Below are 57671 nucleotides of genomic sequence, written 5' to 3'. Positions count from 1 at the left end.
CCATATTGTGTTTGTTGTAAGGCTATTCAAACAGAGCATAGGATGCGAGGCAATGCGAATGAGTCACTGTATTGTATCAGTTTATTAACAAACACCAGCGATCTCAAAGTTTTGGGTGATTGTCATCTTCAATGTCATAAGCCAACGTGGCTTTGGGGACAGGTTCAGGATCAAAAGTTTCGTGTAACCATTCACGCCAAATAGCCAGCAGAATGGCTAATATCACGGGTCCAATAAATAAACCGACTAATCCAAAACTGGCTAAACCACCTAAGACACCAAACATAATCAGCAGGAATGGAATTTTAGTCGCACCTGAAATGACCAGAGGACGAATCACATTATCTGAGGTACTGACAATACAAACACCCCAAGCCATGATGCCAATAGCTTCAACCATGTGACCTTTTGAAACTAACCATAAAGCCACGCTGGTATAGGCGATTGGTGTTCCAAAGGGAATCAGTGCGAGTAAGAAGGTGACAATGGTTAAGACCATTGGATTCGGTACATCTGCAACAAAATAACTGAGACCTGCCAAAATTGCTTGCGCAACAGCAGTTAAACCGACGCCATAGACCACAGCACGCGTGGTTTCTGAAATGGTATCAATATAATGATGGATCCGTGGGCCAATAATTTTTTCGAGCGCTTTGCTGACTTGATGGACAAGCGTTTGTCCATCTCGATAGAAGAAAAATAAGGTCATGAGTGCAAAACAAAGTTTGACAATATTCTTGGTGATTTCATTCAGAACAAATTTACCATAGTTCATATGGCCTTGAATCCAAACCCCAATGGTGTGTGAAAAACTGGTGGGATCGGCATTCAGTTCACGTACTGTCCGAGTAATTTCTTTACCAATAAATGGTAATTCTCGGATAAATTCGGGAACGGTTAAGTCACCAGATGAAAATTGGCGTTGCAAATCTAGATATAGATTACGACCTTCATGCTGCAAAATAAAAATAGCAAAAGTGAGTGGTAATCCCACCACTAAAATGACCAAGGTGATCATGATGGATGCACTTGAAGTAGGTCGATGTTCACCACACATGCGTTGAATACGTTTGTACATCGGCCATGTCATATACGCGATGATACATGCCCAAAGCACAGGCACAATAAAATATTTGAGTATGTCAAAACCCAAATAAATTAAAATAAAGAACAGCCCAAATAATAAAGCACGCTGTAAAGTCGGATTAAATTCTTGCATTAATCACTCTAATCTCATTTAAATTTTCATGGAAAAATGTCCCCATTCTTTGGTAGACATCATTCAGTACATGTTTTTCATCATATATTAAAAATTATCAAAAGTACGACTTGCTTATATTTTCTAAAATTTAGAACCAATCACTTGGGTCATCAATCAGCGCATCAAGCAACGGTTGCCATTGGTCTTGAATCGCTAAATAGTTTTTTTGTGGTTTATCAAAAATACTCAAACCATGCATGGCTAATTGTCCATAGGCACTACGTTCTGAAATCCAAGCGACAGGTTTTTGCTCAATTTTGTCGAAAAATTGTTGAATGTCTTTCGAGCTTGAACTATTGGGTTTTATTCGATTTGCGACTAAATGTACTGCCACTTTACCTTTGCGAATACGCTTAATCTCTTGAATATGCTTTAAAAAACGTTTGGTACTATCAATGTCAAAAAAAGAAGGTTGGAGTGGTGTCACAATGGCATGACATTCACTAATCAATTGCTCCGCATGTTCGCCTGTGAGTGCACCTGGTGCATCAATAATTAAATATTCTAAATTTTTCGGTGCTTCGCCAATCGATTTTTCGTGTCGCCAATCTAAACTTTGAATTGTTGCTGCATCTTCAAGGCGTTGCTTGAGCCATAGTAAAGCTGATTTTTGATTGTCGGCATCTGCAAGTGCGACTTTATACCCTTTTTGAGCCAAAGCTGAAGCTAATGTAATTGCAGTAATTGTTTTACCACAGCCGCCTTTTAGATTTGCAATGAGTATTGTTTTCATGAGTTACAATTAAAGTCGGCAATAAATGTTTGATCTTAGCTTAGCATTATTTTTAGTCAGAAGATGATACATGACAAAAGTTTAGTTGTTGTTTACATTGTGCTGAGTTTTAGATTTAGGATGAAAGCATGTCCATTTGGATGGCAATGTTAATTGGTGCGTGTATCGGGATTGTGTTGACCACAATAGTATTGTCCAGCACTCGCAATGGAAAAATTAAAGCAGAATATGAGCAATATATTGCCGAGTTGGAATTGGAACATCAGCAGGCTTTGGTCAGTGCACGAAAGCGCAGTGTCAATACCAGTCGTGCAGTCTTGAAAGGTAAGATGGCGGAGCAACTGGCACCGATTATGCCCGAGTTTCAATATTTACCCAGTGACGCCAAGTTTTTGGGTGATCCGATTGATTATGTAGTTTTTGATGGGTATAGCAATTTTAGAGATGGTGATGGTGCCGCTGAAGATATTGAAGTGGTGTTAATTGATATTAAAAGTGGTGGTGCGCGTTTAACCAAAGGACAGCAAGCCGTTGCTCAGGCCGTTCGAGAGGGACGGGTGCGTTTTGAAACTATAAGAATTGATTTTGCAGATTAAACTTATTTTTTAATATTACCCATCGATTCTATATTTTCATATGGCCATCAGCTTAAAAATATCAAAACATGCAGTGTTCATATTTTGATATTTTTAAATCATTGTTGCGTGAAATATTGAATCAAATGAATGTAATGATCAAAATTATTTCTACATTTTTTGTGCTTTTGCAAAAAACATACGACGTCCAATTTTAGGCAGTCCATTTGCATCATAAGAGGCTTTGAGTACAAATTTAAAATGGGCATTGGAGAGTGCCAATTCAATATTTCGATTTAAATGACAGCCATCTGCAATCTTTTTCTGTAATGGTGTAAAAATATCTTGTAATTTTTTTAAGGTATTATTGTCATGATATTGAACGTGTTCAACTAAGTGTAATGTACCTTGTGGTTTTAACACCCGATAAATTTCTGCGATCGCCGTTTCTAAATTGGCAATACTACACATGGTCCACGTGCTGACAATGTTGTCGAGTGATGCATCAGCGAAAGGTAATTTTTCTGCACTGGCTTGAATATGTTGAACTTGAAAAGGGGCCTTTTGAATACGTTGATGAGCCAATTGATAAACATCAGAATTAGGTTCAAGCGCATATAATTTATCAATGTTTTGATAAAAAGAAATATTTAACCCTGTGCCAAAACCAATTTCTAGTACTTCACCTTGAATACTGGAAAGGAGTTCATGCCGACTTTGCATTAAGCTTGGTGTTTGCATGACTTGATTGAGCATATGTGGAAAAATATGTTGCTGATAAAATTTATAAATCATGACTTAAACTTTTTAATTGTAGTGCTTTGATTCTAACCAATATGCTGGACAAAAGATAAGACAAAAAAGTGACGAAATTTCTATATTTTGTTACTCAATCTTGATTTTCTGATAAAGGTTTAAGTCCATACTTGAGTCAGATGACAATATTGATTCGACGATTTTGGAGGGATCTATGACAAAAAAATTATTTTTTGCTGCGTTATGTGCATTTAGTGCATTACATGCCAATGCTGATTCATCGGCTCAATATAATATTGCGAAAGGCTTAGCGCCGATTGTTAAAGATCAGAAAATTTCAGTCTTAGAACCATTTCAAGGTGAATTTCGAATTTTAGGCTCAAAAGAGTATTTTTCAGATGAGCAAGCGAAGTTTTCACCGATTGATTATGCTGTGACCCGTGGTTTGTTTACTGAGCCCGAAATTGCCCGTCAAATTTCGATTAACCAATATGATCGTTATTTAAATTGGAAAATGGCACGCACGCCTATTCCACCGCAATTGGCAACTCAATTGGTGAGTAATATGAATATTATTCCTGCCAATCCTGAAATTGCCAAACAAATTAAAAAAGTACGGCGGGGCGATTTAGTGCGTTTAAATGGTGATTTAGTCCAAGTGAATGATAAAGACTTGGTCTGGAAATCTGCTTTAGATTGGAACGGTGTTGGAGATGGCGCGTGCAAGTTGATTCGCGTGAATTCCATTCAATGGATTGAAAAACAAAATATTTAACTGATATTGAGTAAAACTAGAGACTCTTGATTGATTTGCTGTAATTATAAGCAGAAGAGGATAGGATCTGGGGTATAGATTGATGAAAACTTTCGGCAGTATTGTAGTGATATTATTGGGAATGGGCTTATCTGCTTGTCACAGTCCGAGTTCAACAGGGATTGCTAAAACTCACATCTATACGTTAAAGCAAAAATGTCCGACGTTAATGGAAATGAAAGTCGGCGAAATTTTGCTATTTAATGCGCCAGAAAATCCAAGTACGGGTTATCAATGGCAACTGGCTCAACCTGTACAGAATTTTAAAACTGAAGAAACTTTTCTACAGAAAGATGCTGAAGATGGTGCTGTAGGTGTTGGAAGAATAAAAACCTTTAAATTTACAGCACAAAAGCCTGGGCAAGATTTAATTGAGTTGGTCTATGTCCGCTCTTGGGAATCGGCTAAACAGCCTGAGCAATTGTGGCAATGTCGAATTCGGATTTCTTAATCTTATTTGTATCTCGTATTTAGAGTAGCTAGAAGCTCGCTAAGGGATTGTAAAAGTCGTCGCTTGTGGTCGAAATCTGGAACGTACAAAGACAGTTTTCGTAAGTTTGAAGGGCATATCTTAGATGTCAGCCGAATAGGTGGATTTGATGCCACCTATTGTTATTGCTAAAAAATGTCAGGAATGTTTCTCGGTCTTGGCTTTCCAATGATCTAGTTGTTCTTGTGCTGTAAACAGCTCTCCCATACCTTTTACTGCATCAGATGGCTGTTTTAGCTCACCATCAGGTGACTGTTTTTTCTCATCATAGACTTTGGCTTGATTTTCCCAATATTGATAAAGTAAGCCTTGGATATAGCGCCCTTGTTGAGTTTTTAAATCTAAATCTTTGAGCATATTGAGTGAAGACTGAATGCTATCTCGTTTTAATTGCTGAGATATTTCAGCTGAGAGTTTGCCTTCAACCGCTCTTTTTTCTAGATCGGCCTCTAATTCATTGTTCATTTCACTAAATTTTTGATCATATTCAGTCAGTAGCGCAATATCATGCGCATCATCTGGTGTCGCTGGAAATTCTTTAATGGGTTTGGTTTTGAGCTGATCCAGTACTTTGGGAGAGGTATCCGTCGCTTGATTCTGATCATTAGGTATTTGTTCGGGCTTAGGCGTACATGCGGTGATCAGCAGGGTGATGGATAGTAAGCTAGTGAGCAGTACAGGATTTGATAATTTATTCATGATAAATACGCTCCAATCAATAATTTAATCTGCAAATTTTCTAAAGTGATAGGCATAGGTGACATAAGGAAACTCAATTTCATCTTGAGGGGATTTACCAGTATGTTCCAAAATAATCTGTTCAAATTGCTGCTGTAATTTGAATTGTTCCGCTGGTGGCATTGCGGCAATAAAGCTGGTGGACAATAAGCGCTTACTCACCACATCATTTACAGTGCCTTTTTGCAGTTGAGAAAAGAGTTTGACACTTTCTAGTCGAAATAAAAATTGATGTTCAAAGACCTTTTTCCATGCACCGCTATGATAGCGTGGTGTATTACCTTCCAGTGGTGTGAGCAGATCTGCTAATGCTTTGACCCAGCTGACCTCTTCATCGCGTTGGTTCCAGACCAGACCTAAGTGTCCCTCTGGTTTTAGGATATGATAAATTTCGTTTAAGCTTTCAATGTTGGCAAACCAGTGAAAAGATTGAGCACACAAAACAGCATCAATACTTTCAGACGGTAGTGGAATATGATCACTGGATGCTTGTAGCACCTGTGCTTCAGGATGTACTATTTTCAATTGTTCAAGCATTTCTGCAATCGGTTCGATGGCAATGGTCTGCGGGGTGACTTGTTGGAGATAATTGAGGAACTTGCCTGTACCTGCACCTAAGTCCACGACTGTAGACTGGCGATTGAGTTGCAGTTCATCCTTTAACCATGTCATGATCTCTGGTGGGTAGCTTGGACGAACTTGTTGATAGAGTTCAGCCGCAGAACTGAAGCCTTTTTGTGCAGCAGGATGTAAGGAATGTGTCATATTTTGCGCTTTTTTATCTGTGTAGTATCTATAAAATATGACATCTGATGTGATGAATAGGCAAGTTATCTATTTGTTTAATTTTTATGCTAAAGATAAGAGAGCCTATGTCTCGGTGTTGTAATGGATAAGCAGATCATTTTTGAAGACGAACAAATCAGAGCCATTTACCTAAAAGGCAATTCTGATACTTTGGTGCTCTCTTTTGGTGATTTAATCTCACGTGCCAAAGGGCTTTCGATTAATGCTGAAAAATCATTAAGTAAATATGATTACAGTGTGGTCGGAATTATGCCGAAAGAAAAATCATGGTTTCCTGCATCAAGTATGGCGGAGCTATTACTGCAGTTACAACCGATTTTAGCGCAATACCAGCGCATTGTTGGCTATGGTGGCTCAATGGGTGGGTATGCTGCTATAAAATATTCAATGCTTCTCAATATGCAACGTGTGGTGGCTATGGTGCCGCAATATTCGATTGACCCAAATGAAGTAGAAGATCGCCGTTATACAGATTTCTATGATGCAAAGCTGAATGCTGATATGCGTATTCAGGCGCAGGATATTGCACCAGAATGTGAATATATTGTGGTTTATGATCCTTATTTTGAAAATGATAAAGAGCATTACTTAAAAATCAAACCGCTCATTCCGCAGCTACATACATTACACCTCCCGTATACTGGGCATGACGCGATTGCGGTTTTGGCAAGTTCATCTTTATTGCATGATTTTATTGAACATCCATACGATCAAACCTATTTCTATAAGCAAATACGTGAAGTGAAAAAGAACAGTAAGTTTTATTATCGCAGCGTGATTGCACATTTATTAGGGACACATAACGAAGCTTTAGGCAAAATTTTAAAAACCATTGATCTGCAATTAGATAGTAGTTTTTTTGATGCTAGTTTAAAGCAAACCATTACCCGAATTTTATTAAACAATAAACGGGTAGATGAGCAGGATCTGAAAAAACTGGGGATTCAGGTCAATTTACCTTTTGAAAATAAAACCCAGTTACAAGACTGTTTTGGCAATGTTTTAGTTTTTAATGTCATTACCCAGAAAATTGAAAGCTATGATCAACAAGTAATTGATATAAATGGTAAATATATTATTCCTTTACATGTCGAAAATAGCAGTCTGGCGCAAGTGGAAATCAAAAAACAGACCTATTTAATTTGTATGAATGATCGCCGAGTGACGAAGTTATTTAAAAGGGATGATGCACTCTCTTTAGATATGAATCCGATTGTTATCAAAAAGTGCATTGATTTTTATGTATTAAGTTATAAAAACTTATATATGAGCTGTGATATGCAGGGCAGCTGTAGTTTTGAATCAGATTCGGTACAAGACCCTGAAAAGTTTGTCGTTATTTAACGATAAATTGATTTGTGCGTCGTTCGGATTGAAAATTTTTCGCCGTGGTGAGTAATAGGGATAAAACATGAAAGCTGTCTTTTTAGATTATCAGTCTTTAGATAAAGATGACTTGGACTTTAGTCAGCTCAAAGCGGTATTTGATGATCTGGTACTTTATCCATCTACCTCAAGTGAACAGGTTTTGGAGCGTATTCAAGCCGTAGATGTGGTGATTACCAATAAAGTCGTGCTGGATGCTGAAATTATTCAACAATGTCCAAATTTAAAATTGATTTTGATTTCAGCCACTGGAACCAATAACGTTGATTTAAAACAAGCCCAGCAGCAAGGGATTGTCGTGAGTAATTGTCAGGGCTATGGGACATCCGCCGTGGCACAACATACGCTTTCATTGATGTTGGCTTTGGCAAACTCTTTACTGCAATACGATCGAGCTGTGAAACAAGGGCAATGGAATAAATCGTCCAGTTTTTGTTTGTTAGATTTTCCCATTGTTGAATTATCAGGTAAGACTTTAGGCATTCTGGGTTATGGGGAATTGGGCAAAGCCGTTGCAAAATTGGCTGAAGCCTTTGGCATGAAGGTTTTAGTTGGAGCATTGCCGCATCGCCCGATAGATTCCACACGGACGCCATTCACTGAGCTTTTATCACAAGTTGATTTTCTCAGTTTACATTGCCCCTTGACCGATGCAACGCGTGATTTAATTGCAGCTAAAGAATTTGCAGTGATGAAGAAAACTGCATTTCTAGTCAACTGCGCACGTGGGGGTATTGTCAATGAACAAGCGCTGGCTGATGCTTTACGCCAAGGCCAAATTGCAGGTGCGGCAACGGATGTACTGAGCGTTGAGCCGCCCAAACAAGGCAATGTTTTATTGTCAGATGATATACCTAACTTAATTATTACCCCACATAGTGCGTGGGGCAGTGTTGAAGCTCGGCAAAGAATGCTGAATCAACTGGTTGAAAATATGCAAGCCTTTCAACAAGGACAGCCGATACGACGAGTGAGCTAAAAAAATCCCACCAAGCGGTGGGATTTTTTATGCGCAATTAATGTGGAATATCGGCTGAAATTTCATCTTGAGTGATGTTTTGCTTTGAGCTGTTGTTATTGATTGGTGCGGCTGCTTGGGTAATTTTAGATACTGCAACCGCATTTTTTGTTGGCGTAGAAACCAGAGGTGCTGTAACTGGAGTTGTAGTATTTGCCAAGCCCGAATTTTGGCTTAATGAATTATGCTGAATAGGGACATTCCCACCACTCGTACCGATGACTGAATCTTTGGTTTCATTCACTTTCTTTATCGCAGTATCAATACCTTTTCGGGTATTCTCCTTTGCAATTTCTGCCTGTTCAGTGGTGTAGGTCTTGGTATTGTCCCAAGTCTCATCGACTTTAGGCTTAATTTTTTGGATGCCTTTTTCTGTGGCTGTTCCGACTTTTTCAGCAGTATTTTGAATTTTTTCACCGGTTTTATACGCCAATACCTTAAAAATATTCGGATTATCTCCATAAGGTACTGTTTTTGTATTATTTGTAGCTTGAGCATAAAGAAAAGAGGGTGTTGCTAAAATTGTTGCTGCAAGACAGAAAACTTTCATCGTATTCATTATGATTTTTCACCTTCATTTTGTGTAGCGATGTATTGGCTATATAACTTTGAGCTCATAATACGTGTAAAAGTATTTCTATAATTGATTTAGTCAGAAAATTGATACAGCAAATTATAAAAATGAAACAAAGCTGAATGATTGTGAAGAAAAGTCTTCATAATTTCCTCTTTCATTTTAGGTTATACGCTCTAGGTAATTGGCGACACCATTTATACTAATCACATTGTTTTAGGTTTGAGTGTTTAAAGTTCTTTTTGAGCATACTAAAATTGCTTTGTTGTTCTGGATTTTGTACATCAAAAATAGTTTGTTTGGTTTCAATTGTGGCATTTACATTTGAGACTACTGAAATAAGTTGCTCACCTTTAAAAATCCAATGTTCTGTGGCTTTGCCTGTTTCAAATTTGCCTGTAAATTCGATCACGCAGTTGTCTTTTTGCTTGATTAAACGTGCAAGGTTGTGTTTTGTAGATGGTTCAGCAGAGATGTTTGTGTGTTGTTCTAAAACGATAGGCGTGTTGGGATTGGTAGGTGTGGTTGAGCAAGCGGTGAGGGCGATTGCTGTTAGTAATATTCCGTATATATTAGTCATGAAGTGCTTCTTTAAAATATGTTAATACAAGTTAACTATAGAATTTAATCTTATTGATAAATTTCATTTTTATCGGGTAGAGAATTTAGGAGATCGAGCCCCTTTCTCTTCAGCATGATAAAACTTTGTTCAATGCTATAAAGATAATTTAAAAATGGTTCTAAAGTGTCGATCATTAATTTTTTCGAACGATTCAGTTCAGTAGTCATTCTAGGCATTTGCTTAACAGCATTTAAAAATCCTGAAATGCCATTACTCATCGTAGGTATAGATTCAATAATATGATCGAAACCTTGGATCATTATATGGAAACCCTTTGCATTATCATTAGTATGAATTTCAGGATAAATTTCATAAAATTTTTCGAATTTATCAATTGTAATATCTAAATTACACTTTATGTCACTAAATTTTTGTTTTGATTTAATACAATATTCTGTCAAGTTTTCACTAAAGTTATTAATAATTCGCTTACGGACTTTAAAATCATCAGGGTTATTATCTAGTTGTTTAGTATAGTCTTTAACTAGGACACTATGTGAGTTGGTTAAATCACTAAAATTGTTTAATGCATTTGTAGCATTTTAGAAGAGTTCATTCATATTTTCAAATAAGTCATAAATACCTTCATCTTCGATTTCTGGTTTAGATAACTCAGTTACTATTTTAATATTAGGCGTTGGAGAGTTTACAAAGTTAGATTTTTTCGACCATTGCTGACTAATTTTTATTAGATGATCTCTTAATGTTTTCTCAAAACTTTGACTATTAAACTCCCAATAATATCCACCTAATTGAGGTAGGTTATCTTTAAAGTCTTTAATTTTTTGAAATTGTTCAAAATGAATTTTATAGGGATCAATAGGATCAGTTTTGAAATAAAAGCAAATCTCAAGTTGTTTGTTATTTAATCTCCTGGCATTTGCACGTTCAAATTCTTCTAGAGTTCCTGATTCAGCCTTATTTGTTGGTGTACCGAATCTTGACCAAAGAATACCAAGGAAAATATCGTAATCATCACCAATTTGTTTATTGATTATATCTTGAGGATATTCTCCAAAACTAGGAAAAGTAGAATTTTCCCAACTTAAAAGCTCAAAATTTAAATTAAGTGTTTTTAAATAGGATTGATTTAGATCATTAATTACTTCTTTTTTCATTGGATACATCCGAAGGTGATGCTAGGTAGATGCTTAAGGTTGTTATTTGTTTTGCCATAGAATTATTTGATTTGCTATTCAAAAGATACTTATATTCGCAAAACATTAATTTTTCAATAAAGAAACCCGCATTTAGCGGGTTTCTTTATTTCAATAACTTAGCCTAGTGTTGAAGCACCGAAATATCCGCCACGCTGGTAAACAAGCTACGCAATTGAGCTAATAAACGTAAACGGTTGGCTTTCAATTCTGCATCATCTGCCATGACCATGACGCCTTCAAAGAAAGCATCAATTGGTGCACGTAATGCTGCAAGTGCAGACAATGCCGCGGTGTAGTCTTTAGCAGCAAACAATGGTTGAACCACTGGGTTAATTTTTGCAAGTTCAGCGAATAATGCTTTTTCTGCATCTTCAACCAAGTTTGCTTCAACCACTTCACCTGTAGGCGTAGCTTCTTTCGCTAAAATATTCGCAACACGCTTATTGGCTGCAGCAAGGGCTGCCGCTTCTGGCAGGTTACGGAAGTGATTTACTGCATTGACACGCTTATCAAAATCTAAAGGAGACTTAGGTGACAAGGCTTGAACCGCTTGAATCACATCAACTGCAACGCCTTGGTCTTCATATTTTGCACGGTAACGACCTTCAAGGAAGTTAACAGCATCTGCCAAAGTCTTATCGTGATCTTTGACAACATCGCCATACGCAGCTAAAGCCAATTTGATTAAGTCTTCAATCGACACATCAAGATTGTTTTCAGTCACTAAACGTAAAATACCAATGGCAGAGCGACGTAAAGCAAACGGGTCTTTAGAACCTGTTGGTGCTTGGTTAATACCAAAAATACCAGTGAGTGTGTCTAAACGATCCGCAAGGGCAATGGTTGTCCCTGTTTTGGTTTGTGGTAAAACATCGCCTGCAAATTTAGGTAAATATTGTTCGCCTAAAGCTTCAGCCACTTCATGGTTTTCGCCTTCAAGACGTGCGTAATACGTTCCTGCAATCCCTTGAAGTTCTGGAAATTCACCCACCAACTCAGAGGTTAAATCGCATTTTGCAAGCAACGCAGCCTTTTCAGCATCCGCAGGGTTTGCACCTGTGATTGGCGCTAAAGCCACAGCCAATTTCGCAATACGTTCAGACTTGTTCCACAATGTGCCAAGCTCGGCTTGGAATACCATATTGGCTAACTTTTCTTTACGCGACGCCAGCGGTTGCTTTTGGTCTTGTAAGAAGAAGAATTCTGCATCTGACAAACGAGGACGTACAACTTTTTCGTTACCTTCAATAATTTGAGCAGGATCTTTCGACTCAATGTTTGAAACGGTAATGAAATAAGGCTGTAATTTATTTTCAGCATTGATTAAGCAGAAGTATTTTTGGTTGTCTTGCATCGTGGTGATCAATGCTTCTTGCGGTACAGCAAGGAAACGTTCTTCAAAACTGGCACGTAGCGCAACAGGCCATTCTACCAATGCCGTTACTTCATCACGAAGGTCACTTGGTACGATCGCAATCGCATTGACTTCATCAGCCAAAGCTTTAACTTGTTGGTCGATAATCGCTTGGCGTTCTGCAAAGTCAGCAATCACATAAGCCGCTTTTAACTTCGCAAGATATTCATCTGCATGAGCCAAAGTAATCGCTTCAGGAGCATGGAAACGATGACCATAAGTCACATTACCTGCTTGATGATCCTGAATAGTGGCTTCAATCACATCGTTATCTTTAAGTAAGACAACCCATTTTACAGGACGCACGAATTCAGTACGGCTTGCCGCTGAACGCATACGTTTAGCAATTGGAAGATTGTCCAAAGCAGCTTGTAAAATTTGTGGCAATAAAATGTCAAGGCTTTGACCTTCAATATCTTTCAAGAAGCAGACTTTTTCAACTTTACCCGCTTGGAAAGTGGTGACTTGATCCGCGGTAATACCTTGACCACGCATAAAGCCTTCTAAAGCGCGTGTTGGTTTACCTTCAGTATCATAAGCGGCTTGTAGTGCAGGGCCGTCAAAACGCTTCTGTGTATCAGGTTGAGCGCCATCAACATTAACAATTTTAAGTGCCAAACGACGTGGTGCTGCATATGCTTCGATTGAATCGAATGCTAAGCCTGCATCTTTTAAGCCTTTTACCGTTTCAGCATGGAGTGCATCACGTAATTTTTTGAGGCTTTTTGGCGGAAGTTCTTCACAACCTAATTCGAACAATACTGTATGTTTAGACATTATTTGCTCTCCTTGTTGGCTTCTTTCGCTTCTGCTTCAACTTGTGCCTTTAACTGTGCCAAAACTTCATCACGTAATGCAGGTTCTGCCATTGGGAAGCCAAGCTTCGCACGAGCTGCAACATAACTTTGTGCAATTGCACGCGCCAAAGTACGTACGCGTAAAATATAGCGCTGACGTTCAGTCACAGAAATTGCACCACGTGCATCCAGCAAGTTAAAGCTATGTGAAGCTTTAATCACTTGCTCATAGGCAGGCAATGGAAGTTCAGCTTCAATCAAGCGCGTCGCTTCAGCTTCATAGAAGTCGAACAGTTCAAACATTTTTTCGACGTTGGCATATTCAAAGTTATAAGTCGATTGTTCCACTTCATTTTGGTGGAATACATCGCCATAAGTCACAGTACCGAATTGACCTTTTGTCCAAACAAGATCGTAAACTGAATCTACGCCTTGAAGGTACATTGCCAAACGCTCAAGACCGTAAGTGATTTCACCTGTCACAGGGTAGCATTCCAAACCGCCCACTTGTTGGAAGTAAGTGAACTGAGTCACTTCCATACCGTTAAGCCAAACTTCCCAACCTAAGCCCCAAGCACCGAGTGTTGGAGATTCCCAGTTGTCTTCGACAAAACGAATATCGTGAATAAGCGTATCAATACCAATCGCTTTTAAAGAGTCAAGGTAAAGCTGTTGGATATTGTCAGGGTTTGGTTTAAGGACGACTTGGAATTGGTAGTAGTGCTGTAAACGGTTTGGGTTTTCGCCATAACGACCATCTTTCGGACGGCGTGATGGCTGAACGTAAGCTGCGTTCCACGTTTCAGGCCCTAGCGCACGAAGGAAAGTTGCTGTGTGGAATGTGCCTGCGCCCATTTCCATATCGTAAGGCTGTAAAATGACACAACCTTGTTCAGCCCAGTAATTTTGTAAGGCAAGAATTAAGCCTTGAAAGGTATCAATATGCGATATGGCGCGACTCATGCAGAATCCACTATAAGTATTAGAAAAATTGGTTCTAAGTATAAGGATTTTGCAGGAGAGTGGCAAAGGTTCTCTAGAAAATAGATAGCGGTTGAGCCCAATGGACTTTAGGTGATTATAAAACGCTTTTTGCTGTCCAAATTTAGTGAAATTAGCTGATCATTTTTGTTAGAGTGCCTAGATATCCTTTACTGTTAACTCTAATTTATTATTGTTGGCTTCAAACAGAATTACTCATAACTCTAAGATAGAGAATAAATACATCTTATGAGTGCATCATCGTATAATTTTGAACTTAATTGCGATATTAGAATTAAAAGGATGGCTGTGTTTCATACAAAACTTGAATGGTTAAATACCTTAAAACCTAATTTTAAAGTGTTACCGCTAAAGGAGAGACTCCTCTGTGGTATCGGTGCATTGCTCGGTTTAATGATATCTTCTTTTATTAGTTGGTATGTGCTGGGAGATTTCAACGCATGGTATATCGCGCCCATGGGGGCATCATCGGTATTACTGTTTGCTGTGCCTGCAAGTCCACTTGCCCAACCCTGGAATATGATTGTCGGAAATAGCATTGCAGGGCTTATTGGGGTTACCTGTGCGCTCTATATTCCGAATTTGACTGAGGCTTTTAGTGTCGCCGTTGCGCTGAGTATTTTCTTAATGATGAGCACGGATTCGCTACACCCACCGAGTGGGGCAGTGGCGATTACTGCAGTATTGGGTGGAAATGTGGTTCATCAATTGGGTTATTATTTTATTTTTTATCCAGTGCTGCTAAATTCAGTTTTATTGCTGATTTTTGCGATCGTATTCAATCGTTTATTAGGCAAACAGTATCCACAAATTGCACAAGTAAATACCCGTTCTAAAGATCCAACACCGACGCAAAAAGTCACGATTCAGCCGCAAGATATTCAAGATGTTTTGGAGCATCAAACTGAGCTTTTAGATATTAGTGAATATGACCTACAGAAAATTATTCTCGAAGCACAAGATAAAGCTAACGCACGTATGGTAAGTGACTACTTGTGTCAGGACATTATGTCTAAAGATGTTATTTGTTTACATGCGGAAGATGATATTCATGAAGCATTGGATAAATTTAAACGGGTTAATTTAATGAGTTTACCTGTTGTGAATCTAGAGAATGAATTGGTTGGTACTTTGGCATTGTATGACATTGTAGAGTGGTTCAAGCGAGCAGCGGATCCGCGGGCTTCATGGGAACATTTGGTCAAACAAATTATGGATCGAAAAGTAGTGACAGTGAAACCATCACAAACGATTCAAGATTTGATTCCATATTTTGTAGAGAAATCATTTAATTATATTCCTGTGGTTGAGCAGCAAAAACTGGTGGGCATTGTTAGCCGTGCCGATATGATTGCTGCCTTAAACCAACAGTTGAATCGATTATAAAAATAAAGACTTTAAATATAAAAAAAGCTACGACAGATTAGGGAGAGTATGTCGTAGCATAAAAAATGAAGTTCAATTTGTATGAGCAAACTTAACGTGAATGCCTTGGCTCTTCATAGACATTTTTTATCGGTTGCGGATAACCAGTTGGAGTATTCAACTGTAGTTTTTGTTTCGGAATTAACAACCACAGTACTAAATATACCAAGATGCCAGGGAAAGCGGCACTCATACAAGAAATAACAATGAAAATGATGCGCAGTAAAGTCACATTCCAACCAAAACGTTCAGCAATACCCCCCATTACACCGGCGATCATATTGTGTCGGTTGGAACGATATAAACCAGAATTGGCCATTAAAATCTCCTTAAACCCTATTGGGTATTCATTATTTATAGCAATAATCTTGTACTTAATCTTATATGGTGGATATCATTTCATTTTTAAAGTTTAAACCTAATGAAAAGTATAAAAATAAAAATCAAGCCATGCTTACAGATTAAAAGTACTCTCTTCAAAAGATGATTATCAGCATTGATTATAATTAAGCGTTAAAGATGTATTTTTTTTATACTTTTGTAAAAAAGACCTGACTTTAGTATTTTGTCTCGGTAGAAAACCCTAATATATTGGAGGTGTAATGCGGAAGTAGATGTTGTATGTGGTACGGTTTTTAGCTTATGTTTTTAACGTTTAATCGGATGAATTCATATCATCTCTTTTGTTTGAGCTTATGCTTCAGTTTTTTATTGAGTGCATGCAGCGAATCACAACCAGATTTTCCAACTGATGTAGAATCTGAGGGGGATCATAGTCGAGTGAGTGCTCCTAAACTTCAAGAAGATCAACAGTCTTCAGTTTCAGATGTATCTGAGGGTGAGGATCAAGGCAAAAAATTAACGGATGTTGCTGGGCAGGCAACTATTCCAATGCTGGAAAATCAGCGCTCCAATCGTGTGATAACTAAGCTTTCTGAGCAGCAACTTAAATATGTGGGTCGTTACCATACTCAAATTAACTGTAGTGATCATTTTGTGGATTGCGAAAAAGGCAATGTTGAATATATCTTAAATTTATTAGCAGATGGAGCGGCACACCGGACGATTGTTTATTCGGGGCGGATGCATTTAGATATAGAGAATCGTGGCAATACGATTCAATCCTATCGAAAAGATACTTGGTTATATCAAAATAATGAGATCGTCATTCGTTCGGCTGAGGGCGCAGAATTCTATTACACGATTGATGCACATAAGAATTTAGTCATGAATCTTGAGAAAACATTAAAAAGTAATAAGAAAAATCGTCACTTCTTTTCACTGAAATATCCAGTGCCAGATCAGGCCTATGTTTTGGTGAAATCTAAAACTGCATTTGAATAATTATTTTATAAAAGAAAATGGTCAGTTATTTAAAATTAATGAAGAAAAGGAATCGTTAATGTTGAATCGGAGAAGTACTTTCGAATTAGGGTTGTAGCTTGATGCTCGAATAACCGATGGCTCTGAATGCTTTAAATTCGCCTTTCTATTCAGGTGCATATTGAAAACTATGCAATGTCTATATACATTATTTTTTACAATAAAAAAGCCTATCAAAAAATGATAGGCTTTTTTAAGAATCTTGGTGGGTCGTCCGCGATTCGAACGCGGGACCAACGGATTAAAAGTCCGCTGCTCTACCAGCTGAGCTAACGACCCATAGGGGTTTCAAAATGCAAGATGGTGGGTCGTCCGCGATTCGAACGCGGGACCAACGGATTAAAAGTCCGCTGCTCTACCAGCTGAGCTAACGACCCATCTCGTTTTGATGTTGCGTATTTTAGCAAGATCTCAACGAAGCGCAAGTATAAATTAATAAAATTTACAGCGTTTGTTTATAAATACGGCAAAAATACCGCATTTAGTCAAAAAATAAGCAAAAATGTTTAAAAACGATATTTATAAGCCTCAATATTGTCATAAATTTCTGCATTGACATCGCTATAAGCACTGGCACTTGGCAATAAAACCATCAAACGATCAGAAGTTTTCTTTGGGTCAAAGTTTTCTTCTTTCAGTTTATTCTTCTGATATTTAAATGTTCCCGTAGTTTCGACGGTTTTTTGCACACGTAAGAACACAGGAATAGCATAGGCAGGTAAATGCTTTTTAAAATCTAGAACCATATTGCTTAGATCTTGTTCATTTAGGGCATCGCCATTATGTAAGGTGATGGCTGCCATGCCTGCACGACCATTGGTGTTGGGAATTTCTACCCCATAAACCACGGCTTCTGCAATTTTTGGATAGTCGCTGACAATATTTTCTACTTCCGTGGTGGAAACATTTTCGCCTTTCCAACGGAATGTATCACCGAGGCGGTCTACGAATTGAGCATGTCGGAAACCAATATCACGAACTAAATCACCTGTAATGAAGTAGGAATCTCCTTTTTTGAAGACATCTTTCATGATCACAGATTTGTTTTTGTCAGAATCGGTATAGCCATCGAAAGGGGAGCGACTGGTGATTTTTCCAATCAATAGTCCAACACCACCTTTTTGCACTTTAATGCAATCACCATTTGAATCTCGAATGGCTTCATTGTTTTCTTTATCAAATTCAACAATCGCATAAGGCGTTGGAGAAAAACCGACCGTATTATCAAAGTTAAAAATATTGCTAAAACCAACATTCCCTTCACTAGATGCGTAAAGTTCTAAAATTTCTTTGATTCCAAAACGCTCTTTAAATTTCCCCCAAATATTTGGGCGCATGCCATTTCCAATCATTTTGGTGACACGATGAGCACGATCGTGGTCAGATACTGGCGCATCCATTAAATAGCGGCAAAGCTCTCCGACATAGCCAATCGCAGAAGCATTAAATTTTTGTACATCTGACCAAAATGCTGAGGTTGAAAATTTACGTCTAAGAGCAAGGGTTCCTCCTCCTGCAATCACACCACACCAGCAGACCACCATTCCAGTCGCATGATAAAGCGGTAGGGTGCAATACATCACATCATCTTCATTTAAGTTAAGAATGTGACCATAAGTGCCGTAGGCAAGTGTCCAGCGACTATTAGTAAAAATAACCGCTTTGGGTAAGCCCGTTGTGCCTGAGGTGTAAATATAGAATAAACCGTCTTTGCCTTTGACCTTATGTGTGGTTGGCACATTAAATTTGGGAAATTGAAGAATTTTTTCAGCAAGGTTGATATAGCCTTGTGGTGCTGTACCCACATCTTGACGTGTGGTTTGATCTGCAAACCAAAAGAAACGATCTTCAGCGATATTTAAGTCATTACGTATTTCATCTACCGCTTTGCGGCATTCCTCACCAGCAATAATCGCAACAGATTTAACGAGGTTGACACTATGTACGAGGACTTTTCCTGTTTGCGAAGTATTGACGAGCGCTGAAGTGGCTCCAATTTTAGCCAGTGCAATGACTGTTGCTAAGAGTTCTGAGCGATTTTCAATCATGACTGCAATGACATCACCCTTGCAGACCCCAAGAGATAGGTAGTAGTGAGCAATTTGATTGGCCCAATCATTCAGCTCTTGATAACTATAGCGTTGATCTTCAAATAACAGTGCATTGCCATGAGGGTTGCGTTTTACTGCTTTTTCAAATGCTAAGGCTAAGCCAGTTGGTGTATTGGGTGTACGAATATAGGCTTGTTTTAGACCTGAAAGTAAATTAGGCACTTTATTGAAAAATTGAGGTAGTCGTGTGATGACATCAGTAATCCCAATTAAATCGGTTTGTAGCATTTGGCTCATATTAATCCTATTTTTTTTCGTAATCCGATAAGGTTTATTTGTTCGTAATTTATTTGGCAATGGCCTGTAGATCACGCTATGCAGTATCTAATCAGTTCAAATTAAGCCAGCAAGAGATGTAATGTCCATAATCTCTTATTTACTGTTGTCTTTTTATAATCTTAACTCTAGTGCAATCAACCTAATCTGACAAAAGTATCAAATTTTTAATTAAAATAACAAAAAAACCTAGCCATCGGAATGACTAGGTTTCTAAATTTTAGCTGCAATTATGCAACTTATTCAGCAGCAGTCGCTTTCTTCGGTGGGCGACCACGTGGACGGCGTGGACGAGCAGGTTTTTCATCTGTGTCCACTTGGTTGTCTGTAGCATCTTCTTGAGTTGCTTCTAAAGCTAAGTCATCTTGAACTTCAGTTTTGACCGTATTTTTAACAGCTTTCGTGACTTCTTTCGCTGGCGTGCTGTCTACGTGTTGAGTAGCAACTGGCTTAGCTAGGGATGCTGTCACGACTTCAGCTTGAGGAAGTTCAACAGACTGACTTTCCACAGTTTGAGCTTCTACCGCAGTAGGTTGTTCTACTATTGCTGTTGCTGTAGCAGAGGCTTCTACTGGTGTTTCTGCGATTGTTTGCTCCGCAACTTGGGGTACTGCAACTTGTTTAGCTTGTTCAAAAGCTTGTTCAGCTGCGAGTTTAGCTAAGCGACGACGCTCACGTGGATCATTGGCGACACGATTGTCAGAGACTGGCTTTGGTGGTGTTAAATCTAACACAGGCGCAGGCTCTGCTTCGGGTGCAGCTTTAGATACAATCGCATCACGTGTGACTGGCTTTTTCTCAGTTTCTACAGCAACATGCTCAACAGTAAGTGTTGCAGCAAACTCTTCCGTAAACTTCACCAATGCACGGTTAAATGTCGGAATTAAACCGAACTGCTCAATGAGAACGGAACAATCTTCACCGTAGACATGGCGAATTAAACTGCCCACGCTATATTGCGTTAATGTCGGTACTTGTGATGGATTGAGCTTAGGTGACTCAGCTTTTACTGGAGCAACTTCACGTTGTTGGCGACGACGTTGACGTGGGTCATTGTTCGCACGTTGTACCGGTTGCTGTGGCTCTTGTTGTACTGCGACTTCAGTTTGTTGAGCTGGTTTAGCAATATCCACTTCAGCAGCTTTTGTAACCGGAGTCTTCTCAACTGGCTGAGTCACAATAGGTGTGATATTAGCTGGAGTTGGTACTGCAGGTGCTTGCGTGTTTAATGCTAAAATTTCACTTTGTGCATTATCGACATTTACAACCAGAGCTGTAGTCATGGTTTCTTGACGCGGTGCATCAATCACATCAACTTTAACTTGTTGAGTGTTTTGAACTTGACGCGGTTCAACTGGTGCCACCACTGGTTTTTGTGGTTGCTCACTCAATACGCTTGGGTCGCGATGACGATTTGGGCGTTGTGGGCGTTGCTGAGAATTGCGGTCACGACGTGGCACAGCTTGTTCAGCTTGAGGCTCAAATTGTGGCTCACGTTGCTCTTGGCGCTGTTCATGACGTGGTCTTGGTTGGCGCTGTTTTTGCTCACGTTGCTCTTGACGCTGTTCATGACGTGATACTTGAACGACTTCTTCATGGACTTGATGCTGCTGTGCAGGCTCTTGTACATGCTCACGTTGTTCTTTCGTTTTGTTGCTGTTGTTATTGCGCTTTTTGTTATTGCGCTGCATTTTTTCTTCACGGTCAATATTTTTTTCAACATATTCACGTGGTTCTTGTTTAACAGCAGTTTGGCCGATATAGGCATTGTTTGCTGTTACAGGTGCAGGCGTTGCAATAACTTCAGTGCGTACAGCGGGTACAGATGTAGCCATTTGACCATGCTGGCCACGACTAACTGCACCACCATTGATCATTTGTTCAATTGCAGCTGCTGCATTATTTGCAGTGCGTGATTGATCAATTGTCGTTGCTTGCTTTTGTACAAACAAATTTTCTAACCATGCACATGGGCTAGAGGTAGGAGCTACAACTTGTGCTTGAACAGCTTGCTGCTGCTGAGCATTTTGTTGAGCAGTCGGTTGTTTTTTCTGTTGCTTATTATTTTGAGCAGCCGCTTGTTGATTATGTTCTTCTTCTAAATGCCAGTCCGAAGATTCATAACCCAATTCTTTTTCACTTAAACGAGTTGCTTCAGTACGTTCATAACTGGTTGGTGCAAAACCTTCAGGATTATAAGAAATCTCATAATGCGGTGTTTCTAAATGTGGATGTGGCAATACAGTCACACGTACATTTGAGGTTTGTTCTAAGTAAACCAAACTATGACGCTTTTCATTCAATAAGAATGCCGCGATTTCAACGGGCACTTCAACTTGAACTTCACCTTGACGTTCACGTAAGGCAATCTCTTCCACTTTACGCATAATTGAAAGAGAAAGAGAGCGTAGGTCACGAACCATACCGGTGCCATGACAGCGTGGGCAAACATAACCAGTGGCTTCTTCTAATGATGGGCGTAAGCGTTGACGACTCATTTCCATTAAGCCAAAGCGTGACAATTGACCGAATTGGATACGAGCGCGGTCGCTTTGAGTTGCTTCACGGAGTTTCGCTTCAACCATACGTTGGTTACGTTCTTTGGTCATATCGATAAAGTCAATTACGACTAAACCACCGATATCACGTAAACGTAATTGACGTGCAATTTCTTCAGCTGCTTCTAAGTTAGTACTTAATGCTGTTTCTTCAACGTCATGACCACGTGTAGATTTCGCTGAGTTAATATCAATTGATACTAATGCTTCAGTTTGATCAATCACGATTGAACCGCCAGAAGGAAGTTTAACTTCACGTTCATAAGCCGTTTGAATTTGACTTTCGATACCAAAATGGGCAAATAAAGGCTCATTTAAAGTGTAGGTTTTTAATTTGTCGAGTTGGCTTGGCATCACCGCTTTAACGAAGTTATACGCTTCGCCATAGGCTTGTTCATTATCAATTAAAATTTCTGCAACATCGTCACGTAAATAGTCACGGATAGCACGAGTGACTACACCAGCTTCTTGGTGAACCAACATTGGAGATGGACCAGAACTTGCTGTGGTTTGAATTTGAGCCCAAAGGTCCAGTAGGTGTTGCAAGTCAAGTTGTAATTCTTCTTGAGAGCGACCAATACCCGCTGTACGAACAATTACGCTCATACCACGTGGTGTATTTAAAGACGCTAACATTTCTTTCAATTCCTCACGAACTGAACCAGAAATTTGACGACTGATACCACCACCTTTTGGATTGTTTGGCATCAAGACTAAATAACGACCCGCTAAAGAAATATAGGTTGAAAGGGCAGCGCCTTTATTACCACGTTCTTCTTTTTCAACTTGTACCAAAAGCTCAGTGCCTTCAGTAATCAGTTCACGAATGTTTGAAGTCTGGCGCGGATCTGCTTTGTAGTAGGTATTGGCAATTTCGCGCATCGACAAGAAACCTTGACGACCTGCACCATATTCTACAAAGACTGCTTCTAAAGAGGGTTCTACGCGAGTCACATGACCTTTATAGATATTGGCTTTCTTTTGTTCACGGGTACGGTTTTCTAAATCGAAATCGTACAGACGGTGACCAGTAATGAGTGCAACACGAACTTCTTCGGCATGGGTTGCATTGATCAACATACGTTTCATGTGGGTAACACCTAATAGTGATTCACACCAACAATTCGCTTATTTTATTAGTGAAGCGAACATCAAAATTTAACTGAATCAAGGTTTAAAATATGTATATAAACACGCTTTAAACGATTTACCTGTCACCTATCTATTGAAATAGGATTTGGGTGTGATACCGATATTGATGTTGCAATACTACTTTAACTATCAAATTCATCATCAAATAATTAAAGTTTTCAAGTTTTTCACTGGTACTTCAAAGTGGTGCATTGGATGACTGAATTTCATCGTCTTTCACTGTCACCTTGTTCGAAGATTTGCTCTTCTAACTGTAGATAGAGCATCTTGATACGGAATTATCATCGTATCTTTACAATCGGTGCAGTTCCAATGCCTCAAACACTTAAGTCCTGAATTACACTTGCAAGCGACTTGTCTGATGTGTATCAGTTTATGTTTAAAAACCAACGTCTAGGTTGGCGACATATATTTTTAAACAAACCGATTTTTGTACTTAAAGTACAATTAAACGCAACAGTTTGTCTTTTTGCCGATATAATAAAGCCTTCGGCGTCGGCATATTCTTTTAGGACCATTCCGAGATTTTGGTGAACATTTAGATTGGGTTTTAATTTCAAAAGTTTTTGAAATGCCTAAAATAAATTTCACTTACGGTGGTATCCGTGCGCTGACTATAGCAAACCTTAGATCATCTGCCTATGGGCTATACTGCTATTTTGTATAAAAAGTATAGCTTAAGTGGTCATTTTTTAATCAAATTTAGTATTTTTTAGGTCTTAGTAACTGTATGAATTCTACGCAAGAATGGCAAGACGTCACTTGGTTTGAAGTGGATGAACATCAAGTGGGTCAACGTATCGATAATTTTCTTTTTAGTCGATTAAAAGGTGTGCCAAAAAGCCGCATTTATCGTCTGATTCGAGAAGGACAAATACGTGTCAATAAAAAGCGGATCAAAGCTGAGACTAAGCTAGTACTTGCTGACCAAATTCGTGTTGCACCGATTCGTTATGAACCCAAAGATGAAACTGCGGCTCCTGTGTCAGATAAAGTAGCTACAAGTTTACTGAGTCGTGTCGTTTATGAAGACGAAGGTTTAATGGTGGTAAATAAGCCTTCTGGCATTGCTGTACATGGTGGTAGTGGTGTGGCTTATGGTTTGATTGAGGCGTTACGTGCTGCAACAGGTAAAAAATATTTAGAATTGATTCATCGTATTGATCGTGATACTTCAGGTTTGGTCATGATTAGTAAAAAACGTAGCACCTTAAAAACCCTGCAAGATTTATTACGTGAACACAAAATTAAAAAAACCTATGCTGCCATTGTGAAAGGGCAAGTGAGTTTAGATAAACAATTGATTGATGCCCCCTTACATCGTTATGAATTGGCCAATGGCGAACGTCGAGTATGTGTGTCAAAAGAAGGTAAAGATAGTAAAACTCAGTGGAATGTTGCTGAGCGTTTCCGTCATGGAACTTTAGTTTATGCTTCGCCATTGTCAGGTCGTACACATCAAATTCGTGTACATGGTTTAAGTATTGGGCATCCTTTAATTGGTGATGACAAATATGGTCATGCAACTGAATATAAAGGACCTGCTGCGCGTCGTTTAAGTTTACATGCAATGCGCTTAGAAATTCCTGGTTATCCAACGATTGAAGCTCCATTACCTGAAGATATGCAAAATTTGGTAGCGCAATTGCGAGCACAATCTAAATAACATGCTTTTCATTTTGTCCAAGTAATTGAAGTCATTGGTTGGACGACACCTTATCTATATGGTTGAGTCCAACGGCCTTCTTTGTGTCACCTCTGCGGATAAGTCTTTAGGATATAGTTTAAAAGAAGTTATATATTTGTATTTATAGTGCAAATCTAGATCCATCAATATTAGAGAGAATATGATGAAAAAAGCTGTAGAGTTGATCATTTTTGATTGGGATGGCACGTTATTTAATTCGGTTGGGCAGATTGTGGCAAGTCTGCAATTTGCAGCACAGCAGTTTCAACAACCTTTAACTCATGATGCAGCAAAAAGTATTATTGGCTTAGGTCTACCAGAAGTGATGCAAGTACTCTTTCCTCAAGTACCGACCTTACATCAAGCATTATTGGAATGTTATGCAGAACATTATGTTGCAAATTCTACAGATGATGTGTGGTTTGATGGTGTGGCAGAGCTACTCTCAGATTTAAAAAATCAGGGTGTTAAATTAGCGGTGGCAACGGGTAAAAGTCGTCGTGGTTTAGATCGCGTTCTAAATAAAACCAATAGTCATGATTTATTTGAGATTACTCGTGCGGCAAGTGAAACCAAATCGAAGCCAGATCCATTGATGCTTGCTGAAATCTTAGCATTTACGGGGGTTAAAGCAGAACAGGCGATTATGGTCGGTGATACTTCGTATGATTTAGAAATGGCACAGAATATTATGATGCCAAGCGTCGGTGTGGGTTATGGTGTACATACTCCACAAGTATTACAACAATTTAATCCACTGATGATTGCGGATGATGTGTCGAGTTTGCATGATTTTTTAAATCAGCAAGTGCAGTTGAGAGAAGCGATTTAATCTAATATTGATCTTATAACAAGGGAGTAATTTTGAATTGCTCCTTTTTTATTTTTAAATGGTGATTTAGAGGCTAAGTCATAATAAAGGTTGCAGCGACATTAATACAAATCGCTAAAATCGTAGTATTGAATCCATAGGCCAGTAGGATGTGTACGGTATTTAAAATTCGCATGGATCTAGTGGTCACTGAAACATCTGCGGTTTGAGCAGATGTTCCGCAGATATAACTAAAATAGATAAATTCAGGATAAGTTGGTTCAGGCGTTTTAGGGAAATCCAATCCACCATCTTGATGGTTGGCAATGGCCAAATAAAAATCATGGGCATAATGAATGGCAAAAACGGTATGCATAAAAAACCATGCAAATATGATGGTCAGGATGGACAGGCTAAGATGGCTGAATCTAAGTATTGGATCTGATGGCAAGTGAGCAATTTCAACTAAAATTGCAATAAAACACATGACCAAAGTGAGAACGACGAGTAATAGAATAAGCCATTTACTTGCATCTTGCTGCTGCGCCCGTTTTAAGATGTGTTGATGATGGGTGGTCCATAATATCCGCATCGTCATCATGAGATAACAAAATACTGCGATATTCCAACTCAATAAAAGAATGCTAGACCAGAGCCAATGCGTAAAAATATTGATCATAAGATAAAGCAAAGCGGTGAGTAAAAAGGTGATAAAGAAAAAGGGGCGAGATTGAATACCAGTTTTTAGACGATGAAAAGTTTGTATTGGCATAATGCGCTCCACTTTTTACTTTTTGTTATGAATATTTACAAATAGCTGAAAGGTAATTTACAGGATTCATCCGATTTTGGCTGTAGTAGAACGACTAAAAAGAGTGAGATTGAGCGATATAAAGTGTTTGAAAAGAGTGTGAGTTTTTGTTTTGAAAAAATGATGAAATGAATTTATGGGAATTGAAAATATTTATTCTTTCACAGTGTGAATGATTATCCCAATTTTATATTGTACCTACTTTAGGCTTAAACTTTTTCATATAACATTGATGGACAGCAAAGATGATCAGCTAGTTATTTTTCTTTATTCACTGGATTGATATCATTTCTAAAAACTTGATACATATTTATTATACTGTCACGTATTTATTTATACTGTATTGACTCTGTTGGATGGTAATCCAGATCATTCATCGCTTCTGATTTACGTCTTAAATGTAGAATTGGAAAGGGATTGCCTTCTGCATCCATTTCGGAGCGAGCAATTTGATGAAAGCCGTGTTTTTGATAGAAAGCCAATGCTTTAGTATTTTGCTCACTTACATCGACTTCATTGATGCCTAAAGACACTGCATGTTGGATAAATATCGCTTCAATGCCTCGATGGAAATATTGTGGATCGATAAATAGCATCTCAATTTTCTCATAAGCCAGCCCAATAAAGCCGATAATTTTTTGCTCATGTTCCACATGAAACAGTTGGACATGGTCAAAATAATGATGTTTGATAATGAGTTCTTTGATTTGCAAAATTTGTTGTTCGTTGAGGAAGTCATGCGTTGCACGGATAGATTTTTCCCAAATATTGAGCAACTGATCATGTTGTGCTGATAAGGTGTTTTTTATATTGGCTTGAATGTATTTCATGAATGACCCACGCAACTGTGAAAAGCAACAAAAAATAAAGAAAAATCACATGCTGTTTCGCTAATATGAATGAATATGCGTGTAAAAATCAAATTTAAGTATTTGATCCAAAAAAATAGGACAATAAATGTCAGATTCAAACAAAATTGTCATATATGCAGCACTTTTGGGCAATCTGGCTATTGCCTTGGTTAAGTTTATTGCAGCATATATCACCAATAGTTCCGCTATGTTTAGTGAAGCTGTACATTCGGTGGTAGACACATTGAATGAAATATTATTGTTATATGGTTTACGAAAGTCTCAACAAGCTGCGGATTATAAACATCCGTTTGGTTATGGCCGTGAATTATATTTTTGGGCATTTATTGTTTCTTTAATGGTTTTTGCATTGGGTGCTGTGGTTTCAATTTATCAGGGCGTGCAACATATTCGACAACCGGAAACAACATTATCACCAGAACTAAATTATCTGATTTTAGGATTTGCTTTATTATGTGAGGGAACCTCATGGTTTGTCGCCTTAAAGTCCTTTAAGAAAGACAAAGGTGAAATGGGGTATTTTGAAGCTTTTAGACGGAGTAAAGATCCGACCACCTTTACGGTATTGTTTGAAGATTCTGCTGCATTAATTGGTTTATGTATTGCATTGCTCGGTATTTATTTATCGCATGCATTGAATATGCCGATATTAGATGGTGTAGCATCGTTGCTGATAGGTGTTGTTCTGGCTATTTCAGCGTTGCTCTTAGGGAGAGAAACCAAAGGATTGCTTTTAGGTGAAACTGCTGATCCACAATTGCGTCAAAATGCGTTAACAATTGCTCAAAATGACCCTGCTGTATTATCTGCAAATGGCGTGTTGACTGAGCAAATGGGTGCACATCAAGTGATTGCATCTCTGAGTTTGGAGTTCAAAGATAATTTAACCTCAGATGATATTGAACTGTGTGTAAATAGACTAGAATCTGAAATTAAAAGAATTCATCCTGAAATTGTGGCGTTATTTATCAAACCACAAACTCAACAGGTATGGAGCGAAAGAATGAAAGGACGCTTAGAGTTATAATGCCGAAAGAGACTGAAATTGATCGTGCTGAAGAACAGAATATTGAAAAGTCTAAAGTTCAGCAAATAAAAGCAAATGATCGATCACATTTACATTATCATTTAAAAGTAGAGGAATGCTTATCTCATACTTGGTGTAAACCTGTTGTTAAAGCGATGGCATCTAATCATCACAATGGTGAGCAATTCTTTAATGAAATACGTAAACCTGAAGGACGAGGACGTTGGGATTTAGTCAAGTGGTTGAGCACGCGGAAATCCTATACTTGGGATGTTGATACAAGCAAAGAATCTGCCGATTTTTATGCGACTAAAATGGCTGTACCTCAAAATCGTCCACATGCGGATAGCAGCGATTGGCAAGTATGGTTTGTGAGTCATGCGACTGTTTTAATACAAATTGGTCCGTATAATTTTTTAACTGATCCCGTCTGGGCAGAACATGTCAGTCCCAAGCAAGGACGTGGTCCGAAGCGTGTGATTCCTGCCGGAATCGCTTTGGAAGATTTGCCGCAAATCCATGCCGTTTTGTTGAGTCATAACCATTATGATCACATGGATTTGGCTTCACTCAGATGGCTATATAATAAATTTGCGATGCCTATTTATACGGGTTTAGGTAATCGTTATTATTTACCCAAAGAGTTTCATGTCATTGAAATGGATTGGTGGCAATCGGTATTTTTGAAAGATTTAAAAATTGTTTATACACCTGCACAACATGGTTCAGGTCGTGGTTTACGTGATCAAAATGCAGCATTGTGGGGCGGTTTTTCAATTTTATCACCACAAGGTCATTTGTTTTTTGCAGGCGATACCGGCTATTCACCACATTTTAAAGAGATTCATAAGCGTTTCGGTCCACCACGTATTGCACTTATCCCAATCGGTGCCTATGAACCTAGAGCATTGATGCGTTATATGCATATGAATCCGCAAGATGCGTTTCAAGCGCATTTAGATTTACACGCAAAGCGTTCATTGGCAATTCATTATCGTACCTTCCAACTGACTGATGAAAGTCGCGAACAGCCTGAGCTCGACTTACACAAAACCATGAAAAATTCGTCGAAGTTAATGAATCCGTTTTATTGTATTCGAGAAGGCCGTAAATTGATTGTTTAGGACGGGTGGTACATCTAAACTAGAGATAAAAGCATGAAAAAAACAATAGTAACAAGCCTATTGATGAGTTTGATGATTGCAACTGTAGATGCAAAATCAATAACAACGACTGTGATGGATGATGCAGCAGGACGTGTAAATTTTCAGGATGTAGCTGTTGATTGTGTAGGTTATTGTGAAATAGTTGTTAGCGATGCAGCAGATGTGGTTTCTTCGTCTGATTATAGCAAAGGAATTAAGCCACTCAATGAAAAGTATGCTTTAGAAGCAGGGGATGTGTGGCAATTTATTTATAGTAATGCTAATGCACGATTTCTTGAAAGTACCATGACAGTTAATGATGGTATTCAATATGTTGGGGCTTGGATTAAGCGTATTGATCAGAAGAAAAGACAACAGCACATTAATTATTATCAAGTCTTGTGTAAAGATCAGAGCTTTACTCTCTTAGAGCAGTTTCAAAGTAAAGATGATCAAAACTATACGATCGTCAAGAATGTTGATCATTATCGGCAAGCTCAAACTTTTAACAACGCTGGAGAGGAACTGCCTGTTTTTACCAAGCTATGTCAAAGTCGAGATGATTTTGCTAAAGCTTGGCAGTAATGAGGTTTAGCAACTTGCTTCAATATAACGATTTAATTGAAAGTTAAAAAAACCACCTTAAGGTGGTTTTTATTTAGCCTGTTTAAGTTTTAAAGTAAGCTAGGATGACCTTGAGCAGGATCTGTTGCCCGAGCAGCTTGAGCATCAGCAACCGTCATCCCTAAAGCTTTGGCTACACCTTCGCCATAAGCAGGGTCACAGGCATAACAGTTACGAATATGACGGTATTTGATGAAGTCCAAAGCATCTCCCATTGCAGCGGCTGTATTATTAAATAAAGCTTGTTGCTGTTGCGGTTTCATCAATTGGAATAATGCACGGGGTTGGCTAAAGTAATTTGCATCATCTTGACGATAATCCCAATAATCGGCATCACCATTAATTTTTAACGGCGGTTCCTTAAACTGCGCTTGTTCTTGCCACTGATGGAAACTATTCGGTTCATAATGGGGTAACCCACCATAGTTGTCATCTGAGCGGCCAATACCATCGCGATGATTAGAATGAACAGGACAACGTGCAGCATTCACTGGAATTTGCTGATAGTTTGTTCCAAGACGATAACGCTGTGCATCGGCATAGTTAAATAAACGTGCCTGTAACATTCGGTCTGGGGAAACGCTAATACCTGGCACTAAATTACTCGGTGCAAATGCAGATTGTTCAACATCAAGATAGAAGTTTTCAGGATTTTTATTTAGTTCGAATTCACCCACCTCAATCAGAGGGTAGTCCCCATGTGGCCAAACTTTGGTTAAATCAAAGGGGTGATAGGGAACTTTTTCTGCATCCGTTTCAGGCATGATTTGTACATACATTTTCCATTTTGGAAAATCACCACGATCTATGGCATTGAATAGATCGCGTTGATTGCTTTCACGGTCTTTAGCCACCACTGCTTCAGCTTCAGCATCGGTGATATTCTCAATCCCTTGCTGCGTGCGAAAATGGAATTTCACCCAAAAGCGCTCATTCGCCGCATTGATAAAGCTGTAGGTATGGCTGCTAAAACCATGCATATGCCGAAATGATTTTGGAATGCCACGGTCAGACATGACGATGGTGACTTGGTGTAATGCTTCGGGTAGAAGCGTCCAGAAATCCCAGTTATTGGTTGCACTACGTAAATTAGTTTTAGGATCGCGTTTGACTGCTTTGTTTAAATCGGGGAACTTACGTGGATCACGCAAGAAGAAAACGGGCGTGTTATTACCGACCATATCCCAGTTGCCTTCTTCAGTATAAAACTTTAAAGCAAACCCACGGATATCTCGTTCAGCATCAGCCGCACCACGTTCACCTGCAACGGTGGTAAAGCGGGCAAACATTTCAGTTTTTTTCCCAACTTCGGAGAAAATTTTCGCGCGGGTATATTTCACAATGTCGTGCGTTACAGTAAAAGTACCAAAAGCCCCCGAGCCTTTGGCATGCATACGGCGTTCAGGAATAACTTCACGAACAAAATTAGCCAATTTCTCATTGAGCCATAAATCTTGAGCAAGTAAAGGACCTCGTGTGCCTGCCGTTAAACTATTTTGGTTGTCTACCACGGGGGCACCAAAATCAGTCGTCAGGTGGGTCATAGGACATTTTTTTGGATCTTGACTCATTCTACTTCTCCATTTTTTATTGTCACATCAGTTATCAAAAGCAGTTTCTTTAATAGAGTTAACACGACTTTTATAATATGACATTAGCCGTTTTGTTAATTCACTTTACAGCGCAACAGTGAAGTTCAATAGAGCATTAAAACTGATTAAAAGAATTTGAAAGTTGATGTCGTTATGTATGCCATTCTATTTTTTAATGGCTTATGTGGTTGCTGTTTGTGTGGTAAAGAATGGAATGATCTTAATCATGTCTTGATATAAAACTTTCCAATCTTGAAAATCAGGATCAACTAAAAGGGTTTGTGAAATAAATCCATAACTGATTCGGTGGATATTTAAACTTAAATGGGGATCGGTCGTGTGAATAAAACAAGACAAAGCTTGAGTCCACGATTGGATCATCAATTCATAATGTTTTTGATACGCTTCGGGGCTGGAAATCTGTCGTTCAAGTAGAAAAAGTTTAGCCCAAATTTTTTGTTCAGATTGAATGTTCGAGATTTGAATTTGCAGTAAATATTCAATGAACGTATGTAGTTGCTCTTTATTGATCGGTGATGGATTGGCATTCGTCATCCATAACGTCGCTTGCTGCTTAAGGTTGTTGGCATTGCCTTTGACATACTGATGAATCGTCAGTGCAATTAAGTCTTCTTTTTTACTGAAATACTCGTAAAACGTGCCTAAACCCACTCCAGCGATATCGGTAATCTCTCGTATGGTGATTTCAGTACTGTCTTTCTCATGTAAAAGCCGAACAAAACTTTCAATTAAAGCGTCCTGAGTCATTCTTGCTCGTGATTGTTGTGGTTTTCGACGAACTTTAATGTGAGATAAAGGCATAGTTGAATCCGAACATCCGTTGTTCAATTTTCTTCTATACTGAATTGAAAAGGGCAAAAGAACAAGACTGGATAGGAATTCAAAATGAATATGCAAAATATGTGGGCAACACATCAAATTTCGAATCAAATTGATGAATTAAAAAATTATAATTTGTTTGATAGCGATCAAGTTTTACAAGAAATTTTGACACGCTATGCCAGTCAAGATCAGCGAATGCTAAGTCAATTTGCAAATGTGGTCGGCTCATCTGAATATTATGAATATGCGGAATTAGCCAATCGACATACTCCTGAATTACATAGCTTTGATGCACGTGGTCGCCGTATTGATGTTCTTGAATTTCACCCTGCTTGGCATCAATGGATGCGATTAAATCGGCAATATACTGTACATGCATATCCATTTTTAGCGCCCCAATCTCAATCAGTATGGGTTGATTGGGCAGCACGATTTTTCTTAAGTGGTCAGGTGGAGTGCGGCAATTTATGTCCTAATGCGATGACTTTGGGCAGTATTCCTTTAATTCAAAGTGAACCTGAATTATGGGCAAAGATTGGTTCAAAATTACTAGCCACAGAATATGATGAACGTGATGTTCCCATCAGTCAGAAAAAGTCAATTTGGCTGGGCATGGGTATGACTGAAAAGCAGGGTGGATCGGATGTTCGAGCCAATCAAACGTTTGCACGCCCGATTACAGCGTCAGGTCGCGGCCAAGAATATTTCATTACTGGACATAAATGGTTTTTTTCCGCACCAATGTCAGATGCACATTTAGTGGTAGCTCAAACGGAGCAAGATGGTTTAGCGTGTTTTTATGTACCGCGTTGGTTAGATGATGGTCGTAAAAATAATGTCCATATACAGCGTTTGAAAGACAAGGTCGGGAATAGAAGTAATTCAAGTTCTGAAGTTGAATTTAAAGATGCCTGGGGCATCCTGATTGGTGAAGCAGGGCGTGGTATTCCGACTATTATTGAAATGGCAAACTATACGCGATTAACCTGTTCTGTCGGGTCAAGTGCTATGTTACGTCAGGCTTTAGTGCAATGTATTGCCTACACGCGTCAGCGTAAGGCCTTTGGTAAGTATTTGGCTGAACAACCGTTAATGCAAGCCGTACTTGTGGATTTAGCTTTGGAAACTGAAGCTGCAATGCAATTGAATTTTCATCTGGCACATTGTTATGAAGTAGAAGATGAACTTGCTCAGGCATGGAAACGAATTATGACCCCAGCCGCTAAATTTTGGATTTGCAAACGGACTGTAGAGCTGACTGGCGAAGCCATGGAGGTTTTCGGCGGCAATGGTTATGTCGATACCAGTATTATGGCGCGAATATTCAAAGAAGCACCTGTCAATACTATTTGGGAAGGTTCAGGCAATGTCATGTGTTTGGATGTACTGCGTGCGATTCAGCGTGATGGTGATTCGATAGAGATTCTGTTTAAATCATTTGCTGCAGTTACTGTGGATAGCCCTGTGTTACAGAATGAACTACAGGCATTATTTAAACTATTCAGCAGTTTAAATTCAGATGACATGCAATTTATGGCACGGAGTTTAGTCAGCCGCTTAGTGATCTTGGCGCAGGCTGTTTTATTAAAACAATATGCACCAACCTTTGTCAGTGATGCTTTTATTCAATCCCGTTATAGTGAGTTCTATGGGCGTGTAGTGGGAATGCTGGATCCTAAGCACGTGGATGTTGAAAAACTATTAGCACGGGCTTTGGCAACTTGATTTAGAGATTTTGCTAGCATCGCGACTTTATAATGTTCAATGCAAAGCAAAGGCTAAGTTGGATGAGTATCTAATGAGTGATTTTACTAAATACTGAATTGATACAATGTCAGTCATAGAATTTTACTTGAAATTGATGCAAAAAAGCCTCATATTTCATTGCTACATGAGTCATCATGTGGCAATGAAAATGTACGTCTAAAGGTGAATAAGATGGCGAAACGGCAGCAAAAGTTAGAAATAGTAATGAATAATTTTGTAGCAAAACACATGCATGAAGTCAATAAAAGCCAAGTGTTTGTAGATCGAAAGAAAAATGCAAAACGTGGTTATGACAAACATAAAAAAGGGCGATATTCCGAAGATTATCGCCCTTTTTTATACGCTTTAATTTTTGCTTAGGTCTTTGTTTAGAATTTAATTTTACATATTCACGATTCGATTGGATTTCACCATATCTGCTAAACCATGATGTTTAAAATAGTATTCCATCCAACTTTTCACCATCAGTGGATTACTCATTTCAACCACTTCTGCCAATAACTTTTGTGCATCTGTCATTGGTACATGACAAATCGCTTTACGGACTCTTAAAATATTACTTGAGCTCATCGATAACGTATTAAAACCCATAGCCATCAACAGAATTGCTGACAGTGGATCTCCCGCCATTTCACCACAAATACTAATCGGTTTTTCATACTTATGACATTCTTGTACCAAGCGGGTTAAAGCTCTTAATACTGCCGGATGGAAGTGAGAATATACATTGGATACGCGTGGATTATTTCGATCGACTGCCAATAAATATTGAATTAAGTCATTCGATCCGACCGAGAAAAAATCGACCAATTCGGCAAACTCACGAATTTGTAGTAGTACGCTAGGCACTTCGACCATAATGCCGATTTTAGGTTTGTTAATTTTAACTTGTTCTTCTTCTTGTACAGCAATCCAGTCACGCTCTAATAAGTACAGCGCTTCTTCAACCTCACTAATGCTTGAGACCATCGGCAGTAAAATATGTAAGTTATTTAGTCCAATACTAGCTTTGAGCATCGCTCGAATTTGCGAAGAAAAAATTTCAGGATGATCGAGGGTAAAGCGAATACCACGCCATCCGAGAGCAGAGTTTTCTTCTTCAATGGCAAAATAAGGTAGGTCTTTATCTGCACCAATATCTAGGGTACGCATGACCACAGGTTTATTGGCAAAGTGGCTGAGCTGTTGGCGATAGATGGCACGTTGTTCTTCTTCACCAGGAAAGCGATCTCGTAACATAAATGGAATTTCAGAGCGATATAAGCCTACGCCTTTTGCACCACGTTGTATGCCACGAACGACATCAATCATTAAGCCAGTATTGACGTAAAGTTTAACCACAACACCATCTGGTGTAATCGATTCTTTGGTTTCATATTGTTTTAAGTCTTTGGCGATTTGTTCTTCTTCTTTTTGAATCTCTTTATAGCGTTGACGTAAACGGCGAGGTGGATTGATAAATACACGACCTTGGTAGGCATCGACAATCATTTCCGCATCATCCAGTGTATTCACTGGAAGTTCAGTCACACCCACCACAGTTGGAATTCCAAGTGCGCGAGCTACAATCACCATATGTGAATTGGCTGCACCCTCAGAAGTGACAATCGCAGCGATTTTATCAACGGGTAGTTCCACCAAAGCAGCGGTACTGATTTCTTCGCCAATGAGAATACTATCGGCGCTCAGTTCTTTATGGCTGGTATCACCTTCTTGTAAAGAAGCTAAGATACGACGTCCAAGATCTTTCAGGTCAGAAACACGTTCACGTAAATAGTCATCTTCCATTTGCGCAAAAAGTGCAATATGACGGTCAATGACGCGTCTGACTGAACCTTGTGCCCAATTACCATCACGAATTAATTCTTTAATTTCAGCTGGTAGGGCATTTTCATCCAGCATTCGGAGGAACACACTAAACAGTGCACGCTCTTCTGACATGAGCGAATCTTGCATTTTGTCATCAAGCGATTGAATTTCATTTCGAACAGATTCAACAGCCTGGTCAAGTAATTCTAACTCTTCACTAATGTCATCCACTTCACGATCAGGCACGGCAGCCAAATCTGCTGGAGGATAGAGAATGAAGGCGCGACCTAAAGCAATTCCGCCTGCACCAGATGAGCCTTGGAAGGTTTTATAGTTAGGAGAAGTGCTTGGCTTACGGAACACATCAATGTTTCCGACGGCATGCGCATGTGCAATGACGCCAGATAGCTGAGCACAAAGCGTGACTAAGAAAGACTCTGCTGCTTCACTAAAATCTTGTGGTTCAGTGTTTTGCACAACAAGCACCCCCATCACTTTTCGGCGATACATGACAGGTACGCCGAGGAATGAGTTGTAGATTTCCTCACCCGTTTCAGGGAAGTAAGCAAAGCGTTCATGTTTAAAGGCATTATCTAAGTTAACAATTTCTTCGCGTTGTCCAACTAAGCCAACAAGACCTTCGCCCAGTTGTAAAGAAACCGTACCAACAGATTCAGGATTTAAGCCCTTGGTTGCCATGAGTACATAACGTTGATTACGTTCATCTAATAAATAAATAGAGCAGACATCGACATGCATAGCTTCAGAGACTTGGTTGACCATAATCTCTAATGAATCATGCAAACTGACGGACGAATTAATCTCTTGGACAATACGTCTTAAGGTGTCTAGTTGCATGTTCGACATGAATCTGCACTCCTATTTATATTAATGACAAGGTTGGAACATTATTTATAACAGTACTATTTTGAAAAATCATTCACATTTTGATGAGTTTTCAGGCAATTGTTGTGGTAAATGCATACACAATTCCAACATGGCAGCCCGATAAACGTCGCGTTTGAAATTTACGACTTGTCCAAGTGGATACCAATAACTGACCCATTGCCATTGATCAAACTCTGGTGGATCAGATAAGTTCAACTGAATATTCTTGGTTGAACCGACGAGCTTTAATAAAAACCATTTTTGCTTTTGTCCAATACAAATCGGATCTGAATCAGACCGAATGTATCGAAGTGGCAAACGATAATGTAGCCAACCTTTGGTTTGTGCAATTATTTTGACATGTTCTGCTAAGAGTCCAACTTCTTCTCGGAGTTCTCTATACAGTGCTTGCTCAGGGGTTTCTCCAAACTGGATGCCCCCTTGAGGAAATTGCCATGCATTGTGTCCAATGCGTTTTGCCCATAAAACCTGTCCATTATCATTTGCCAAAATGATCCCGACGTTGGGTCGGAAACCTTCTGAATCGATCATTTGGCTACCTAAAATATTATCAATATCGTTGACTTTGAATTCGGGGACAGTCACTCTTAGCCCAGCTCGAATTAAGATCAAAGTAAAAAGTTTTAAAATTGCTATGATCTTAACGAATTTCTATCGACAAGCGGAGATAGATTTACAATTTTTTTCTTAAATTTCAGTTTGAACGAGTATTTTCATGAAATTGGCGTTGTTCGATTTAGATCACACATTATTAAATACTGACTCTGACCATTCTTGGGGAGAGTTTTTAGTCAATGAACGCTTGGTTGATCCAGTGCATCATCGTGCAATGAATGATAAGTTTTATGAAGATTATAAAGCAGGGCAACTTGATCCAATTGCTTATAATGAGTTTGTATTTGAGTTTTTAACTCAGCATGATCATACTTATTTGACTGAGCTACATCAGTTATTTATGCATAAAGTCATTCGACCACAGATGCGCCCAGCAGGTTTCGCAGCAATACAAAAACATCAAGATTTAGGGCACGCCATTGTAGGTATTACGGCGACTTCAGATTTTATTACAGCACCTATTTTTCGTGAATTTGGTATAACCGAAATTATTGCGACCAATGCCGAAGTTCAAGATGGAAAATATACGGGTAAAGTTGCTGGTTTGGCCTGTTATCAAAAAGGTAAGTTGGCGCGTTTAGACCAATGGTTGAATGGTCGTGAAGTAAATGAATCATGGGCTTATTCAGACTCAATCAATGACCGTTTTTTATTGGAATATGCAGACCATGCGATTGCTGTGAATCCAGATGATCGCTTAGAAGTGTTGGCCAAAGAACTGAATTGGGATATTCAAGACTGGTCAATTTAGATAAGAAGAACTTTTAAACAGCGCGATAGGCGCTGTTTTTTATGGATGGATTATTTTAATTTGATGATTGTGGGCTGAGGGAAATAACCTTTGTAATTTTTTTTATCATGCAGCTGCTTTGATCTTCACATTTCATCTTAAAGTGTTATGTTGTTGATGAAAATTAAAAATTGCTGGAGAACAACAATGAATAGTGTCCGTCCTCGAATGACCCATTTATTTGAGCAATTAGGCTTGGATTCAAGTGAAGAGGCCATTGTTAAATTTATTGAAACACATCAGTTGGATGCAAATATGTTTACTGTTCAAGCTGATTTTTGGACAGATGCACAACGTCAATTTTTAGAAGAAAAAATTAAGTCCGATGGTGAATGGGCGATTGTGGTTGATCAGTTGAATGAAGCTTTACATGAAGATTCTGTAAAGTAATTTAGGATTTTAAAAGCAGTTCTTGATCTTAAAACAGTATCTTTGGATGCTGTTTTTTATACTAAAAATAATCTAATTAAACTTCTTCTAAATTATAAAACTCTTATAAACAAAGCTAATAGTATGAGCCACAATGAAATGATATACCTTTCATCTTCGCTATAGGAGTCTACTTAGAAAGCTAAACGTGTTGATTCCAAATAATCAGTTTTGATTATTTGGAATGTGCTGCTTGTCTTTATTTCATCATCTCAATGAGTTCTAAAACTGCGCGTGATTGGGTGCGAGCAGGATGCCAGACCATACCCAATTGACGATTCATTTCAGAATGAATATCTAATTGTTTTAAATCTGGATTTAGTAAGGTTTTTGGTAAAACAGACCAGCCTAATCCAATTGAAACCAACATCCGAATTGAATCCAAGGGATTATTACTCATTGTAATTTTAGGTTTTAAACCTTTCTTCTCAAACTCAGCTAAAGTGATTTGGCTGGTATAGGTTTGAGCTGCAGGAAGTAGGCTCGGGTACTCAATGAGATCTTCAAGTGTCAGATTCTGTCTCTGTGCCAAAGGATGAAATGGTGCCACTACAAAAACCAAAGGATCATTCCAGATAGTGACATAGCTTAAGCGCTCATCACCTTGTGGGGGGAGCGTTAAAAAAGCCAATTCCAAATCGCCAGCCAATACTTGTTCATGTGCTTGTTCAGAGTCGACAAAATGTACATCTAAGGTGACTTCGGGAAATTGCTGTACATATTTAGTCAGGTGACGTGGTAAATGGTGTAAGCCGATATGGTGGCTGGTACCAATTTTGAGTTTACCTTGCACTTGGCCTTGTTCATGGCTCAAGGTATGGTGAATATCACCCAGCTCATTCAGCCAATTTTTGACTTTAGGTAACAGTGAGTGCGAAGCATGTGTGGCTTGAACTCCTCGACCTGCGGATTCAAACAGTTTCACACCAAAATAATCTTCTAAGCTATGAATACGCTTAGTGACAGCGGGTTGGGTAATAAACAGTAAATCTGCTGCCTGAGAAATAGAACCTGTTTCCATGACTTTTACAAATGCTTCGAAGGCTGCGAGATTCATAGGTATTCCATTCTATAACGAATTTTTATGCTTAATTTTATTATTGAGAAAAAATATGAATAAATCAAAGTAAATGTGTCAAAAAATTTAATTAATTAGTCTAATCAAGTGGATGAACTAAAAATTTGCCCATTTTTGAATTTTTAAGATGGCATTCACTTCAAAAAAGATCATTTCATGTGAATGAATAAGCGTGGAAAGAGAGACTAAAATCATTCTAAAAAGTTTTCAAACTGATAAAAATGATAAATTAGATTTATGTAAAATCGAGGGTATAATTGGATTAAATCAAGAATTACCCAGTCCAGTGGAGCACATCGACATGGCAGGCGAGACCCAAAAAGCAAAAACATTATATGATAAATTATGGGATGACCATCTAGTAAAACAACGAGATGATGGTTCAGCTTTACTTTATATCGACCGTCATTTATTACATGAAGTGACTTCACCACAAGCATTTGAAGGGTTACAGCTTGCCAAGCGTCAACCTTGGCGTTTAAGTGCCAACGTCGCAACTCCAGACCATAACGTACCGACGTCAAAAGCTGAACGTGCTCAAGGAATTGCCGGGATTGAAGATGAAACCTCGCGTATCCAAGTGCAAACCTTAGATGATAACTGTGAAGCCTTTAATATTGTTGAATTTAAAATCAATGATATTCGCCAAGGCATAGCTCATGTGGTTGGTCCTGAACAAGGTTTAACTTTACCGGGTATGACCGTAGTTTGTGGCGACTCGCACACTGCAACACATGGTGCATTTGGTTGTTTAGCACATGGTATTGGCACATCTGAAGTTGAACATGTTTTGGCAACTCAGTGCTTAGTGCAAAAGAAAATGAAAAACATGTTGGTTCGTGTTGATGGCACATTGGGTCAAGGCGTGACGTCAAAAGACGTAGTTTTAGCCATCATTGGTAAAATCGGGACTGCCGGTGGCACAGGTCACGCGATTGAGTTTGGTGGTCAAGTGTTCCGTGATATGTCAATCGAAGGTCGTATGACGGTTTGTAATATGGCCATTGAAGCAGGTGCTCGTGTCGGTATGGTCGCTGTTGATGACAAAACCATTGCCTATGTGAAAGATCGTCCTTATGCGCCAACAGGTGCAGAGTGGGATGCTGCGGTTGAATATTGGAATACTTTACATTCTGATGAAGATGCACATTTCGATACTGTTGTAGTGTTACAAGGTGAAGAGATTGAACCACAAGTGTCTTGGGGGACTTCTCCTGAGATGGTGATTCCTGTGACTCAAGCAGTTCCGACTTTGGAACAAGCCCAAGATGACGTACAACGCAATGACTGGACACGTGCTTATCAATATATGGGTTTAAACGCAGGTCAAGCATTGGCTGATATTCAATTAGACCGTGTATTTATTGGTTCATGTACCAACTCGCGTATTGAAGATATTCGTGCTGCCGCTGAAGTGATTCAAGGACGTAAAGTTGCAGGTTCAATTAAACAGGCAATGGTGGTTCCAGGTTCAGGCTTAGTGAAGCAACAAGCTGAAGCCGAAGGTTTAGATAAAATCTTCGTTGACGCAGGTTTTGAATGGCGTGAGCCGGGTTGTTCAATGTGTTTAGCCATGAATGCAGACAAATTACAACCAGGTGAGCATTGTGCTTCAACCTCGAATCGTAATTTTGAAGGTCGTCAGGGTAATGGTGGTCGCACGCATTTGGTGAGTCCAGCCATGGCAGCCGCAGCAGCGATCGCAGGTCACTTCGTCGATGTTCGTTCATTCTAATTGGGGCTAGGAGCAGATTATGAGAGCTTATACTGTTGAACAAGGTATTGTTGCACCTTTAGACCGTGCCAATGTCGATACTGATTTAATTATTCCAAAACAGTTTTTAAAATCGATTAAACGCACGGGTTTTGGCGATAATTTATTTGATGAATTACGTTATTTAGATGAAGGTTATTTGGGTTTAGATAATTCAAAACGCCCTAAAAATAAAGATTTTGTGTTAAATCAACCTCGCTACCAAGCTGCATCGGTCTTGATTACGCGCCAAAACTTTGGTTGTGGTTCTAGTCGTGAACATGCACCATGGGCATTGAATGAATATGGTTTTCATACCGTGATTGCTCCTAGTTTTGCTGATATTTTCTTTAATAATTGTTTTAAGAATGGCATGTTGCCTGTGATTTTAGCAGAAGAAATTGTTGAGCAACTTTTTAAAGAGTGTGCTGCGAGCGAAGGCTATCAGTTAACAATTGACTTAAATGCTCAAGAAGTACGGACACCGAATGGTAAAGCCTTCAAATTTGAAGTGGATCCATTCCGTAAGCATTGTTTATTGAATGGTTTGGATGATATTGGTTTAACTTTACAAGCAGCGGATGATATCCATGCGTATGAAGAAAAAACCAAGCAATCTCGTCCTTGGGTATTTCAGGAAATTCGTGGTTAGTTGAGCCAGACGTATAACAAAGTAGTATCAAAGCTCAACTCTTGATAATATCGATGCAGAATAAAATTAGACATTTTGCTGGAATTGCTGAGGTTGGGCTCGAACTATGGTGAAAGTTTTTGGTCAGCTTGCTGTACTGGGCTTCGGTTTAGCATTTTTAAATGCATGCCAAAGTATTGATACAACACGCCTTAAAAATGTAGAAGAAACGACAGCAACAAAATCAAATGCCTTGGTTTATTGCATAGGGACAGAAAACTGTGAATTTGAGCGTTTAGATACTATTCAAATTGTGGATGCACAAAGCCATAAATTGAGTCGTAAAGCGATCAAACATGGTTTGGTTCGGTTACAAACGCAATCCTTACAGCAACCGAATGCGTTGTATTTGTCTGTTCCTGAAGGACAACATGAATTGGTGATTCGTTTTTATCCAATTTCAAGCAACCAAGCTGAAAGATTACATGTGATTCATCAGTTTAAGGTCAAGCAAAACTATAGCTTTAAGATGTACCGTGATCGTAGTAAACGTCAGGGAAGTCTATTGAATGTTTCGGCACCAGATCCATTATGTGTAGATTTACTTCAAGAAAAGAAAGTTATTCGCCGTTTTTGCCGTCCTTATGATGTGGTTACAGGTGTTAGCGAATTTATAGAGCAGAAAAATTAATTTCACACAGTAGTTGAGCTACTGTTTTTAAAAAATGGATAGGTAAATGTCTAAACAAATTTTGATTTTGGCTGGCGATGGAATTGGTCCAGAGATCGTTGCTGCAGCAGAAAAAGTATTAACATGTGTCAATGATAAATTTAATTTAGACCTCACGTGGGAACAAGGTTTATTGGGCGGTGCTGCGATTGATGCCTATGGTGAACCCTACCCAGCAGTTACTTCTGAACAAGCTAAACGAGCAGATGCTATTTTACTTGGTGCCGTTGGTGGTCCTAAGTGGGATACGATTGAACGTTCAATACGTCCTGAACGAGGCTTATTAAAAATTCGTAGCGAATTAAATTTATTTGCAAACTTACGTCCTGCGATTCTTTATCCACAATTGGCAGATGCTTCAAGTTTAAAACCAGAAATCGTCTCTGGTTTAGATATTCTGATTGTACGTGAATTGACGGGAGGGATTTACTTCGGTCAACCTCGCGGGATTCGTGAACTTGAAAATGGTGAAAAACAAGGGTTTAACACCGATGTTTATGCTGAATCGGAAATTAAACGTATTGCCAAAGTCGCGTTTGAAATGGCGAGTCTTCGTGGTGGTAAAGTTTGTTCAGTCGATAAAGCCAACGTACTTGAAGTTACGGAGCTATGGAAGCAAACGGTCACAGCCTTAAAAGAAGAGCAATATCCAAATATTAATTTATCACATATGTATGTTGACAATGCTGCAATGCAATTGGTTCGTGCACCGAAACAGTTTGATGTGATTGTTACGGGTAACTTATTTGGTGATATTTTATCAGATGAGGCGGCTATGTTGACTGGTTCAATTGGTATGTTGCCATCTGCATCTTTGGATGAAAAAGGCAAAGGCATGTATGAGCCTTGTCATGGTTCAGCTCCTGATATAGCAGGGCAAAATATTGCCAATCCACTCGCAACAATTTTGTCCGTGGCGATGATGCTTCGTTATACCTTCCGTGAAGAAGCTGCTGCACAGGCCATTGAGAATGCTGTTGGTCAGGTTTTAGATCAAGGTCTACGCACTGGAGATATTATGTCTACTGGTATGCAACACATCGGGACAGCTGAAATGGGCGATGCTGTAGTTGCTGCCTTGGCTTAATTAGATCAATAAAAAATGCGGCTTCAGCTGCATTTTTTTGGTTTCCAGTATCATTTAACAAGCCTTACCTTGATAGTCTATCGACTCTGCAACACCATTTTTAAGATTAAAGACCACTTTACAGTTAAAGTTCACATCGTAATGTTCTGCTGCAGTCGTATCATATCTGATCATGGGGCCACCCATGGCATTGTTACCAATAGTGGCATTGCTCCCTGCAACTGGAATCGTGATCGGTCTTAAAATGGTATAAATGAGTTGATTATCTGTTGTTATTACTTGGTTGGTCGTTTGATAGCCCATGGCTTTTAAGTTGAGCTGTTGCTGAATTTTCTGGCTGGATTGCCCAATAAAAGTGTGGAGATAGCGATCAAGATCTTGTTCGCGAGATTGAGTGGTTTGACATCCGATCAAGATTAAAACTTGAGTAAAAGTCATCAGATAAACCAGTTTTTTGAAATTATGAGTCATTGCTTCACTTCCTAGAATATTTATTCTTTGTGATAACAACTAATATTCTAGCCAATTTATGATATTTAGAATGTTTTTAAATGCTAAATCGGATTACTGGTAATGCTTACTAAGCATAACCATACTGAAATGAAGAACAAAGTTGAAGCAATAATACTGCTTTGAGTAGTCGTCGAATTTTTTAGTGCTAGATTTTCTAGCAATTTTGATAATCTTGGTATTTTGTGCACGACAATTATTGAGAGTGAACAGGGTCGTACTGAAGATTTTTTATCATTTAAAGTAAAAAATATTTGAGTAAAGTGTTTCGATTGAAATGTGTTCGTGAGATTATGTCTATCTAGGCTTATCAACTTTAGTGAGATGTTGATTCTTATTGGGTGTAAAGCGCAGGACTATGAAAATACTGTGCAAATTTATAAATTAAGTCATTAAAAATATAGAGATAAAAAAAGCCACTAAAAAAGTGGCTTTTTGCTTACACTAAAACTTAGCGTGCACGGTATGTAATACGACCCTTGGTTAAATCGTAAGGAGTCATTTCTACCTTAACACTGTCCCCAGTTAAAATACGAATATAATGTTTACGCATTTTACCAGAGATGTGGGCAATCACTTCGTGACCGTTTTCTAAACGTACACGGAACATAGTATTAGGAAGCGTCTCGGTGACAACGCCTTCGAACTCGATAAGTTCCTCTTTATTGGCCATAGCCTACCTAGTGATAAAATTGGGAAGGGGCAAATTATAGGCAATTTTTTTGAAAAAAACAAGATGGTAACGCATTTGTAGGTGCTAGATGCGTCCTAATTAAGCGAACAAATCGTTAAACAATTTCTACAAAAAAATGTGGATAGTTGTTGTCAGTTTGGTCAATCGACTGTAATCTAAAAAATATGTTTTTAAGTATAAATGAATAACATACAAGGAAGGGCACTACGTGAGTCAGCTAACTGATGCTTCAGTTGTTTTACGATTAGGCTATCAAGCGATTCGTCGTGCGGGATTGCCGACAGAAGAAATATTAACAAAAGCAGGTGTGGCCCTAAATCAGGTCGACCAAAATGCGCGTACACCACTGAATGCACAGTATGCATTTTGGATGGCTGCAGAAGCAGTAAGTAAGGATCCTGATATTGGTTTACATCTAGGTGAACACTTACCTTTATACCGGGGCCAAGTAATTGAACACTTGTTTATTTCTAGTGAAAATTTTGGTGAAGGGCTAAAGCGTGCTTTAGCGTATCAGCGCTTGATTAGTGATGCTTTTCACGCGAAATTGATTGTCGAGGAAGATGGGCGATGTTATTTGACCAATGGTGAACAACCTTGGGCTGATAATATTGTGAAACGGCATTTTTCAGAGTGTGCACTTTCAGGGATTTTAAGATTTTTTAAATTTATTACTGAAGGGCGCTTTGAGCCGATCTACATCGATTTTAACTTCAATGAAGGTGCTGCGGATGATGAATATGTTCGTGTTTATGAATGTCCTGTGAGTTTAGGGCAAAAAGAAACCCGGTTATATTTTGATGCAACTATTCTCGATTATCCATTGTGGCAAGCTGAACCTGAGCTATTACAACTACATGAACAACTAGCGATTGAAAAGCTTCAAGAACTGGCGCGTTATGATCTGGTAGGTGAAGTGCGCCGTGCGATTGGTTCAACATTAGAGAGTGGTGAAACAACGTTAGAAACGGTAGCGGCACAATTGAATATCACACCGCGTCGTTTAAGAACCCAGTTGAGTGAGGCCAATACTAGTTTTCAGCAAATTCTTTCAGACTATCGTTGTCGTTTAGCCAAAAAACTCTTGGCCAATACCAGTGAAAGTGTTGAGCGAATTGTATATTTAACGGGGTTTTCTGAACCGAGTACGTTCTATCGTGCATTTAAGCGTTGGACCAATGAAACGCCTGTAGAATATAGAAAGCGTAAGCAGCGTTAATTATATTAGAAATTAAAAAATGCCAGTAAAACTGGCATTTTTATAATCGATAATGATGGATTTACATCTAGAGTTGCTTTTATTCAGGCATATTGAGCCAATGTGGACCTAACGGTGCTTTAGGTAAATCAAATTGTTCAGGATAATGTGCCTGAATAAAATATAAACCATCGGGTGGTGCGGTAATTCCAGCTGCTTTACGGTCTTGTGCGGCAAAAATTTCATCAATATGCTCAATCTCATACAAACCTTGCCCAATTTCTAATAAACAACCCATGATATTGCGCACCATGTGATGTAAGAAGCCATCCGCTTGTATATCTAAGACCAAATAACAACCATGATGAATTAAACGACAATGGCTGACATGACGGACCGGTTGATTAGACTGACACGCAGCCGCACGGAAACTTTCAAAATTATGCGTGCCTTCAAATTTTTTTGCAGCCTCAATCATCTTATCTGCATCTAAATCATAATAAGCATGCGTGACTTGTTTATGTAGTAAGGCAGGGCGATTTGGAGAGTTATAGACCACATAACGATAACGACGAGATTGAGCCTTAAAGCGAGCATGAAAGTCGTTATCGATGGGTTTAATCCATTGGATTGCAATATCTTTCGGAAGTTGACTATTTGCACCCATCAACCAACCTTTGATTGGACGAATCGCATTGGTATCAAAATGTGCCACCATATTGGTTGCATGTACACCAGCATCGGTACGACCCGCACCATGTAAAATAATTGGTTCATCGGCAATTTTACTGAGCACATTTTCCATGGTTTCTTGGATAGTACGCACGCCAGCTTGTTGAGTTTGCCAACCTTTATAACGAATGCCACAAAACTCAATACCAATTGCAAAACGTTGCATAAAAACCTCTATTCGGATTGCGCATACCAATGGTCGTACCATTGTTCAGAAGAGGGGTATTGTAAATAAATTTTCAGTATTTTGGCATAAAGATCTGCTTGACTGAGTGCATCACTGACTAATATTTGAGATTCTTGAATCCAATGGCTGACCGCATAGCGTTGATCCATCTCACCAAAAGGGACTTGTGACGAGAGAATGACGATACAGCCAAGCTGTTTTAGCTTTTGCAAGAGCGCAATAATTTCATCATTCACAGCTAAATTACCGACCCCATAGGCCTGTAAAACTAAAAAGTGGGGCGGTGATGCGGAAAAATTCTGCAAATTTTGGCTAAACTGCTGTTGCTCAATAGGGAGTATCATCATATTAATAATATTTAAATTTTGAGCTTTTTGTAGATGTGATAATTGAATAGGTATTGCAGTATATTCATGCATTGGTAGCTGATGATCGAATGCTAAGCCACGGAAAGCATCTAATGCTGTGCTATGGACTTTGATTGCTGTACGTGCATGAAAGACTTGATGGTAAAAGGATAGATAAACGCCAACAGGCACTTTGAGGACCTGATCCAATGCGGTATTTAAATTATCAATGGCATCGGTAAATTCCCGAGTATTATCGCCATGAACATTGAGTAACGGATATTGACTGCCTGTTAGGATGACAGAACAGGATTGTTGTAAAAATTGTGCAAGCACTGCTGCAGCATAACTTAAAGTATCCGTACCATGGATCACCACAAAATGTTGATAGTCTTGTTGTTGTAAGCGTTGAATGTATTGTACTAAGTTCAACCAATCTACAGCCGTACAAGCGCTACTGTCTTTAACACTGGGTGCTTTGAAACAGTCTATTTTCTGATTTAGAGGGAGAATACGTTGTAGTTGCGGTAAAAACTGTTCTTCAGGCATCGGAGCTAATGGTTCACCGAAACAACCAAAAGTTCCACCCATATAGATTAAAGCAATTTTTTTCATAATCGTAAAAAAGCAGCCAAGAATGACTGCTTTATCTTAGAGCGAATAATTTTAAGATGCTATGCGATTGAGTAAATTTTGTGAGTGGCTGAGTTGTTCAGCTGAATATTGATGTGCATCTTGATTCAGTAACTGTTGAGCAGACTCGTAAGCACCCAATTCAATATATTGTTCTGCTAACTCTAAATTTAATTGCATTTCATTAACTTGAATTAACTCAGGGAAAGACTGAGCCAAGGGATCATGACTTTCAGTGATCGACTCGACCACATGAGATTTTTCAAAGTGTAATGGCTCTACAAGTACTGGAGTTTCTGTAGCGAGTGAAGGGGGATCGAGCTCTAAAGTTGAATGAGTTGGTGCTTCTACTTCAGGTATTTCAAACTTGAATTCAAAATCAGCAATGGCTGGAGTCGTTGCTTCTACGGTCTGTTCGACAATTGGAGCAATAGGTTCAGCAAAATCAAGTTTGAAGTCATTTGCAATTTCGATATTTTCAGGGATTACCGACTCGAGTGGAGTATGTTGCGGTGCTTCCGTTTTTGGGCTGAGATCGAAACTAAAATCTAAAGGTTGAATATCTGTTTTTTGAACTGGCTCGGCGACGTTGGGAGTCGCAGGTACTTCAACTTCAGCGGTGGCTGGTGTGGTAAAGGTAAATTCTAATGGTTTGATTTCAACAGTAGGTTCAGGTGTTTTCTGCGGTTCTTCTACAATTGTTGGTACAGATTCATTTACAAATGAAAATTCTAAGGGTGCAGGCTCAACAATTGCTTGCGGAGTATTTGACGTATCCTGTACTTGTTCCACATTGGATTGTGCTGAACTACTATCAACCAATGCATCAAAAGCAGCATGGTTTTTAATCGTTTGGGCTTCAGGGTTGGTTTTTGCGCTGGGTTGGATAAATTCAATGGTATCTTGAGCTTTATTTTCTTCAGCATAGACTTTTTGTTTGGCTTCTGCTTGCTGAGCAATATCCTCTAAACCCAAAGAGCGTACATGATTCACTAATTGATCAATTGCAAATTCATCTTTATGCGCTAAATGCACATCTAAAAGATAAAGATAAAGATCATGTTGTGAATTATCTTGATTGAGTGCTTGGTTGATTTTTGCTTCTGCAGAAAAGAAATTCTTTTCACGAATCAACTGTTCAATACTTTGCTTTAACTCAGCGCTTAAAGGCGTTGCTTGTTTCTGAACAATCACTTCATCTTGAACAACTTGTGTATTCGATGCTTGTCTCTGTGATGATCGAGCAGTTCTCGCTGCATTTTTTTTAGTTGTCTTTCGAGCAGTTTCCTTACCTTTTTCGTTATTTGTACTTTCTCGTTTTTTTAGAACGACCAAAATGACCAATAACAATACAAAAGGAATCACGTACAACATATTTTAACCCCTTCATTGAGACCAATGAACTTTATTTATTCAAAATTTTACAGATCAGTGTGTTGGCTTTTTTGCAAGGTTTTGCTGTTGCAATTGTTGTTGCAATTGCGCAAGTCGTGCATTTAATAGTTGAATTCGCTGATCTTTTTTCTGCAAAGCCAACGTGAGTTGAGATACATTCTTCTGTAATTTAACTGTTTTTTCACGAGCTGTCATAACTTTTAATGACAATTCTGATGATGTTGGGTTAAGTTGGGTTTCTTTTTGAGCACTACCATGAGCAGAATCCTGCTCATTCCCAGCAACTATGCTCATTTCTGCTTGGTTCAGTTTATATTTTTCTTTGCCTGATTGTCGTTGTGCTGTAGGTGGAGTAGCCGATGTTTCTTTTTTCGTTGCTTGCATGTTCTTGTTGCTTGCAGCTAAGTTTAATGCCACACCTTGACGCATACGGTTGATATCACCCTGAATAAAAGCATGGGTATTATTGGCTTTAATTTGCTGCATGACTTGAGGAATGCTTTGATTGGTTTGTGCTGCAATACGAGCTGCAATTTTCCATAAGGATTCATTGGCTTGGACAATATGCTTATTGGGCACAGGATCTTTTTGATCCGTCATTTTTTTAGGGCTTTGTTTAGCTTTAACTTCATCTAACTTATTATTTTTTGTTGCTGCAGCATCTGTTTTGTTATCTAGTTGTTTAACTTTTTTAGGTATGCTTTGATCTGATGGCATACTTTCTTGTTTAGTTTCGATGGGGGTTGCAGTCTGAGTCTGTTCAGGAGAAGTAGATGCTGTTTTATTTATTGCCAGCATTGGTGGAGTAACAATACTCACAGCCAAAGGAACCTGTGTATTGGTTAATATCGAAGATACTGAATTAGGATTTGTATTTTTTAGCTCTGGCTGAGTATGGTATTGCATGCTGGTGGGTAAATTGAGTGCAATATCTTTTTCACTGACAATGATTTGAGGTGTGAGTGTTTTTTCATTACTAGATGCAGTAACTTGATTAACGGCTGTTTTTGTTCGAACGAAAGGTGTTTTGATTTGCTGAATCCGCGTTGCATTACCTTCTTTAATTTTTAATAAAATGTTGAGTTCTGACTCAATCACAGGGCGTGAAGAGGTAATGACGATGACGCCAGAGCCATCTGAAGAACGACGGGTAAAAAAATTTAAATGCCCTGGTGGTTGATGAATAATGCCCATTGTCATCAAATCTTCAGGATCAGCAAGACTGACATCAATTCTAGCATTGGGGTCAGCGTGACTAAATTTCATTTCGGCATAGAGTAACTCGCCAGTGCCTGATTGGATCTGAACAGGATCAAGTGTGATTGCATACAAAGATTGTGTAGAAATAATCGTTAAAATGGCAATTTTTAATTTGTTATATACAGTCATCTCTATCCATAGCTCAGATGAAGTTCAGGTCGGTAAAAGTATACAATACCTAGCTGTTATACAAATGTAAATTTTTAACGAAACAGTTACAAAAAAAAGCCGATCTTATGTGATCGGCTTTTCATTTTTATGCGGGTATTGTTTAAATATTTTTATATTCAATCAAAATACGTAACATACGACGTAATGGTTCAGCAGCGCCCCAAAGCAATTGGTCACCGACGGTGAAAGCACCAAGGTACTCTTTACCCATATTGAGTTTGCGTAAACGACCAACTGGAACAGTTAAAGTTCCTGTTACCGCAACTGGGGTAAGATCGGTCATTGATGCTTCACGGGTATTGGGAATGACTTTTGCCCATGGATTGGATTGACGAATCATATCTTCGATTTCATCTAGCGGCACATCTTTCTTCAGCTTCAATGTTAAAGCTTGAGAATGACAACGCATTGCACCAATCCGGACACAGTGACCATCAATTGGCACGATTTGCTGGTTGCCTAAAATTTTGTTGGTTTCAACTTGTGCTTTCCATTCTTCTTTCGACTGGCCGTTATCTAACTGTTTGTCGATATAAGGAATGAGAGAACCCGCTAAAGGCACACCAAAGTTTGCCGAAGGGAAGCCTTCGCCACGTTGTAAGTCTGCAATTCTAGAATCGATATCTAAGATTGGTGAACGCGGGTCATCTAACAAATCTTTAGTATTGTTATATAAATAACCCATGCCAGAAATTAATTCACGCATGTTTTGTGCGCCAGCACCCGATGCTGCTTGATAGGTCATCGCTGTCATCCACTCAACCAAGTTATTTTGGAAAAGCGAACCCATGCCCATCAACATCAATGAAACTGTACAATTACCGCCTACAAATGTTTTAGTACCATTGACTAAACCATCTTTAATGACATTCATATTCACTGGATCAAGAATAATGATGGCATCATCATCCATACGCAGGGTAGATGCCGCATCAATCCAGTAACCATTCCAGTTTTCCGCTTTTAATTTAGGGAAAACTTCAGAGGTATAATCACCACCTTGGCAGGTAATAATGACATCCATTTGCTTCAGACTGTTAATGTCTGTTGCATCTATAAGTGCTGGGGCAGTCTTACCACCAAAAGCAGGGGCTTCGCCACCTGCATTACTGGTAGAAAAATAGAATGGCTCAAAATGAGCAAAATCATTCTCTTCAACCATACGTTGCATCAGGACAGAACCAACCATCCCGCGCCAACCGACCAGACCTACTTTCATGTCATTTTGCCTCGGTGCGTTAAAAACTAATAGGAGTTTGAGTGTATCAAAAGAGCGCACAACTGCAAGCGCTACAGAATCGAAACAGCAATTATATTGTGCAATATATCTTGTTTATGTTACATGCAAAATTGATATAAATTTATGAATCAATCAAAAAAAAAGAATATAAGCGAGCTTGAAAGCAGTGCAGAAGGAAAAATCTATTTTATATTACGATGTATTGATTCTTTGTGAATTGCTTGCACAAGCAAGAGTATGGCTGTGATGTGTATTGCTATTTTTATCTGTGTATTTTTAATTTTATATCATTGTTAATTATTTGGTTTTAAAAATATGGGCTTGTTCTTGGATCGGTTTTTGAGTGATTAACTCAAGGTTAAGGGGGCTAAAAAACCACTGTTTAATTATGCTAATAGAGAGATGACGAGTTTGCATTTTAACTAGAATGTACGTATATGCTTACACAAATTTAGTCTCATGGCGAATAGTACAGCGAGATAAATCTACGTATTCTTTATGCACCAGCACAGGGAGTCGGGAAAGGAAAATCCCATTAAGGAAGACGACGCTGATGGACTAAACATCATGGACATGATGGTGGAATGGACAATCCAGATAATAAAAACAGATTTGAAAGCACAACCTCATGAACCCGAGTTTTGCAGGATGCAGAACTCGGGTTCTACTTATCTAAAACAGTTCCAATGAGACAGCGAAAACGATAAATTGGTTGCTGTGTTTTGGAAGTTCAAACTTAATATCGTCAATTTTAACAATTTCAAATGATTTGAATTAATGCAATTTGCATTGTATTAATGCTGAAAACCAAGTTTCTTTATGCAAAGCATCAAAAGCAGAATGTTGCTGTAAAAGCTCAAGATCAAATTCAGTGGTATTGATGTATTTTTTCAACCAATGACGGGTTAAAGCATATTCTTGTTTGACCACAGCAGCATAGGCAAGGAAAAAATAAATATCGCCATTTTCGTTTACGGTTAAAGGTTTTAAAATTTGCTGAGTAATTAATGCAAAACGATGTTCTTTGGTAATTTCAAAATAGACCATGTAAGCTTTTGCCAAGTGCAGAGATAAACTCACATACAAATGCATCGGCATTTCTTCATATTCATAACGTGCTTGTTCTAAAAGGACGATGGCTTCTTGAAGGAAATGGACTTGTTCTTGACGCAAATGGCTGAAGGTCGTCAGTTGTAAGCGTAAATCAGCACGTTCTAAGGCAAGTTCAGGCGTATTATTTGTTAAATACAATTGATCTGTTTCACCAATACGCGCAATAACTTGTTGTGTATTTTCAAACATTAGCCTGTACCTCATTGATGAATGAACAGTATATGCGGTTGAAGATGCAAATTTAAAGGGGAATACTGCATCCTATTTTTAGAACGGCTATTCAGCTTGCCATGGAACATTCATAGTTAAAAGATATTTTGACCGCTTCTTAACCATGCAGTAATAGATAAGCGTTGCTGTTTGGCTTGAATCACTTCATGTAATAAATCACTTTGAAATAGCGCAATTCGGTTGGGTTTAGGTTGGATGGTATGCCATTGCTCATTTTTATCTTGTAGACGTAATTCGCCGCCCCAGTCTGCTTGCCAATCTTCATGTAGATAATAAACTGTGGAAATGACCCGATCATTTTTCTGTTGCGGATTGTCGCGATGTAATGCATAAAATTCACCAGCGTTATAGCAGGCAAAATGTGCTTCAACTTCTTTAATCCCCAGATAAAAATGTCGATTAAGTTGTTGAGAAAGTAGTTTTAATGTATCGATATGTTGTTGGGCATGTTCTAGATCTTCATTAATCCATAAAATATGATCATTTCTAATTTTAGTCATAACGCCACTTTGAATCGCGGCATCTCTAAAATGATTTAAATTAGCAGTGCATTCTGCAACCAATGCTTGTATGTAGTTATGAGGATAAGCATCATCAATAAGAGTAAAACCATGTTGATCTAAATCTTCAAGAATTTGATCAACATTCCACGACTTTGGGAGAAATATCGCTTCCATAAAACCTCATAACGGCAACAAAATAAAAAACAGTCTTATCTTAGAACAATCGATGGGCAGTGAAGAATATTTTTTTCGTGCTAAAATGTCAGTTGAACTCAGGAATTAATCGAAACATGAATTACCGTCACCATTTCCATGCAGGCAACTTTGCTGATGTCATGAAACATGTGTTATTGCTCCAGCTTTTGACACGACTTAATGCCAAAGATAAACCGTATCGCTATATCGATACACATGGTGGTGCGGGTAAATACGATTTATCGACTGCTGCTGCTCAAAAGTCTGGCGAGTTTTTAAATGGTATTCATCGTTTAGTAAAATTAGATGATTCCATTACGCGTCAGGCACCAGAAGGCGTAAAACAATATCTCAAAATTGTTGAAGACATGCGTGCTGGTTCAGGCAAAGGTGCTTATCCAGGTTCACCATGGTTTGCACTTGAAGGTATGCGTGATATTGACCAAGCCACTATTTTTGAAATGCAAAAAGAAGTGTTTCAAGAGCTCTATTTTAATATTCGTGATCGCCGTGCGGGCTTGCATGAGCGTGACGCATATGAAGGCTTGTTTGGTGTTATTCCACCAAAAGAAAAACGTGGTTTGGTGATGATTGATCCACCTTACGAATTAGAGCGTAAGGACTTCCCACAATTGGTTGAATTGATTTCAATTGCGCATAAAAAATGGCCGACAGGTGTTTTTGCAATTTGGTACCCAATCAAAGATCGCGCCATGATTGAACGTTTTGAGAAAAAAATGATCAAAACTGGGATTCGCCGTCAATTGGTATGTGAAATCTGTGTATGGCCAGATGATACGCCAGTCGGTCTAAATGGCTGTGGTTTGTTGGTCATCAATCCACCATGGAAATTCTCTGAAGATGCAGATGAAGCATTACAGTGGTTATTCCCACATTTACGCATGACTGAGAATGGTGGGCATGCAGCAGTTCGTTGGTTAGTGGGCGAATAAATTCTTCTTTGATGAAGTGTGAGAAATATGGCTACAGTTAGGATCTAAAAATGACAAATATAAATAAACCTGAAAGTGAATCTTCTGTACGTGATGAGCATGGCTTTGATGGCATCACATTTGAAGTAGAGGAAGAGGAGCATACCCATGAAGGGAAAAAGGTGAAACGTCGAGGAATCTATCTGTGGCCAAATTTAATCACGACAGCCGCATTGCTGTCGGGGTTTTATTCAATCATTGCCAGTATGAATGGCGATTTTAATCAAGCCATTTATGCCATTTTTCTGGCTGCTTTATTAGATGGTTTGGATGGACGTGTGGCCCGGGCTATTGGCGCACAGAGTGCTTTTGGTGAGCAATATGATTCGTTATCTGACTTGTTGGCTTTTGGCGTTGCCCCAGCCATTTTAATGTATAGCTGGAGTCTGCATGATCTTGGGCGTATCGGTTTGGCCGCATGTTTTGTGTATACCGCATGTGCTGCATTTCGTTTAGCGCGCTTTAATGTGCAAATTGCTGTGGTCGATAAACGTTATTTTATTGGTGTAGCAAGTCCTTTAGCTGCAATCATGGTTATTTCATTGGTTTGGGTTGGACGAGATTTCCCGTATATTTTTGATCTGAGTGATATTGCGATTCAAGTCATTAATGCCGTGATTATTATTGCTGTTGGCTTGTTGATGATCTCCAATATTAAGTATTATTCATTTAAGCAAGTTGATCGTAAACGGGTACCTTTTGCCGTATTGCCGATTGCCGTATTTATTTTCGCAGCTATCACTTATAACATTCCAGTTGGAATTTTAATGATCTCGATTATTTATGCATTATCAGGCTTTGTGACGACATTCCTTGCTCGAAATAAAATAGCATAAGAAATAGAGACTATATTTATAGAATAAAAAAGGAGCTTGATATGCAATTGTTAATGAATTTAGTCGATGAATCTAGACAATTAAATCAAGCTCAATTCCCTTTAAAGCTGAGCTATCATGGCCCGAAAGGGCGTTTTAAAATTATTCATCAAGGATTGATGATCCCTAATCTCCCTGCACCTTTATATTATTTAAATTTTTTAACGATTATAGGGCAGCCCAACATTCCAATGATTCGTAATCCATATGCGATACGGACCACGGCTTTAGATACTGTCACTGTAATGAGTAGTAGTAGTCCACATATGCTGGGGCATTTTAAACACTATTCAATACAGCAAGATTGTCAGTTCTCGCAAGGGGATTATCACTTCGGTGGAAAAGAACGCTTACGAGGTTCATTTCCACATTTTCGTTTAACTCGAGAAGATGATGAACTTGCAATTGATCTGAGTATATATATTAAGCCGATTATTTCACATTTTACTAAACTGAGATTGGGACTATTTGATCACTGGTCGTTACTGTGTCAGTGCAAAGGTCAAGTTAAATATAAAGGTCAAGTTTATACAATAGATCAAATGGGGTCGTTCGAATATGCTCGAGCCATGAATATCCCATATTTACCACTCTGTTTTTTTACTTATCAGATTATTAATTTACAAGACAAGCGCCAATTACTCTTGGCTCAGATTAGGAATAACTTTAATCAAATTGTGCAATCTCGTATTTATCTTCGAGATGACAGTGCCTGTACAGCCGTTATGTTTGATGAAGCGGTTTATTTTAAAGTACATCGTGTTTACCCTAAAGTGACAACGCCTAACCAGCAAGATATGTATTTACCACGAGAATTTGAATGGTGTTTTCGTAATGCGGACACAACTATTCAAATTCATGCACAAAGCCGCGGTGATTTTAAATTTGGTTTGGCTGCTGGATATGTAGGAAGTTTTACCTATCAATTACGGATTAATGATTATTGTGAAGAGGGCAGTGCTGGTTATTGTGAATATATCGATTGTCGACCTTTAAGATGGCAAGAGAAAAAAAATGAAGATAAAAAAGCAAAAAAAATGGCAGGATTTGCCCCGATTACGTTAAAAAATAAACAAAAACACTGATTTTGACTAATAAACACCCATCTAAATAAATTAATTAAGAAAGGGGGTTGTGTTGGTTCTGAAATGCTGTAGAATGCACATCCATCGGCGGTGATGTTAAACAAAACCTCTGATAAATCAATAAGTTGATTGAGTTATTAAGATTTTCGAAAGAGATTTTAGGGTTTGATTAAAAAATGATTTATTAGAAAATAAGTTAAGCAAAACCAGTTGACTTTCTCTCGAAAGAGGGTAGTATAGCCGACCTA

General features: G+C 38.7%; 54 protein-coding genes and 2 tRNA genes. 24 read left to right on the top strand and 32 right to left on the bottom strand.

What is annotated here, in order from left to right:
• Positions 1-103 precede the first annotated feature (103 nt).
• Both B9T28_RS00290 and B9T28_RS00285 read right to left on the bottom strand, forming a co-directional pair.
• On the bottom strand, positions 104-1219 hold the full coding sequence (locus B9T28_RS00290; protein WP_086201983.1) for an AI-2E family transporter: 1116 nt from the start codon (positions 1217-1219) through the stop codon (positions 104-106).
• 130 nt (positions 1220-1349) lie between these two features.
• Positions 1350-1994, bottom strand: a complete 645-nt coding sequence (locus tag B9T28_RS00285) for a ParA family protein (protein WP_086201982.1) — start codon at positions 1992-1994, stop codon at positions 1350-1352.
• Positions 1995-2122: 128 nt separating this feature from the next.
• Here B9T28_RS00285 and B9T28_RS00280 point away from each other — a divergent pair, with 128 nt between their 5' ends.
• Positions 2123-2590 (top strand): Holliday junction resolvase-like protein, encoded by a 468-nt coding sequence (locus B9T28_RS00280; RefSeq protein WP_086201981.1) that lies wholly within the window; start codon positions 2123-2125, stop codon positions 2588-2590.
• A 150-nt stretch (positions 2591-2740) separates the two neighbouring features.
• On the opposite strand, the gene B9T28_RS00275 is transcribed toward B9T28_RS00280, so the two are convergent.
• Positions 2741-3364, bottom strand: a complete 624-nt coding sequence (locus B9T28_RS00275) for a class I SAM-dependent methyltransferase (protein ID WP_086201980.1) — start codon at positions 3362-3364, stop codon at positions 2741-2743.
• A 175-nt stretch (positions 3365-3539) separates the two neighbouring features.
• Between B9T28_RS00275 and B9T28_RS00270 the strand changes: the two genes are divergently transcribed.
• Together B9T28_RS00270 and B9T28_RS00265 are read left to right on the top strand one after the other, a co-directional pair.
• Complete coding sequence (locus B9T28_RS00270; RefSeq protein ID WP_086201979.1) at positions 3540-4100, top strand: hypothetical protein; 561 nt, start codon at positions 3540-3542, stop codon at positions 4098-4100.
• Between the two features lie 82 nt (positions 4101-4182).
• Positions 4183-4590 carry a protease inhibitor I42 family protein gene (locus B9T28_RS00265; protein WP_086201978.1) on the top strand — a complete coding sequence of 136 codons (408 nt, stop codon included), beginning with the start codon at positions 4183-4185 and terminating at the stop codon, positions 4588-4590.
• Between the two features lie 177 nt (positions 4591-4767).
• Here B9T28_RS00265 and B9T28_RS00260 read toward each other — a convergent pair whose 3' ends face one another.
• Together B9T28_RS00260 and B9T28_RS00255 are read right to left on the bottom strand one after the other, a co-directional pair.
• Positions 4768-5328 carry a hypothetical protein gene (locus tag B9T28_RS00260; RefSeq protein WP_086201977.1) on the bottom strand — a complete coding sequence of 187 codons (561 nt, stop codon included), beginning with the start codon at positions 5326-5328 and terminating at the stop codon, positions 4768-4770.
• Positions 5329-5352: 24 nt separating this feature from the next.
• The gene (locus B9T28_RS00255; protein WP_086201976.1) at positions 5353-6132 is read right to left on the bottom strand and encodes a class I SAM-dependent methyltransferase; all 780 of its coding nucleotides are present in this window, start codon (positions 6130-6132) and stop codon (positions 5353-5355) included.
• A gap of 123 nt (positions 6133-6255) precedes the next feature.
• On the opposite strand from B9T28_RS00255, the gene B9T28_RS00250 reads away from it, so the two are divergent.
• Complete coding sequence (locus tag B9T28_RS00250; RefSeq protein ID WP_086201975.1) at positions 6256-7518, top strand: hypothetical protein; 1263 nt, start codon at positions 6256-6258, stop codon at positions 7516-7518.
• A gap of 67 nt (positions 7519-7585) precedes the next feature.
• Positions 7586-8539, top strand: coding sequence for a 2-hydroxyacid dehydrogenase (locus B9T28_RS00245; protein ID WP_086201974.1), 954 nt, complete (start codon positions 7586-7588; stop codon positions 8537-8539).
• 37 nt (positions 8540-8576) lie between these two features.
• Here the strand turns inward: B9T28_RS00245 and B9T28_RS00240 are convergent, their stop codons facing one another.
• The 6 genes from B9T28_RS00240 to glyQ all read right to left on the bottom strand — a co-directional run bounded on the left by B9T28_RS00240 (position 8577) and on the right by glyQ (position 14108).
• Entirely contained in the window at positions 8577-9137 is a 561-nt protein-coding gene (locus B9T28_RS00240) for a hypothetical protein (RefSeq protein WP_252053395.1), read from the bottom strand.
• Between the two features lie 217 nt (positions 9138-9354).
• Positions 9355-9732 (bottom strand): hypothetical protein, encoded by a 378-nt coding sequence (locus B9T28_RS00235; RefSeq protein ID WP_086201973.1) that lies wholly within the window; start codon positions 9730-9732, stop codon positions 9355-9357.
• A 50-nt stretch (positions 9733-9782) separates the two neighbouring features.
• Positions 9783-10175: a hypothetical protein gene (locus tag B9T28_RS00230; RefSeq protein WP_086201972.1), complete on the bottom strand. Its 393-nt coding sequence runs from the start codon at positions 10173-10175 to the stop codon at positions 9783-9785.
• Between the two features lie 141 nt (positions 10176-10316).
• Complete coding sequence (locus B9T28_RS00225; protein WP_086201971.1) at positions 10317-10892, bottom strand: DUF4062 domain-containing protein; 576 nt, start codon at positions 10890-10892, stop codon at positions 10317-10319.
• 163 nt (positions 10893-11055) lie between these two features.
• Entirely contained in the window at positions 11056-13125 is a 2070-nt protein-coding gene (gene glyS / locus B9T28_RS00220) for a glycine--tRNA ligase subunit beta (RefSeq protein WP_086201970.1), read from the bottom strand.
• A complete protein-coding gene (gene glyQ, locus B9T28_RS00215) occupies positions 13125-14108 on the bottom strand; it encodes a glycine--tRNA ligase subunit alpha (protein WP_086201969.1) in 984 nt (327 codons plus the stop codon). Before glyQ ends, glyS begins: the two co-directional genes overlap by 1 nt.
• 321 nt (positions 14109-14429) lie before the next feature.
• Here glyQ and B9T28_RS00210 point away from each other — a divergent pair, with 321 nt between their 5' ends.
• Entirely contained in the window at positions 14430-15533 is a 1104-nt protein-coding gene (locus B9T28_RS00210; RefSeq protein ID WP_171263420.1) for an HPP family protein, read from the top strand.
• Between the two features lie 91 nt (positions 15534-15624).
• Here B9T28_RS00210 and B9T28_RS00205 read toward each other — a convergent pair whose 3' ends face one another.
• Positions 15625-15891, bottom strand: coding sequence for a PspC domain-containing protein (locus B9T28_RS00205; protein WP_086201968.1), 267 nt, complete (start codon positions 15889-15891; stop codon positions 15625-15627).
• 461 nt (positions 15892-16352) lie between these two features.
• Here B9T28_RS00205 and B9T28_RS00200 point away from each other — a divergent pair, with 461 nt between their 5' ends.
• On the top strand, positions 16353-16916 hold the full coding sequence (locus B9T28_RS00200; RefSeq protein WP_143222584.1) for a C1 family peptidase: 564 nt from the start codon (positions 16353-16355) through the stop codon (positions 16914-16916).
• A gap of 242 nt (positions 16917-17158) precedes the next feature.
• Here B9T28_RS00200 and B9T28_RS00195 read toward each other — a convergent pair.
• From B9T28_RS00195 to B9T28_RS00180, 4 genes are all read right to left on the bottom strand, one after another.
• Positions 17159-17234, bottom strand: a tRNA-Lys gene (locus B9T28_RS00195).
• Positions 17235-17256: 22 nt separating this feature from the next.
• A tRNA-Lys gene (locus B9T28_RS00190) sits at positions 17257-17332 on the bottom strand.
• A 129-nt stretch (positions 17333-17461) separates the two neighbouring features.
• On the bottom strand, positions 17462-19303 hold the full coding sequence (locus B9T28_RS00185; RefSeq protein ID WP_086201966.1) for a long-chain-acyl-CoA synthetase: 1842 nt from the start codon (positions 19301-19303) through the stop codon (positions 17462-17464).
• A 278-nt stretch (positions 19304-19581) separates the two neighbouring features.
• The gene (locus B9T28_RS00180; protein ID WP_086201965.1) at positions 19582-22989 is read right to left on the bottom strand and encodes an Rne/Rng family ribonuclease; all 3408 of its coding nucleotides are present in this window, start codon (positions 22987-22989) and stop codon (positions 19582-19584) included.
• Positions 22990-23782: 793 nt separating this feature from the next.
• Here B9T28_RS00180 and B9T28_RS00170 point away from each other — a divergent pair.
• Both B9T28_RS00170 and B9T28_RS00165 read left to right on the top strand, forming a co-directional pair.
• Positions 23783-24718: an RluA family pseudouridine synthase gene (locus tag B9T28_RS00170; RefSeq protein ID WP_086201964.1), complete on the top strand. Its 936-nt coding sequence runs from the start codon at positions 23783-23785 to the stop codon at positions 24716-24718.
• Positions 24719-24902: 184 nt separating this feature from the next.
• Positions 24903-25571: an HAD-IA family hydrolase gene (locus tag B9T28_RS00165; RefSeq protein ID WP_086202534.1), complete on the top strand. Its 669-nt coding sequence runs from the start codon at positions 24903-24905 to the stop codon at positions 25569-25571.
• A gap of 73 nt (positions 25572-25644) precedes the next feature.
• Here the strand turns inward: B9T28_RS00165 and B9T28_RS00160 are convergent, their stop codons facing one another.
• Together B9T28_RS00160 and B9T28_RS00155 are read right to left on the bottom strand one after the other, a co-directional pair.
• A complete protein-coding gene (locus B9T28_RS00160; RefSeq protein WP_086201963.1) occupies positions 25645-26322 on the bottom strand; it encodes a DUF1345 domain-containing protein in 678 nt (225 codons plus the stop codon).
• A 368-nt stretch (positions 26323-26690) separates the two neighbouring features.
• Entirely contained in the window at positions 26691-27191 is a 501-nt protein-coding gene (locus B9T28_RS00155) for a GNAT family N-acetyltransferase (RefSeq protein WP_086201962.1), read from the bottom strand.
• Between the two features lie 127 nt (positions 27192-27318).
• Between B9T28_RS00155 and B9T28_RS00150 the strand changes: the two genes are divergently transcribed.
• Genes B9T28_RS00150 through B9T28_RS00140 form a run of 3 tightly spaced genes read left to right on the top strand, consistent with a single transcriptional unit; the run spans position 27319 to position 29990 of the window.
• Positions 27319-28260 carry a cation diffusion facilitator family transporter gene (locus B9T28_RS00150; RefSeq protein ID WP_086201961.1) on the top strand — a complete coding sequence of 314 codons (942 nt, stop codon included), beginning with the start codon at positions 27319-27321 and terminating at the stop codon, positions 28258-28260.
• On the top strand, positions 28260-29384 hold the full coding sequence (locus B9T28_RS00145) for an MBL fold metallo-hydrolase (protein ID WP_086201960.1): 1125 nt from the start codon (positions 28260-28262) through the stop codon (positions 29382-29384). The genes B9T28_RS00150 and B9T28_RS00145 overlap by 1 nt, the downstream gene beginning before the upstream one ends.
• A 33-nt stretch (positions 29385-29417) precedes the next feature.
• The gene (locus B9T28_RS00140; protein ID WP_086201959.1) at positions 29418-29990 is read left to right on the top strand and encodes a hypothetical protein; all 573 of its coding nucleotides are present in this window, start codon (positions 29418-29420) and stop codon (positions 29988-29990) included.
• Positions 29991-30079: 89 nt separating this feature from the next.
• Here B9T28_RS00140 and B9T28_RS00135 read toward each other — a convergent pair whose 3' ends face one another.
• Positions 30080-31600 (bottom strand): catalase, encoded by a 1521-nt coding sequence (locus tag B9T28_RS00135; protein WP_086201958.1) that lies wholly within the window; start codon positions 31598-31600, stop codon positions 30080-30082.
• A gap of 201 nt (positions 31601-31801) precedes the next feature.
• On the bottom strand, positions 31802-32443 hold the full coding sequence (locus B9T28_RS00130) for a TetR/AcrR family transcriptional regulator (protein WP_086201957.1): 642 nt from the start codon (positions 32441-32443) through the stop codon (positions 31802-31804).
• 90 nt (positions 32444-32533) lie between these two features.
• On the opposite strand from B9T28_RS00130, the gene B9T28_RS00125 reads away from it, so the two are divergent.
• Together B9T28_RS00125 and B9T28_RS00120 are read left to right on the top strand one after the other, a co-directional pair.
• Positions 32534-34189, top strand: a complete 1656-nt coding sequence (locus tag B9T28_RS00125) for an acyl-CoA dehydrogenase family protein (RefSeq protein ID WP_086202533.1) — start codon at positions 32534-32536, stop codon at positions 34187-34189.
• A gap of 213 nt (positions 34190-34402) precedes the next feature.
• Complete coding sequence (locus B9T28_RS00120) at positions 34403-34591, top strand: DUF7230 family protein (protein WP_086201956.1); 189 nt, start codon at positions 34403-34405, stop codon at positions 34589-34591.
• Positions 34592-34612: 21 nt separating this feature from the next.
• Here B9T28_RS00120 and ptsP read toward each other — a convergent pair whose 3' ends face one another.
• On the bottom strand, positions 34613-36907 hold the full coding sequence (gene ptsP / locus B9T28_RS00115; protein WP_086201955.1) for a phosphoenolpyruvate--protein phosphotransferase: 2295 nt from the start codon (positions 36905-36907) through the stop codon (positions 34613-34615).
• A gap of 69 nt (positions 36908-36976) precedes the next feature.
• Positions 36977-37480 (bottom strand): RNA pyrophosphohydrolase, encoded by a 504-nt coding sequence (locus B9T28_RS00110; protein WP_086202532.1) that lies wholly within the window; start codon positions 37478-37480, stop codon positions 36977-36979.
• Between the two features lie 184 nt (positions 37481-37664).
• On the opposite strand from B9T28_RS00110, the gene B9T28_RS00105 reads away from it, so the two are divergent.
• Both B9T28_RS00105 and B9T28_RS00100 read left to right on the top strand, forming a co-directional pair.
• The gene (locus B9T28_RS00105) at positions 37665-38315 is read left to right on the top strand and encodes an HAD family hydrolase (RefSeq protein WP_086201954.1); all 651 of its coding nucleotides are present in this window, start codon (positions 37665-37667) and stop codon (positions 38313-38315) included.
• 186 nt (positions 38316-38501) lie between these two features.
• The gene (locus B9T28_RS00100) at positions 38502-38744 is read left to right on the top strand and encodes a DUF2789 domain-containing protein (RefSeq protein WP_086201953.1); all 243 of its coding nucleotides are present in this window, start codon (positions 38502-38504) and stop codon (positions 38742-38744) included.
• Positions 38745-38982: 238 nt separating this feature from the next.
• Here the strand turns inward: B9T28_RS00100 and B9T28_RS00095 are convergent, their stop codons facing one another.
• Positions 38983-39840, bottom strand: a complete 858-nt coding sequence (locus B9T28_RS00095) for a LysR family transcriptional regulator (protein ID WP_086201952.1) — start codon at positions 39838-39840, stop codon at positions 38983-38985.
• A 322-nt stretch (positions 39841-40162) separates the two neighbouring features.
• On the opposite strand from B9T28_RS00095, the gene leuC reads away from it, so the two are divergent.
• From leuC to leuB, 4 genes are all read left to right on the top strand, one after another.
• On the top strand, positions 40163-41596 hold the full coding sequence (leuC, locus tag B9T28_RS00090) for a 3-isopropylmalate dehydratase large subunit (protein ID WP_086202531.1): 1434 nt from the start codon (positions 40163-40165) through the stop codon (positions 41594-41596).
• Between the two features lie 19 nt (positions 41597-41615).
• Positions 41616-42266: a 3-isopropylmalate dehydratase small subunit gene (gene leuD, locus B9T28_RS00085; RefSeq protein WP_086201951.1), complete on the top strand. Its 651-nt coding sequence runs from the start codon at positions 41616-41618 to the stop codon at positions 42264-42266.
• 106 nt (positions 42267-42372) lie between these two features.
• The gene (locus B9T28_RS00080) at positions 42373-42936 is read left to right on the top strand and encodes a hypothetical protein (RefSeq protein WP_086201950.1); all 564 of its coding nucleotides are present in this window, start codon (positions 42373-42375) and stop codon (positions 42934-42936) included.
• A gap of 46 nt (positions 42937-42982) precedes the next feature.
• On the top strand, positions 42983-44062 hold the full coding sequence (gene leuB / locus B9T28_RS00075; RefSeq protein ID WP_086201949.1) for a 3-isopropylmalate dehydrogenase: 1080 nt from the start codon (positions 42983-42985) through the stop codon (positions 44060-44062).
• A gap of 54 nt (positions 44063-44116) precedes the next feature.
• On the opposite strand, the gene B9T28_RS00070 is transcribed toward leuB, so the two are convergent.
• Both B9T28_RS00070 and infA read right to left on the bottom strand, forming a co-directional pair.
• A complete protein-coding gene (locus tag B9T28_RS00070) occupies positions 44117-44533 on the bottom strand; it encodes a hypothetical protein (protein WP_252053391.1) in 417 nt (138 codons plus the stop codon).
• Between the two features lie 490 nt (positions 44534-45023).
• Positions 45024-45245 (bottom strand): translation initiation factor IF-1, encoded by a 222-nt coding sequence (gene infA, locus B9T28_RS00065; protein ID WP_001284370.1) that lies wholly within the window; start codon positions 45243-45245, stop codon positions 45024-45026.
• Between the two features lie 229 nt (positions 45246-45474).
• Between infA and B9T28_RS00060 the strand changes: the two genes are divergently transcribed.
• Entirely contained in the window at positions 45475-46485 is a 1011-nt protein-coding gene (locus B9T28_RS00060; RefSeq protein ID WP_086201948.1) for an AraC family transcriptional regulator, read from the top strand.
• A gap of 79 nt (positions 46486-46564) precedes the next feature.
• On the opposite strand, the gene truA is transcribed toward B9T28_RS00060, so the two are convergent.
• The 7 genes from truA to B9T28_RS00020 form a co-directional block, all read right to left on the bottom strand.
• Positions 46565-47362, bottom strand: coding sequence for a tRNA pseudouridine(38-40) synthase TruA (gene truA, locus B9T28_RS00055; protein WP_086201947.1), 798 nt, complete (start codon positions 47360-47362; stop codon positions 46565-46567).
• A gap of 8 nt (positions 47363-47370) precedes the next feature.
• Positions 47371-48345: an asparaginase gene (locus B9T28_RS00050; protein ID WP_171263419.1), complete on the bottom strand. Its 975-nt coding sequence runs from the start codon at positions 48343-48345 to the stop codon at positions 47371-47373.
• A gap of 51 nt (positions 48346-48396) precedes the next feature.
• Positions 48397-49737, bottom strand: a complete 1341-nt coding sequence (gene fimV, locus B9T28_RS00045) for a T4P machinery localization factor FimV (protein WP_086201945.1) — start codon at positions 49735-49737, stop codon at positions 48397-48399.
• 54 nt (positions 49738-49791) lie between these two features.
• Positions 49792-51147, bottom strand: coding sequence for a FimV/HubP family polar landmark protein (locus tag B9T28_RS00040; protein ID WP_086201944.1), 1356 nt, complete (start codon positions 51145-51147; stop codon positions 49792-49794).
• Positions 51148-51289: 142 nt separating this feature from the next.
• Positions 51290-52408, bottom strand: a complete 1119-nt coding sequence (gene asd, locus B9T28_RS00035; protein WP_086201943.1) for an aspartate-semialdehyde dehydrogenase — start codon at positions 52406-52408, stop codon at positions 51290-51292.
• A gap of 795 nt (positions 52409-53203) precedes the next feature.
• Positions 53204-53731: a hypothetical protein gene (locus tag B9T28_RS00025; protein WP_086201941.1), complete on the bottom strand. Its 528-nt coding sequence runs from the start codon at positions 53729-53731 to the stop codon at positions 53204-53206.
• A gap of 116 nt (positions 53732-53847) precedes the next feature.
• Positions 53848-54450, bottom strand: a complete 603-nt coding sequence (locus B9T28_RS00020; protein ID WP_086201940.1) for a 2OG-Fe(II) oxygenase — start codon at positions 54448-54450, stop codon at positions 53848-53850.
• A 116-nt stretch (positions 54451-54566) separates the two neighbouring features.
• Between B9T28_RS00020 and B9T28_RS00015 the strand changes: the two genes are divergently transcribed.
• Genes B9T28_RS00015 through B9T28_RS00005 form a run of 3 tightly spaced genes read left to right on the top strand, consistent with a single transcriptional unit; the run spans position 54567 to position 57423 of the window.
• Positions 54567-55424, top strand: a complete 858-nt coding sequence (locus B9T28_RS00015) for a 23S rRNA (adenine(2030)-N(6))-methyltransferase RlmJ (RefSeq protein WP_086201939.1) — start codon at positions 54567-54569, stop codon at positions 55422-55424.
• A gap of 50 nt (positions 55425-55474) precedes the next feature.
• Positions 55475-56299, top strand: coding sequence for a CDP-diacylglycerol--serine O-phosphatidyltransferase (gene pssA / locus B9T28_RS00010; RefSeq protein ID WP_086201938.1), 825 nt, complete (start codon positions 55475-55477; stop codon positions 56297-56299).
• Between the two features lie 41 nt (positions 56300-56340).
• Positions 56341-57423, top strand: coding sequence for a DUF6670 family protein (locus tag B9T28_RS00005; protein WP_086201937.1), 1083 nt, complete (start codon positions 56341-56343; stop codon positions 57421-57423).
• The last annotated feature ends 248 nt before the right edge of the window (positions 57424-57671 follow it).

The sequence above is a fragment of the Acinetobacter silvestris genome (assembly GCF_002135235.1).
GTDB classification, from domain to species: Bacteria; Pseudomonadota; Gammaproteobacteria; order Pseudomonadales; family Moraxellaceae; genus Acinetobacter; species Acinetobacter silvestris.
Note: the sequence above shows the minus strand (reverse complement) of the source record. Positions and strands in the feature narration are given on the sequence as shown.

Excerpts from the sequence above, each read along its gene's own strand:
- B9T28_RS00290 (WP_086201983.1), bottom strand. The coding sequence starts at position 1,219 with ATGCAAGAATTTAATCCGACTTTACAGCGTGCTTTATTATTTGGGCTG.
- B9T28_RS00285 (WP_086201982.1), bottom strand. The coding sequence starts at position 1,994 with ATGAAAACAATACTCATTGCAAATCTAAAAGGCGGCTGTGGTAAAACA.
- B9T28_RS00280 (WP_086201981.1), top strand. The coding sequence starts at position 2,123 with ATGTCCATTTGGATGGCAATGTTAATTGGTGCGTGTATCGGGATTGTG.
- B9T28_RS00275 (WP_086201980.1), bottom strand. The coding sequence starts at position 3,364 with ATGATTTATAAATTTTATCAGCAACATATTTTTCCACATATGCTCAAT.
- B9T28_RS00270 (WP_086201979.1), top strand. The coding sequence starts at position 3,540 with ATGACAAAAAAATTATTTTTTGCTGCGTTATGTGCATTTAGTGCATTA.
- B9T28_RS00265 (WP_086201978.1), top strand. The coding sequence starts at position 4,183 with ATGAAAACTTTCGGCAGTATTGTAGTGATATTATTGGGAATGGGCTTA.
- B9T28_RS00260 (WP_086201977.1), bottom strand. The coding sequence starts at position 5,328 with ATGAATAAATTATCAAATCCTGTACTGCTCACTAGCTTACTATCCATC.
- B9T28_RS00255 (WP_086201976.1), bottom strand. The coding sequence starts at position 6,132 with ATGACACATTCCTTACATCCTGCTGCACAAAAAGGCTTCAGTTCTGCG.
- B9T28_RS00250 (WP_086201975.1), top strand. The coding sequence starts at position 6,256 with ATGGATAAGCAGATCATTTTTGAAGACGAACAAATCAGAGCCATTTAC.
- B9T28_RS00245 (WP_086201974.1), top strand. The coding sequence starts at position 7,586 with ATGAAAGCTGTCTTTTTAGATTATCAGTCTTTAGATAAAGATGACTTG.
- B9T28_RS00240 (WP_252053395.1), bottom strand. The coding sequence starts at position 9,137 with ATGAATACGATGAAAGTTTTCTGTCTTGCAGCAACAATTTTAGCAACA.
- B9T28_RS00235 (WP_086201973.1), bottom strand. The coding sequence starts at position 9,732 with ATGACTAATATATACGGAATATTACTAACAGCAATCGCCCTCACCGCT.
- B9T28_RS00225 (WP_086201971.1), bottom strand. The coding sequence starts at position 10,892 with ATGAAAAAAGAAGTAATTAATGATCTAAATCAATCCTATTTAAAAACA.
- glyS (WP_086201970.1), bottom strand. The coding sequence starts at position 13,125 with ATGTCTAAACATACAGTATTGTTCGAATTAGGTTGTGAAGAACTTCCG.
- glyQ (WP_086201969.1), bottom strand. The coding sequence starts at position 14,108 with ATGAGTCGCGCCATATCGCATATTGATACCTTTCAAGGCTTAATTCTT.
- B9T28_RS00210 (WP_171263420.1), top strand. The coding sequence starts at position 14,430 with ATGGCTGTGTTTCATACAAAACTTGAATGGTTAAATACCTTAAAACCT.
- B9T28_RS00205 (WP_086201968.1), bottom strand. The coding sequence starts at position 15,891 with ATGGCCAATTCTGGTTTATATCGTTCCAACCGACACAATATGATCGCC.
- B9T28_RS00185 (WP_086201966.1), bottom strand. The coding sequence starts at position 19,303 with ATGAGCCAAATGCTACAAACCGATTTAATTGGGATTACTGATGTCATC.
- B9T28_RS00180 (WP_086201965.1), bottom strand. The coding sequence starts at position 22,989 with ATGAAACGTATGTTGATCAATGCAACCCATGCCGAAGAAGTTCGTGTT.
- B9T28_RS00170 (WP_086201964.1), top strand. The coding sequence starts at position 23,783 with ATGAATTCTACGCAAGAATGGCAAGACGTCACTTGGTTTGAAGTGGAT.
- B9T28_RS00165 (WP_086202534.1), top strand. The coding sequence starts at position 24,903 with ATGAAAAAAGCTGTAGAGTTGATCATTTTTGATTGGGATGGCACGTTA.
- B9T28_RS00160 (WP_086201963.1), bottom strand. The coding sequence starts at position 26,322 with ATGCCAATACAAACTTTTCATCGTCTAAAAACTGGTATTCAATCTCGC.
- B9T28_RS00155 (WP_086201962.1), bottom strand. The coding sequence starts at position 27,191 with ATGAAATACATTCAAGCCAATATAAAAAACACCTTATCAGCACAACAT.
- B9T28_RS00150 (WP_086201961.1), top strand. The coding sequence starts at position 27,319 with ATGTCAGATTCAAACAAAATTGTCATATATGCAGCACTTTTGGGCAAT.
- B9T28_RS00145 (WP_086201960.1), top strand. The coding sequence starts at position 28,260 with ATGCCGAAAGAGACTGAAATTGATCGTGCTGAAGAACAGAATATTGAA.
- B9T28_RS00140 (WP_086201959.1), top strand. The coding sequence starts at position 29,418 with ATGAAAAAAACAATAGTAACAAGCCTATTGATGAGTTTGATGATTGCA.
- B9T28_RS00135 (WP_086201958.1), bottom strand. The coding sequence starts at position 31,600 with ATGAGTCAAGATCCAAAAAAATGTCCTATGACCCACCTGACGACTGAT.
- B9T28_RS00130 (WP_086201957.1), bottom strand. The coding sequence starts at position 32,443 with ATGCCTTTATCTCACATTAAAGTTCGTCGAAAACCACAACAATCACGA.
- B9T28_RS00125 (WP_086202533.1), top strand. The coding sequence starts at position 32,534 with ATGCAAAATATGTGGGCAACACATCAAATTTCGAATCAAATTGATGAA.
- B9T28_RS00120 (WP_086201956.1), top strand. The coding sequence starts at position 34,403 with ATGGCGAAACGGCAGCAAAAGTTAGAAATAGTAATGAATAATTTTGTA.
- ptsP (WP_086201955.1), bottom strand. The coding sequence starts at position 36,907 with ATGTCGAACATGCAACTAGACACCTTAAGACGTATTGTCCAAGAGATT.
- B9T28_RS00110 (WP_086202532.1), bottom strand. The coding sequence starts at position 37,480 with ATGATCGATTCAGAAGGTTTCCGACCCAACGTCGGGATCATTTTGGCA.
- B9T28_RS00105 (WP_086201954.1), top strand. The coding sequence starts at position 37,665 with ATGAAATTGGCGTTGTTCGATTTAGATCACACATTATTAAATACTGAC.
- B9T28_RS00100 (WP_086201953.1), top strand. The coding sequence starts at position 38,502 with ATGAATAGTGTCCGTCCTCGAATGACCCATTTATTTGAGCAATTAGGC.
- B9T28_RS00095 (WP_086201952.1), bottom strand. The coding sequence starts at position 39,840 with ATGAATCTCGCAGCCTTCGAAGCATTTGTAAAAGTCATGGAAACAGGT.
- leuC (WP_086202531.1), top strand. The coding sequence starts at position 40,163 with ATGGCAGGCGAGACCCAAAAAGCAAAAACATTATATGATAAATTATGG.
- leuD (WP_086201951.1), top strand. The coding sequence starts at position 41,616 with ATGAGAGCTTATACTGTTGAACAAGGTATTGTTGCACCTTTAGACCGT.
- B9T28_RS00080 (WP_086201950.1), top strand. The coding sequence starts at position 42,373 with ATGGTGAAAGTTTTTGGTCAGCTTGCTGTACTGGGCTTCGGTTTAGCA.
- leuB (WP_086201949.1), top strand. The coding sequence starts at position 42,983 with ATGTCTAAACAAATTTTGATTTTGGCTGGCGATGGAATTGGTCCAGAG.
- B9T28_RS00070 (WP_252053391.1), bottom strand. The coding sequence starts at position 44,533 with ATGACTCATAATTTCAAAAAACTGGTTTATCTGATGACTTTTACTCAA.
- infA (WP_001284370.1), bottom strand. The coding sequence starts at position 45,245 with ATGGCCAATAAAGAGGAACTTATCGAGTTCGAAGGCGTTGTCACCGAG.
- truA (WP_086201947.1), bottom strand. The coding sequence starts at position 47,362 with ATGCAACGTTTTGCAATTGGTATTGAGTTTTGTGGCATTCGTTATAAA.
- B9T28_RS00050 (WP_171263419.1), bottom strand. The coding sequence starts at position 48,345 with ATGAAAAAAATTGCTTTAATCTATATGGGTGGAACTTTTGGTTGTTTC.
- fimV (WP_086201945.1), bottom strand. The coding sequence starts at position 49,737 with ATGTTGTACGTGATTCCTTTTGTATTGTTATTGGTCATTTTGGTCGTT.
- B9T28_RS00040 (WP_086201944.1), bottom strand. The coding sequence starts at position 51,147 with ATGACTGTATATAACAAATTAAAAATTGCCATTTTAACGATTATTTCT.
- asd (WP_086201943.1), bottom strand. The coding sequence starts at position 52,408 with ATGAAAGTAGGTCTGGTCGGTTGGCGCGGGATGGTTGGTTCTGTCCTG.
- B9T28_RS00025 (WP_086201941.1), bottom strand. The coding sequence starts at position 53,731 with ATGTTTGAAAATACACAACAAGTTATTGCGCGTATTGGTGAAACAGAT.
- B9T28_RS00020 (WP_086201940.1), bottom strand. The coding sequence starts at position 54,450 with ATGGAAGCGATATTTCTCCCAAAGTCGTGGAATGTTGATCAAATTCTT.
- B9T28_RS00015 (WP_086201939.1), top strand. The coding sequence starts at position 54,567 with ATGAATTACCGTCACCATTTCCATGCAGGCAACTTTGCTGATGTCATG.
- pssA (WP_086201938.1), top strand. The coding sequence starts at position 55,475 with ATGACAAATATAAATAAACCTGAAAGTGAATCTTCTGTACGTGATGAG.
- B9T28_RS00005 (WP_086201937.1), top strand. The coding sequence starts at position 56,341 with ATGCAATTGTTAATGAATTTAGTCGATGAATCTAGACAATTAAATCAA.